Below are 56,357 nucleotides of genomic sequence, written 5' to 3'. Positions count from 1 at the left end.
CCCTGATCCGTACCGTGCGCGGTGTCGGCTACCGCCTGGACGCGCCTCAGTGACCAAGGCGCAAGGGGGTTTCCGCGGCTGGGTCGCGGCTCGCAAGGGAGTGTGGTCGCGGCTGCGCTTCACCAGTCTTCGACTGCGCCTGGTGGTCGTCTTCGGTCTCGTGGCGCTCACGGCCGCCGTGTCCGCGTCCGGGATCGCCTACTGGCTCAACCGCGAGGCGGTGCTCACGCGCACCCAGGACGCGGTGCTGCGCGACTTCGAGCAGGAGATGCAGAACCGCGCGGGCCTGCTGCCCGAGGCGCCGACGCAGGACGAACTGCAGCACACCGCGGGGCAGATGGCCAACAGCAGCCAGCGCTTCAGTGTGCTGCTGGTCGCCGACGACGCCGACGGCACTCCCGCGTACGGCTCCTCCGGCGGCCTGGACGGCTTCACGCTCGCGGACGTGCCCGCCTCGCTGCGCAAGGCGGTGAACGACAAGCAGCCGGTCAACTCGACCAACAAGTCGGAGTACCACCTGTACTGGCAGCGGATCGTGGAGGACGACCAGCCGTATCTGATCGCCGGCACCAGGGTGAACGGCGGCGGTCCGACCGGCTACATGCTCAAGTCCCTCGAGCAGGAGGCCAAGGACCTCAACTCCCTCGCCTGGTCGCTCGGCATCGCCACGGGCCTCGCCCTGATCGGCTCCGCGCTGCTCGCGCAGGCCGCCGCCACGACCGTACTGAAGCCGGTGCAACGGCTCGGTGCCGCCGCCCGTCGGCTCGGCGAGGGCAAGCTGGACACCCGCCTGAGGGTGTCCGGGACCGACGAACTGGCCGATCTCTCCCGGACGTTCAACAACGCCGCCGAAGCCCTGGAGAAGCGGGTCGCCGACATGGCCGGGCGGGACGAGGCATCCCGCCGCTTCGTGGCCGACATGTCGCACGAACTGCGCACCCCCCTCACCGCGATCACCGCCGTGACGGAGGTGCTGGAGGAGGAGCTGGAGGCGGAGACCGGGTCCATGGACCCCATGATCGAACCCGCCGTACGGCTCGTCGTCAGCGAGACGCGCCGCCTGAACGACCTGGTCGAGAACCTGATGGAGGTCACCCGCTTCGACGCGGGCACGGCTCGCCTGGTCACCGACAACGTCGACGTCGCCGACCAGATCACGGCGTGCATCGACGCCCGGGCCTGGCTGGACGCGGTGGACCTGGACGCCGAGCGCGGCCTCATGGCCCGCCTGGACCCCCGCCGCCTCGACGTCATCCTGGCCAACCTCATCGGCAACGCGCTCAAGCACGGCGGCTCGCCGGTCCGCGTCTCGATCCGCGAGGCGGACGACTCAGTCGTCATCACGGTACGAGACCACGGCCCCGGCATCCCCGAGGACGTACTCCCCCACGTCTTCGACCGCTTCTACAAGGCCAGCGCCTCCCGCCCCCGCTCCGAGGGCAGCGGACTCGGCCTGTCCATCGCCCTGGAGAACGCCCACATCCACGGCGGCGAGATCACCGCCGCCAACTCCCCCGAGGGCGGCGCGGTGTTCACCCTGCGCCTGCCCCGGGACGCGTCGAAGCTGGCGGAACAGGACGGCAACGAGAACAACGGCCAGGGCGCCGGCGACACGAAGAAGGGGGACGCGTGATGCCGGAGAGGAACGTACGCCGCCTACTGGCGCTCTCCACCGTCACCGCCGCCCTCCTGGCCGGATGCGGCATACGCTCCACAGAGGTCCCGACCGACTTCGGCCCCGCCCCCTCCCGCGTCCACTGCTCACTCTCCGAACCGGACGTGTCGACGCAGGCCACGCGCGGACTCCCGGTGCAGGTGTTCCTGCTCTGCGGGTCCCAACTGGTGGCCGTCGACCGGACCGTACGCGTACCGGAGGGCACGGCGGACTCGGAGCGACGCGTCCTCGTGGCCCAGGGCCTCCTCGACGAGCTGGAGGCGACGCCGTCGGCCGACGAGAAGGAGGCCGGCTACACCACGGACGTCCGCGGCGCCATGAGCGTGAGCAGCCCACGCGCTGACGACCCCGACGAGGCACTACGCCTGAGCACACCCCCCAACGACCTCACCTCGTACGCACTCGCCCAGATCGTCTGCACGTTCTCGGACTCCACGGCAGCCGAGGGCGACGGCTCGGTAATCCTGGGCGGCCCCGACGACAAGCCCCTACGCCGCTACGAGTGCACGGACGAGGTCCGCACCCGCCCGGGCAGCAACGAGCCCCCGTCGACCGAGGTCACAGACGGCTGACGTCTTCCCCCCGGCGGGCGTACCCCCGCGGCGCGGCACCCGCGTACGGCGGGAAGGGGACGTGCCGGGGGGTGTCCGCCCGCAGCGGCGGGCGTCAAGACACGGCACCTCTAGCCCAACGGCAACCGCCCGACCGAGGACGGACACCCCCCGGCACGGCCCCGCCCCACAACACAACCCAAGGCGCTACGCGCACCCCCACCCCACCCGCACAGGCCGCCGCAGGCATCCCCGCCCACCGCCGAAGGCACCCGCACAGGCCGCCGCAGGCACCCCCGCCCCACCGCCGGAGGCACGTGTGGCGGACGCCTCACAGCCCGTCCCGGAACCGATCCTGCCGGGGGGCGCGTCTAGGGGGGCGTGCAGCGTCAAGGCTCCATCGGCGGCAGCGCCGCGATCCGCATCCGTGCGACGGGGGGTGTCCTCCTGGTCGCGCACCTGGCGTTCGTCGCCTGGCTCACGCTGCGCCCCCTGGACGTCCCCTGGGTGATGCCGGCCAACCTGCGCCCGTTCGCCGGGATCAGGGCCGATCTGGCGCTGGGCTGGCAGGAGGGCGCCCGCCGCATCATCGAGGGACTCGCCCTGCTCGCACCGCTGGGCGTGCTGATCCCGATGGCGCACGGCAGACTCACCGCTTCCCCCCTCGGCTCCCTGGTGCGCACGGTAGCCGCCGGCGCCCTGATCTCGCTGGGCATAGAGCTGCTGCAGACCGGCGTACCCGGCCAGATCGTCGACGTCGACTCTCTGCTGCTGAACACGGTGGGGGTCGCGCTGGCACATGCGACCGTGGTCCCCGCGACCCGCGCCTGGCTCCGCCGCAGGTCCGAGCGCGCACACCGGGCAACGGTCCCCCAGGAGGAGCCCTCTCAGGGTCGGACCCCGACGATTCCCAGGGTCGGGATAGCTCCGTAGAGTGACGCTTTGCCCGCTTCGTCGCCCTAGCGTTGATGTCAGATGAGGCAACGCCTCGGGAGACCCCGCCAGGGGCCTTCGACCGACGCTCGCGAAGGAGCCGCACCATGACCGCGCTTGCCCGCCCCACCCACGGCCGCATGATCGGCGGAGTGTGCGCCGCGCTGGCGCGGCGCTTCGGCACCTCCGCGACGACGATGCGCGTGATCTTCCTGATCTCCTGCCTGCTCCCGGGCCCGCAGTTCCTGCTCTACATAGCCCTGTGGCTCCTGCTCCCGTCGGAGGACAAGGCGAACAGGACACAGACGGCCTGGTGACCCACTCGGCACACAGGCGTACATACGTACGCCGCTGGGGCGCACCCGGTGTCCAAGGGTGCGCCCCAGCGGCGCGCTTCGGGGTAGGGCGGACTCAGCCGAGCGGAACGCCGTTCACGGGCAGGCCCTGGGTGGGCAGACCCTGGGCGAGACCCTCGGCGGCCAGACCCTGCACCGGCAGTCCGCCGAGCAGCCCGCCGACCACGCCGGTCGGGCCACCGGCCAGCGCCTGCTCGGCAGCCGGCTGCACGCCGGACTGCGCGGCGGCCAGTCCGGTGGTGACCGCCTCGGGACCGTGGGCCAGCCCCGCACCGGCACCCGGCGCCGCCTGGGCGAGGTCCCCGGCCGGGAGGGTCTGGACGGCGCCCAGCGCCGCACCGGCGGCGTCCGGGGCGACCGGCGCGGCGTTCGCGGCACCCGCACCGGCGGCGGCGAAGGCGGCACCGAGCGCGGCGACACCGAGGGTCTTGGCAGCAGACTGCTTCATGAAATGCGTCCTCGAAATTCGTTACGGGGTTGTGAGCGGTTCTCGACCGTAAACACGCCCGGCACGCCGTCGCAAACATCGAAATGAGGACGGATTGTGAATGGTGCCTGCATTCCCTGTAGGCGGAGAGCCCCCGGTCACTCCTCCTCAGCCGCAGAGTCGCTGGTAGACGTCGCCTGTCGGAAAAGCCACTCGGACTTCAGTTCGGCATATCCGGGCTTGATGACGTCATTGATCATCGCGAGCCGTTCATCGAAAGGAATGAACGATGATTTCATCGCATTGACGGAGAACCACTGCATGTCGTCGAGCGTGTAGCCGAATGCCTCGACAAGGTGCTCGAATTCCCGGCTCATGCTGGTGTGGGACATGAGACGGTTGTCGGTGTTCACGGTGGCCCGGAAGTGCAGCCGGCGCAGCAGTCCGATGGGGTGGGCTGCGTAGGAGTCGGCGGCGCCCGTCTGGAGGTTGGAGCTGGGGCACAGCTCCAGCGGGATGCGCTTGTCCCGTACGTACGAGGCGAGCCGGCCGAGCTTCACCGAGCCGTCGGCGTGCACCTGGATGTCGTCGATGATGCGCACCCCGTGCCCGAGCCGGTCGGCGCCGCACCACTGCAGGGCCTGCCAGATGGACGGCAGGCCGAAGGCCTCGCCCGCGTGGATGGTGAAGTGGTTGTTCTCGCGCTTGAGGTACTCGAAGGCGTCGAGGTGCCGGGTGGGCGGGTGGCCGGCCTCGGCGCCCGCGATGTCGAAGCCGACGACGCCCAGGTCGCGGTAGCGGTTGGCGAGTTCGGCGATCTCCAGGGCGCGGGCGGCGTGCCGCATGGCGGTGAGCAGGGCACCCACGCGGATGCGGAGGCCGTTCTCGCGCGCGATGCGCTCGCCCTCCCGGAAGCCCTCGTTGACGGCCTCGACGACCTCTTCGAGGGTGAGCCCGCCTTCGAGGTGCTGTTCGGGCGCGTACCGCACCTCGGCGTAGACGACCCCGTCCTCGGCGAGGTCCTCGGCGCACTCGCGCGCGACCCGGACGAGGGCCTCGCGGGTCTGCATCACGCCGACGGTGTGCGAGAAGGTCTCCAAGTACCGCTCCAGGGAGCCGGAGTCGGCCGCCTCGCGGAACCACAGGCCGAGCTTGTCGGGGTCGGTCTCGGGGAGCTGGGTGTAGCCCGACGCGCGGGCGAGCTCGACGACGGTGCCGGGGCGCAACCCGCCGTCGAGGTGGTCGTGCAGCAGAACCTTCGGCGCCCGGCGGATCTGGTCCGAGCTCGGGATGGTCGCCTTCTGGGCAGTCTGGCTCGTCATTTTCGCACTGTAACGCCTACGCGCGTAGACGGCGCGCTCATCGCGCCGTTTCCCTTCGCTGTACGAATCCGTCGATACGTAACGGTGACCCCACGGCAGGGTGGCGTACACCCGCGCTTCTGACACTGTTCTGTCATGGCACACCAAGCGACGCCGGTTCGCAGGGCCCGGCTGGGCAGAGCGATCGGGCCGGAGCCGACAGCGGTGAGCGGCGTGGTCCTCCTGCTTCCCGGAGGTGACGAGGTCTCACATCGCAAGCCGGCGACCCTGTTGGCGACCTCGTACGTGCGGGCGCTGGGGCGCCGCCTGATGCGGGCGGGACGCGGGGACGGGCTGGCCGCGCATGTCGTCCACTACCGCTTCCGCGGGTGGAACGGCACCTCCGCGAACCTCGCGAGCGACGCGTCATGGGCCGCGGACGAGGTCGTACGGCGCTACGGGGACGTCCCGGTGTGCCTCGCCGGGATCGACATGGGCGGACGGGCGGCCCTGCACGCGGCCGGCCACGAGGCCGTCAACTCCGCGCTGGCGATCGCTCCTTGGCTGCCGGAAGAGGACCTGGCGGCCTCACCCGAACCGGTGAAGCAGCTCGGCGGGCGGCGGGTGCTGGTCGTGCACGGCACGAATGACGAGCGCACCGATCCCGAGCTGTCGTTCCGGTTGGCGGAGCGGGCGAAGAAGGCGAACAGGGACGTGTGCCGGTTCGAAGTGCACTCCGATCGACATGGGTTGCATCAGCATCGGGACGAAGTCCTCGCGCTGGCCGAGGACTTCGTCATGGGGGTGCTGTTCGGGAGGGCGTTCTCCCGGCCGGTCGCCGACGCGTTCGCGGCTCCGCCTCCGCTGGGGCTGCGGATGCCGTTGGCCGCGGGGTTCGGGAAGTCGTTGCGGAGGTAGCGCGGGGGCCGGCCCCCTAGGCGGGGAGCAGGTTGCCCTTCTTCGAGAGCAGGAACTTCTTGAAGGCCGCCACCGGCGGCGTGTCCGGGCGGCCCTCCAACCAGGCGACACCGATTTCCCGCACCGCTCGTGGAGCCGTGACCGTCAGCTCGACCACGCCCGGGCGGGGCACCGCCGGTGGCGGCAGCAGGGCGACTCCGAGCCCCGCCGCCACCAGTCCGCGCAGCGTCTCCGCCTCCTCGCCCTCGAAGGCGATGCGGGGCTTGAACCCCGCTTGTCTGCACAGGTCGTCGGTGATGCGGCGCATGCCGTAGCCGGGCTCCAGGGTCACGAAGGTCTCGTCGGCCGCCTCGGCCAGGCGGACGCGTTTGCGCGCCGCCAGACGGTGGTCGGCCGGGACGACCAGACGGAGTTTCTGTTCGTCCACGCGGCGGGCCACCAGGTCGGGGGCGTCCGGTACCGGGGACGTCAGGCACAGGTCGAGCTCACCGGAGCGCAGACGCTCGATCATCGCCTCGCCGTAGTTCTGGACGAGGCTGAAGCGGATGCGGGGGTGGTCGGCGCGGAAGGCGTGGATCAGGCCGGGGACCGTTTCCGCGCCCATGGTGTGCAGGAAGCCGAAGGCGACCTTGCCGGTGGCCGGGTCGGCGTCGGCGCGGACCTCGTCGGCGGCGCGCTCGATCTCCGCGAGGGCACGTTCGACGGAGCCGAGGAAGGTGCGGCCGGCGGGCGTCAGCGAGACCGTACGGCCGTGGCGGGCGAACAGGTCGACGCCCAGGTCCTGTTCGAGGCGGACCATGGCACGGGAGAGCGTGGACTGCGGGACCTGCATCTCCTGCGCGGCCCGGGTGACGTGCTCGGTGCGGGCGACGCCGGCGAAGTACGCGAGGCGGGGCGCCAGCAACATCACCATGTCTTCTGTGTCACTGGATGGTGACAGGCGAGCTCGTGACCTCTGCTGATGCTCCATGGGAACGATTATGGCCAATCCATGCATTGGACGGATCAGCGGGATCGTACGTAGCTTCGAAGCATGTCTCCCGCCAGTACCGGGGCGTCCACCACCGTGGGCGCCGCACCCGCTGTCCCTCTCGCCGACTCCCGCATGGCCCCGGGCGGCCCCGGCTACCGCCGGATGAGCTTCGCCCTCTTCCTCGCCGGTGTCGCGACCTTCGCGCTCCTCTACTCCACGCAGGCCCTGCTGCCGCTGATCTCGGGCGAGTTCGGGGTTGTGGCGAGCGAGGCGAGCTGGACGGTGGCGGCGGCGACGGGCGGTCTGGCCCTGTTCGTGCTGCCGATGAGCGCGCTGTCGGAGCGGTTCGGACGCCGTACGGTCATGACGGCGTCGCTGGCGGTCGCGGTGACGGTCGGGCTGCTGGTCCCCTTCGCGCCGAACCTGACCGCCCTGGTCGTGCTGCGGGCGGTCCAGGGCGCGGCGCTGGCGGGTCTGCCGGCGTCGGCCACGGCCTATCTGGCCGAGGAGGTCCGCCCGAAGGCGCTGGTCACGGCGATCGGACTGTTCGTCGCGGGCAACAGCGTCGGCGGCATGAGCGGCCGGGTGATCACCGGCTGGGTCGCGCAGGAGTGGGGCTGGCGGGTCGCGATCGGCGTGATCGGCGTGATCGCGGTCGCGTGCGCGGTGGCCTTCCGGCTGCTGCTCCCGGCACCGCGCCACTTCAAGCGGGGCTCGCTGCGCCCGCGGGTCCTGGCCCGCACGGTCCGCGACCACCTCGCCAACCCGCTGCTGTGCCGCCTGTACGCGATCGGCGCCCTGTTCATGACGATCTTCGGCGGCGTGTACACGGTGATCGGCTACCGCCTGACGGAGGCGCCGTTCGGCCTCCCCCAGGGCATCATCGGCTCGGTCTTCCTGGTGTACCTGGTCGGTACGGTGTCGGCGTCGACGGCGGGGCGGCTGGTGGGCCGCCTGGGCCGCCGGGGCGCCCTGTACGCGGCGGGCGCGACGACGGCGGCGGGTCTGCTGCTGTCCCTGGCGGGCTCGCTCCCGCTGGTCCTTCTCGGCCTGGTCCTGATCACCGGCGGCTTCTTCGCCGGACACGCGGTGGCGTCCTCGGCGGTCAGCAAGACGGCGACACACGGCCGCGCCCAGGCCTCGGCGCTCTACCAGTCCGCCTACTACATCGGCTCCAGCGCGGGCAGCACGGTCGGCGCGGTGGCCTTCCACGCGGGCGGCTGGGCCGGGACGGTCGGGGTCGGCCTGCTGGCGGTGCTCGGCGTGGTGACGATCACGGTGTTCGGGACGCGGGCCGCGCGACTTCAGCGACAGCAGCTGGCGACGGCGGCCTGATCCACTCGTACGTCCGTTCCCCCTGGTCGGGGCCGGTTGTCAGTGGGGGCGGATAGCCTCCGCGATCACTGACGACCGGACCGACCAGGGGGATTTTTGATGGAGTTCCGAATCGAGCGGGCCGCCTTCGCCGAGGCCGTGGCGTGGGCGGGGCGCGTGCTGCCGTCGCGCACGCCGGTGCCGGTGCTGGGCGGTCTGCTGCTGGCCGTCGACGCCGGGCGTCTCACCGTCTCGGGGTTCGACTTCGAGGCCGCGGCGCGTAGGGGGGTGAGCGCCGAGACCACGGGGGCCGGTGAGGTGCTCGTGCCCGGGCGTCGGCTGCTGGACATCTGCCGGGTGCTGCCGGACGGGCCGGTGAGCTGTGCCCTGGAGGGCACGCGGTTCACGGTGGAGGCGGGCGGCACCGAGTTCGGCCTGTCGACGCTGCCGCGCGAGGAGTACCCGGCGCTGCCGCCGCAGCCTTCGGCTTACGGCAGCGTGGACGCCGCGGCGTTCGCGACCGCCGTCGGGCAGGTGGCCGTGGCGGCGGGGCGGGACGAGACGCTGCCGGTGCTGACCGGCGTGCAGGTGCGCTTGGACGGCGACCGGATGACCCTGTCGGCGTCGGACCGGTATCGGTATGCCGTACGGCGGGTGGGGTGGAAGCCGGAGCGGGCTGTGGAGGGCTCTGACGGTGTCGTGGAGGCGCTGATACCCGCACGCCGACTGCTGGACACCGCGCGGGCGTTGGCGCGGTGCGGGGTCGTGCGGATCGGGCTGGATGCCGCGGCGGGAGGTGGGCTGGCCGGGTTCGAAGGCGGGGGCATGCGGACCGTCGTACGGCTGCTGGACGGGCGGCTGCCGAAGTACGGGTCGCTGTTCGACATGGGCGGGGCCGCCGTCGCCGAGGTGGAGTGCGGGGCGCTGACGGAGGCGGTGCGGCGGGTCGCCGTGGTGGCGGAGGCGAGCAGTCCGGTGCGGTTGGACTTCTCGGCCGACGGGTCCGTGCTGCTGCAGGCCGGGTACGGGGACGACGTGGCGGCGCAGCGGCTGCCGGCCGTGCTGAGCGGCGCGCAGGAGGTCACCGTGGCCTTCAATCCGGCGTATCTGCTGGACGCGCTGAACTCCTTCGAGGCTCCCCGGCTGCGGCTGGAGATGCTGGGGACGGGACAGCGGACGCTGCTCAGCGCGGTGGCGGGTGAGGACGGAGCCGAGGACGGGGGTGCCGGGGCAGGGCCCGCTTCTCATCGGCATCTGCTCATGTCCGTGAAGCAACTGGTCTGACACATGCTCTGACGTGCGCGTTTGTGCGCTCCGGGGGCCATTGTCAGTGGGCTGCGGTAGCTTCCGAAGTGCTGGGCGCAAAGGGGCGCACGGACGGATAGGGCCACAGGGGTGGGTGGACGATGAGCGACGGTACGGCGACCACGACGACGGACCTCGATATCAGGCTGGAGAAACACCGCGTCGAGCTGACCGGGTACTGCTACCGCATGCTCGGCTCCTCCTTCGAGGCCGAGGACGCGGTGCAGGACACGATGGTCCGAGCCTGGCGCAGCTACGACAAGTTCGAGGGGCGTTCCAGCCTGCGGTCATGGCTGTACCGCATCGCGACCAACGTCTGCCTGGACATGCTGACCGTCAGCAACAAGCGGGCCAGGCCCATGGACCTCAGCGAGTCCACACCACTGGCCCAGGCGGCGCTCTCGCCCCGTCCGGACAACACCTGGCTGGAGCCGATGCCGGACAACCGGGTGCTGCCGACGGTCGAGGACCCGGCGGAGGCGGCCGTCGCCAAGGAGTCGGTGCGGCTCGCCTTCATGGCCGCCCTGCAGCAGCTGCCGGCCAAGCAGCGGGCGGTGCTGATCCTGCGCGAGGTGCTGGCCTGGAAGGCGAGCGAGGTCGCCGAGCTGCTGGACACGACGGTCGCGTCGGTGAACAGCGCGCTGCAGCGGGCGCGGGCCACACTGGCCGAGCGGGACGACAAGGCGGCCGGCGCGGCCGTCTCCGACCCGCTGGACGAGCAGCAGCAGAAGCTGCTCGAGCGCTATGTCGCCGCCTTCGAGGGGTACGACATGACGGCGCTGACCGCGCTACTGCACGAGGACGCCGTCATGACGATGCCGCCGTTCGACCTGTGGCTGACGGGCCACTCCGACATCACGGGCTTCATGACGACACTGGGCTCCGCCTGCGAAGGCTCGCGCCTGGTACCGGTGCAGGTGAACGGTCTGCCGGGCTTCGCCCAGTACAAGCCGGACCCGGAAGAGGGCGGCTTCACCCCGTGGGCGGTCCAGGTGCTGGAGATATCAGACGGCCGGCTCACCGGGTTCCACTTCTTCCTCGACACCAAGAGGTGGTTCCCGCTGTTCGGGCTGCCCCTCCACCTCGAAGCGGAGCCCGACCAGGTCGAGCAGGGGGAGTAGGGCGGGGTCGGGATCACGCAGCCGTATCCGTCCCCCGGCCCGCCGGGCGGCCAGCTGCAGCCGCGCCAGCAGATCGACGACCCCGAGCCCCGGCGGCCCGAGCCCACCGACATCACACACCACAGCCCTCACACCGGAGGCCTCCAAAAGCGCCCGCACGTCGTCACACAGCCCTGCCACCTCATCCCGGGTGACGGGGCCGGCCAGCACGAGTACAGCGGGTGTCATGGCGTCCACGATCGGTAGACCGGGCGGGCGGGCGTAACTCATCGGGCCAGGCGCCGGTCGCCGATTCCCGCTGCTCGTCGCCCGTGCGCGGGTGTCCGCCGACCGAGATCACGTTGACCTGCTCCCCTCCTTCCCCGGAGGGTTGGCTGTATGCCCCACGCATCAGCGCATCCCCGAATACCCTGCGGCCTCCTCCCCGCGAAGGGGGCGCCGTGCAGGGGGTGTTGACGGGGTTCGCGGTGATCGCGGTCGTCATCGGGGTGGGTTATGCGATCGGCCGGCGCGGTTACCTCGGCAGCAATGGCCGCGAGGTGCTGACCAAGCTGGCGTTCCATGTGGCGTCCCCGGCCCTGCTGTTCACCACGCTGGCGCAGACCGACCTCTCGGTGATCTTCTCCAGCCGCCTCCTGGTCACGGCACTGAGCACGGCCGCGGCGGCCGGGGTCTTCGTCGCGGTCGGGGTCGTACGGCGCTGGGGCGTGGGCCGTACGACGATCGGCGCGCTGTGCTCCAGCTACGTCAACTCCGGCAACCTCGGCATCCCCATCGCGGTGTACGTCCTGGGTGACGCCTCGCTGGTGGCGCCGGTGCTGCTGTTCCAGCTGATCGGGGTCACCCCGATCGCGCTGACGGTCCTGGACCTGTCCGGCGAGGGCGAGAAGGGGCCGCTGTGGCGGCGGCTGCTGACGCCGTTGCGCAACCCGATCGCGGTGGGCTCGCTGGCGGGGGTGGCGGTCTCGGCGGCGGGGTTGAAGGTCCCGGCGCCCGTCCTGGACCCGCTGACCCTGATCGGCGGCATGTCGGTCCCGGCGGTCCTGCTGGCCTTCGGCATCTCCCTGTGCGGGAGCACGATGCCCGGCCGGGGCCCGGACCGGCATCCGGTGCTGCTCTCGGTCGCGCTCAAGTCGGTGGGCCAGCCCGCGGCGGCCTGGGCACTGGCGGCGGGGGTGTTCGGCCTGCGGGGCGCTCCGCTGCTGGACGTCGTGGTGACGTCGGCGCTGCCTGCCGCACAGAACCTGTTCACGTACGCGTCGAGTTACGGGGTGGGCGAGCGGTTGGCTCGGGACTCGATTCTGCTGTCGACGGTGTTGTCGGTGCCGGTCCTCGTCGTGGTGGCGACACTGCTGGGCTGACGGTCAGTCGACCGGGAACTCACCGGTGTCGATCGTCACGTCGAAGGGCTCCGGCAGCTTGATGGGGTCACCGAACTTGACTGCGCTCAGCACACGGTAGACATCGCCCTTCGGCTCTCCGAAGAGCGTGGCGGTGGGCCCTCCGGGGGCCCAGCGGTCGATCAGCAGGTAGAGCGGAATCCCGGCGGTGGCATAGGCGGCGGGCTTGCTGACGCGGTCGTGGTGGGCGTTGGACTTGGAGGTCACCTCGACGACGAGTTCGGCGAGGGCTGCCGGGATGTGGGATTCCGCCTCCGCGCATTCCTGCACGGGAGCCACGAGCAGGTCAGGGATGAGCATGCCCAGACGTGACGGCACGGCGATCGCCAGTGTCTGGAAGATCCCCCAGTCGTCGGGGATCGCGGAGTAGAGGCGACGCTGAATTCGTTCCGCGATCACGTTGTGGCGGGATGCGGGAGCAGGTGACACGGTGATGATCCCCTCAATGATCTCCACCTTGCTGCCCTCGGGCCAGTCCATCTCCTCCCAGTACCGGACGAGGTCGTCCCAGTTCTGGTCGGGGTCCTGGCTCACGGTGAGTGCGCTCATGGCGGTCTCCTATCGGTGCGTCACCGATCCCAGCATGCCGAACGGGACCGGCGCCGGTCCACCGATCCCGTTAACCCGAAAGAGGAAACCGCAGGTCAGGCGATGCGCTCCAGCACCACCGGCGACGCCGTGAAGTCCGTCCCCGGCGCCGCGACGTCGTAGGAGCCCTCGACCGCCTGGAGCGCGTAGTCGAAGCGCTCCGGGGTGTCCGTGTGCAGGGTCAGCAGGGGCTGGCCCTCGGTCACCGTCTCGCCCGGCTTGGCGTGCAGTTCGATGCCCGCGCCCGCCTGCACCGGGTCCTCCTTGCGGGCGCGCCCGGCACCCAGGCGCCAGGCGGCGATACCGATGTCGTAGGCATCGAGGCGGGTCAGGACACCGGAGGACGGGGCCTTGATCACGTGCTGCTCGCGCGCGACCGGCAGCTCCGCGTCCGGGTCGCCGCCCTGAGCCGCGATCATGCGCCGCCAGACGTCCATGGCCGAGCCGTCGGCCAGGGCCTTGGCCGGGTCGGCGTCCTTCACCCCGGCGGCATCCAGCATTTCGCGGGCCAGGGCGATCGTCAGCTCGACCACATCGGAGGGGCCGCCGCCCGCGAGGACCTCGACCGACTCGCGGACCTCAAGGGCGTTGCCCGCCGTGAGGCCGAGAGGGGTGGACATGTCCGTGAGGAGCGCGACCGTCTTCACGCCGTGGTCCGTGCCCAGGCCCACCATCGTGGACGCCAGTTCCCGCGCGTCCTCGATGGTCTTCATGAACGCGCCGGTGCCGACCTTCACGTCCAGGACCAGGGAGCCCGTGCCCTCCGCGATCTTCTTCGACATGATCGACGAGGCGATCAGGGGGATCGCCTCGACCGTGCCGGTGACGTCGCGCAGTGCGTACAGCTTCTTGTCCGCGGGGGCCAGGCCGTCACCGGCCGCGCAGATCACCGCGCCGGTGGTGTCGAGGACGTTCAGCATCTCCTCGTTGGAGAGCAGCGCACGCCAGCCCGGGATCGACTCCAGCTTGTCCAGCGTGCCGCCCGTGTGGCCGAGGCCCCGGCCCGAGAGCTGCGGAACGGCGGCGCCGCAGGCCGCCACCAGGGGCGCGAGCGGGAGGGTGATCTTGTCGCCGACGCCGCCCGTGGAGTGCTTGTCGGCGGTCGGGCGGGACAGGGACGCGAAGTCCATGCGCTCGCCGGAGGCGATCATCGCGGCCGTCCAGCGGGCGATCTCACGGCGGTTCATGCCGTTGAGGAGGATCGCCATGTTGAGGGCGGCCATCTGGTAGTCGGCGACCTCCCCACGGGTGTACGCGTCGATGACCCAGTCGATCTGCTCGTCGCTGAGCTCGCCGCGGTCCCGCTTGGTGCGGATGACGGAGATGGCGTCCATGGCCATGGCTTGGCTTCCTTCCGAGGATTCCAGAAGTCGTACGGCCCCTCTGAGCCGGTGCTCGGGCAACTGGTCCAGTCGCCCGGGCAACTCAGAGGGGCCGCACGGGAGTTACTTGGTGAGGTGGCCCGGCCCGAAGGCCTGGGGCAGCATCTCCGAGAGCGGCAGGGTGCCCGCCGGGGTCTCCAGCAGCAGGTCCGGGCCGCCGAACTCGTACAGCAGCTGTCGGCAGCGGCCGCACGGGACGAGGATGTCGCCCTTGCCGTCGACGCACGTGAAGTGCGTCAGCCTGCCGCCCCCCGTGTTCTGCAGCTCCGAGACCAGCCCGCACTCGGCGCACAGGCCGAGGCCGTACGACGCGTTCTCGACGTTGCAGCCGGTGATCATGCGGCCGTCGTCGACCAGGGCCGCGACGCCGACCGGGTAGCCGGAGTACGGGGCGTACGCGCGGGACATGGCGTCCCGGGCCGCCGCGCGCAGCTTGTCCCAGTCGACGTCGTGGGAGGCGGCCGGGGTCACTTGCCCTGGCCCTTCCGGTACGGCAGGCCGTCCGCCTTCGGCATCCTGAGGCGTTGCGCGGACAGCGTGAGGACGATGAGCGTGATGACGTAGGGCGTGGCGGAGACGACCTGGTTCGGGACCTCGTTGGTGCTGGCGTACCAGGCGAACACCAGGGCGCCGACGACTGCGGTGATCATCGACGAGGCGTACTTCTTGGTGATCACGAGCCAGATGGCGCCGATGATCAGCAAAAGCGCGCCGAGCAGCAGCAGGGCGTGGACGTTCGTGGAGCCGCCGCGCAGGTTGAGGCTGTCGGTGTAGCCGAACAGACCGGCGCCGAGGGCGAGGCCGCCCGGCATCCAGTTACCGAAGATCATCGCGGCGAGACCGATGTAGCCGCGGCCGCTGACCTGGCCCTCCAGGTAGAAGGGGTTGGCCACGATGGACAGGAAGACGCCGCCGAGGCCGGCCAGGCCGCCGGAGATGACCACGGCGATGTACTTGTACTTGTAGACGTTCACGCCGAGGGACTCGGCCGCCACCGGGTTCTCACCGCAGGAACGCAGGCGCAGTCCGAAGGAGGTGCGCCACAGGATCCACCAGGTGGCGGGGATCAGCGCGACGGCGATCAGGGTCAGCCAGGAGACGTTGGTGACCAGGCCGCCGAGCAGACCGGCGATGTCCGAGATGAAGAACCAGCCCTGGTTGTTGAGGTCCCGCAGCGCGTCGGACAGGCCCGGCACGGTGAAGTTGCCGAGCGAGTCGACCGCCGGGGACTGCTTGGCGGAGCCGCCCGCGTGGCCCTCGAAGGCGAGGGGCGCGAGGTAGCGGGTGGCGCCCAGGGCGAGGATGTTGATGGCCACACCGGAGACGATGTGGTTGACGTTGAAGGTGACGGTGACGAACGCGTGCAGCAGGCCGCCGATCGCGCCGCCGGCGATGCCGACCAGGACACCGGTCCACGGGCCCCACTGGAAGCCGGCCCAGGCGCCGAACCAGGTGCCGAGGATCATCATGCCCTCGAGGCCGATGTTGACCACACCCGCCCGCTCGGCCCACAGACCGCCGAGACCGGCGAGGCCGATCGGCACGGCGAGCTGGAGCGCGGTGGACATCTGGCTGACGTTGGTGATGCCGTCGGCGCCGGTGATGATGCGGACGATCGAGGTCAGCGCCAGGGCTCCGGCGATGACCAGCAGCAGGACGGGCCACGACAGGCGGCGGCCCGTCGGAGCCGCGGGCTGCAGCGTGGGCTGGTTGACATCGACCGCTGAAGTCTGCGGGGTGGTCATCGGCCTGCCACCTCCTTCGTGGTGTTGTTGTCGGCACCGAGCACATGACCGGCGGCCAGTTCCGCGCCGACCCGGCGCTGCTGGCGGCGCAGGCCCCACTCGCGTACGGCCTCGTAGGAGACGACGACGGAGAGCACGATCAGGCCCTGCATGATGACCGCGATCTCCTTGTCGTAGTCGTGGAAGTCCAGCTCGGGCGATGCCTTGTCGAGCCAGGCCCACAGCAGGGCGGCGAACGCGATGCCGACGGGGCTGTTACGGCCGAGCAGGGCGATGCCGATGCCGAGGAAGCCGATGCCGGTGGGGAAGTTCAGGCTGTAGGTGTGCGTGTCGCCGAGCAGGATCGGCAGGCCGGCGAGGCCCGCGATGCCGCCGGAGATCAGCATGGCGGTGAGCACCATGCGCTTGGGGTCGACACCGCTGGCGGCCGCGGCGGTCTCCGAGGCGCCGGAGGCGCGCAGGTCGAAGCCGAAGCGGGTGCGGTTGAGGACGACCCAGTAGCCGATGCCGAGCAGGACGGCGAGGAAGACCAGGCCGTAGATCTCGCCGGCGTCGCCCATGTCGATGCCGGGGACCCAGCCGGACTCGTGCATCTCGCCGGTGGTGTTGTTGTTGCCGACCTTGACGCCGAAGACGTTCGGCAGCCACAGGTAGGCAATCACGGAGGTGGCGATCGCGTTGAGCATGATCGTCGCGACGACCTCGCTGACGCCGCGGGTGACCTTGAGGACACCGGCGATGCCGGACCAGAAGGCGCCGGTGCAGACCGCGGTGAGGATCAGCAGCGGGACCTGGAGAGCGGCCGGCAGGTTCGCGTGGGCGCCGACGATCGCGGCCATCATGGCGGCGAGCTGGTACTGGCCGTCGACACCGATGTTGAACAGGTTCATCCGGAAGCCGATGGCCACCGCGAGGGCCGCGATGTAGTACATCGAGGCCTGGTTGATGATCAGGACCTGGATGTCGGAGTACGAGGCCTGCTCGAACATCAGGGTGTACGGCTCGACCGGGCTCTTGCCCGAGGCGATCAGCACGATCGCGCTGAGCACGAAGGCCACGGCGAGCGCGATGACCGGTCCGGCCACGGCGAGGAGCACGCGCTCCTTGTCGAACTTCTTCATCAGCGGGCCTCGTCTTCCGGAGACTCGGGAGACTTGCGGATCTCGGGAGTCTCGGGGGTGTCTGCCGGGGACTCGGGGGTCTCTTCGTGTTCCAGGTGACCGGTGGCGGCACCGGTCATCGCCGAGCCCAGCTCCTCCGGGGTGATGGTGGCCGGGTCGGCGTCGGCGACCAGCTTGCCGTTGTAGATCACGCGGAGGGTGTCGGACAGGCCGATCAGCTCGTCCAGGTCGGCGGAGATCAGCAGCACGGCCAGGCCCTCGCGGCGGGCCTCACGGATGTGGTCCCAGATGGCGGCCTGCGCGCCGACGTCCACACCACGGGTCGGGTGCGCGGCGATGAGGAAGCGCGGCTTGTGGCTCATCTCGCGGCCGACGATCAGCTTCTGCTGGTTGCCGCCGGACAGGGAGGCGGCGGTGACGTCGATGCCGGGGGTGCGGACGTCGTACGCCTCGACGATGCGGCGCGTGTCCGCCTGCGCGGCCTTCGGGTCCAGCCAGACGCCCTTGGCGTTGGGCTTCTCGGTGACGTGGCCGAGGATGCGGTTCTCCCAGAGGGGGGCCTCCAGGAGCAGGCCGTGGCGGTGGCGGTCCTCGGGGATGTAGCCGATGCCCTGCTCGCGGCGCTTGCGGGTGGTCCAGCCGGTGATCTCCTCGTCGATCAGCGAGATCGTGCCGGAGTCGGCGCTCTTGAGGCCGATGAGCGCGTCCACCAGCTCGGTCTGGCCGTTGCCCTCGACGCCGGCGATGCCCAGGACCTCGCCCGCGTGGATGGTGAAGGTGATGTCGTCCAGCAGGGCCTTGCCGCCGGCCGCCTCCAGGCGCAGCTTGTCGACCGTGATGACGGGGCGGTCGGTGACCGTCGACTCCGCGGTCTCCGGCGTCGGCAGCTCGCTGCCCACCATCATCTCGGCGAGCTGGCGCGGGGTGGTCTCGGAGGGTACGGCCGTACCGACCGTCGTACCGCGGCGGATGACGGTGATCTCGTCCGCGACGGACAGGACCTCGCCCAGCTTGTGGGAGATGAAGATGACCGACAGGCCCTCGGCCTTCAGCTCGCGCAGGTTGTCGAAGAGCGCGTCGACCTCCTGCGGCACCAGGACGGCCGTGGGCTCGTCGAGGATCAGCGTGGTGGCGCCGCGGTAGAGGACCTTGAGGATCTCCACGCGCTGGCGGGCGGCGACGCCGAGCTCCTCGACCAGGAGGTCGGGCTTCACGCCGAGGCCGTAGCGCTCGGAGAGCTCCTTGATCTTCCGGCGGGCCTTGGCGCCGATGCCGTACAGCTTCTCGCTGCCCAGCACCACGTTCTCGAGGACGGTGAGGTTGTCGGCGAGCATGAAGTGCTGGTGCACCATGCCGATGCCGCGGACGATGGCGTCGGCCGGCGACGAGAAGGTGACCTGCTCGCCGTCGATCGCGATGGTGCCCTCGTCGGGCTTCTGCATGCCGTAGAGGATCTTCATCAGCGTCGACTTGCCGGCGCCGTTCTCACCGACGAGGGCGTGGACGGTGCCCTTGCGGACGCTGAGGTGGATGTCGTGGTTGGCCACGACGCCCGGGAAACGCTTAGTGATCCCGGCGAGTTCGACGGCGGTCACCTGACCGTTGACCGCCGCGCCGGCCGGAGGGCTGCTGGACGCGTTGATGGCGCACTCTCCTGGGGACGGGGGTCGTCTACGCGCGTAGCGCCCCGATGGCCTGATACGGGGCCGACGCACCGCGACAACGGGGTACGGGGAGATCCTCCCCGTACCCCGTTGAGCGGACGTAACCCCGGGGTTACCGCTGCTCAGGGTGTTGCTGTACTCAGCTCGTCTTGACCTTGATCTCGCCGCTGACGATCTTCTCCTTGGCCGTCTTGATGGCTTCCTGGACCGCGGCGTCGTCCGCGAACTTCGGGTTGGAGTTCGACAGGCTCACCTGGCCGGTCTTCAGATCGCCACGAACGATACCGGTCTCGGGCTTGCCGTCCTCGACCGACTTCGCCAGGTTGTACACCGCCTTGGCGACGTCCTTCATGGCCGAGGTCAGGATGGAGTCCTTGTATTTGGCAAGGGCTTCCTGCTCGTACTGGTCGGAGTCGACACCGATCGCCCACACCTTGTTGGCGGCGGCGGCCTCGATGACACCCTGGCCGGAGAGACCGGCGGCCGCGTAGACGACGTCGGCCTTCTTCTCGATCTGGCCCTCGGCGGCCGACTTGCCCTTGTCCGGGCTGGCGAAGCCACCCTCCTCCGCGGTCTGCGTGAGGTACTGGGAGAGGACCTTGACCTTGGGGTTGGTGTCCTTGACGCCCTGCTCGTAGCCGGCCTGGAACTTGTGGATCAGCGGGATGTCCACACCGCCCACGAAGCCGACCGTGTTCGTCTTGGTGCTCTTGGCGGCGGCGACACCGGCCAGGTACGAGGCCTCCTCCTCGGAGAAGACCAGGTCGGCCACGTTCTTCGACTCGACGGTGGAGTCGTCGACGATGCCGAAGGTGGTGTCGGGGAACTTCTCCGCGGCGCCCTTCACGGCGGTGGCGTACGCGTAGCCGACACCGACGACCGGGTTGTAACCCTGCTTGGCCAGCGACACCAGTCGCTGCTCCTTGTCGGCGTCCGTCTCACCCTCGGTGGGCTCGACGTCGGCGGTGTCGTACTGGAACGCCTTCTTCGCCTGCTCCAGGCCCGCGTACGCGGCGTCGTTGAAGGACTGGTCGCCCTTGCCGCCGACGTCGTACGCGATGGCGAGGCCCTTGTCCCCCTTCGACTCCGACGACGAGGCCGAGGTCGAGGTGCCGCCACAGGCGGAGAGCGCGAGGGCCAGAGAGGCGGTCGCTGCGCCTGCGACCGTTATCCGGGAAATCCGGCGCATGTGTAGGTGCTCCTGTCGTACAAGCGCCGGACGGACAGCCTGATAGCTACGGCGCTGGCTTTCGCCGCAGATTAACGCGCGTAGACCTGCCTGAAAACCCCTTCTGTCCACCTTGTTATGCGCCCGTGGCCAACACCACGTCAGACCTTGACCAAGGCCTTGCCGACAGCAAACGCAGGGTGGCGGTGGGTGATCCGGAGAAGCCGGGAACGACAGAGCGGGCGGGCACCCCCCGGATGCCCGCCCGCTCTGTGTGCGTACGACCGCTGCTACTCGGTCTTGACCTTGATCGAGCCGTCGATGATGCCCGCCTTGGCCTTCGCCACGGCGTCGGACAGGCCCGCGATCTTCGCGAACTCCGGGTTGGACTCGGCCAGGCCGACGCCGTTGACCTTCAGGTCGAAGGTCTGGGTGCCGGTCAGCGGCTTGTCGTCGTGGACGGACTTGGCCAGCGCGTAGACCGCGCCGCCGACGTCCTTGAGGGCGGAGGTCAGGATGGAGTTCTTGTACGTCGCCAGGGCGGCCTGCTTGTACTGGTCGGAGTCGACGCCGATCGCCCAGACCTTGGCCTTCGCGGCGGCCTCGATGACGCCCTGGCCGGAGAGACCGGCCGCCTGGTAGACGACGTCGGCCTTCTTCTCGATCTGGCCCTCGGCGGCGGCCTTGCCCTTGTCGGGGCTGGCGAAGCCACCCTCCTCGGCGGTCTGGGTCAGGTACTGCGACAGGACCTTGACCTTCGGGTTGGTGTCCAGGACGCCCTGCTTGTAGCCGGCCTCGAACTTGTGGATCAGCGGGATGTCCACACCACCCACGAAGCCGACGACGTTCGACTTGGTGGCCTTGGCAGCGGTGACCCCGGCGAGGTAAGAAGCCTGCTCCTCGGCGAAGACGAGGGATGCCACGTTGTCAGCCTCGACCGTGGAGTCGACAATGCCGAAGGTGGTCTTCGGGTACTTCTTGGACACGGCCGTGATGGCCGGGCCGTAGGCGTAGCCGATGCCGATGACGGGGTTGTAGCCCTGCCTGGCCAGTGAGGACAGGCGCTGCTCCTTGTCGGCGTCCGTCTCACCCTCGGTGGGCTCGACGTCGTCGGTCTTGTAACCGAACTCCTTCTGGGCCTTCTGCAGACCGGCGTACGCGGCGTCGTTGAAGGACTGGTCGCCCTTACCGCCGATGTCGTACGCGATGGCGAGACCCTTGGCCTCGCCGCTCGCGTCGCTGTCGCCGCCGCTGTCGCTGCTGGTGCCACCGCACGCCGTGGCAGCGAGCGCGATCGACGCGACCCCCACCGCGACACGGGTCAGTTTGGATATCCGACGCATCGTGAAGTCCCCATTCTCCAAGCCCCGCAGTGGGTGCTGAGTTCGGCGCACATTAACGCGCGTAGACACTCCTGGGAACGGGGTTTCGTGTTGCCGTTATCCATTCGTGCCGATGGCCGGTTACGCCCTTGTGAACCACCGGATCGAAAGGCACGCATGGGGCAACTTCACCCGTCGCGTACCGCACGCTGCGTACACCAGGGGTGCCTTCACCGTGATGACGCTCAGGACCGCCCGCCATGGGCTCAGACTCCCTCCGCTTCATGGCTGCCGCAAGCGGAGGGTACGACCGACGGTCACGATCGACGCCTTACAACGGGCGCGCGGCCGCCGGACGAGCAACCTCCGGACGAGCGACCTGCGGACGAGTGACCTCCGGACGAGCGCACCCCGCACGGCGAAACCGCTCCGGCTACCTGACGGCGTCGAGAAGCGCGGCCGCCGTGAACATCTCCACCCCCACCGCGATGGCGGACTCGTCGACGTCGAAATCGCCCTGGTGCAGGTCCCGCCCGATCCGGTCGCCCGGCGCGCGCACGCCCAGGCGGGCCATGGCGCCCGGAACGTGCTCCAGGTACCAGGAGAAGTCCTCACCCCCGAGGCTCTGCTCCGTGCCCTCGACGGAGTCGGCGCCGAGCCGGGCGGTCATGGCGTCGCGCAGCAGCTCGGTGGCGGCCGGGTCGTTGACGACGGGCGGGACGCCCCGGACGTAGTTGATCTCCGACTTGGCCCGGTGGAGGTTGGCGACCTCGTCGATGGCGGCGACGACGAGGTCCGGCGCCTGCCGCCAGGTGTCGAGGTCCAGGCAGCGCACGGTCCCGGATAGCTCGGCGTGCTGCGGGATCACGTTGGGCGCGTGGCCGGACTCGACGCGGCCCCAGGTCACGGCGAGGCCGCTGCGGGCGTCGGTGCGCCGGGCGACCAGCGCGGGCACGTCGGTGACGACCCGGGCGGCGGCGGTGACCAGGTCGGTCGTCAGGTGGGGGCGAGCAGTGTGCCCGCCGGGCCCGTCGAGGGCGATTTCGAGACGGTCGCAGGCGGACGTGATGGCACCCTGCCGCAGTCCGATCTTCCCTGCGTCCACCTTGGGGTCGCAGTGCACGGCGAGGATCCGCCCCACCCCCTCCAGCACCCCGCACTCGACGACGTCGGCGGCGCCTCCGGGGAGCACCTCCTCCGCGGGCTGGAAGATCAGGCGGACGGGGCGGGGCAGCTGCCCCTGCTCGAGCAGTCCGGCCAGCACCAGGCCGGCGCCCAGCACCGCGGCCGTGTGGACGTCGTGGCCACAGGCGTGCGCCCGGTCGGGGACGGTCGAGCGGTACGGGCAGTCACTCTTCGTGTCCGGAATGGGCAGGCCGTCGATGTCGGCGCGCAGGGCGAGCATGGGCCGCCCGCCGTCCCACTCCCCGATGTCACAGATGAGCCCGGTTCCGATGGCGAGCACGCGGGGCTGCAGGCCGGCCTTCTCCAGGCGGGCCTTGATCGCGGCGGTCGTACGGAACTCCTGGTTGCCGAGTTCCGGGTGCATGTGCAAGTCGCGCCGGAACTCGATGAGTTCGGCACGGAGCGCCTCCGGCAGGGTGCCGGGAAGGGCGGCTTCCCCGGTGTGATCGGCCTCGGACTCTGGGGACATCAGTTGGTTCACCCTCTAAAGGGTAGGACGCTGGGGTGGCCAACTGCCCCTCGATCAACAAAAGTTCAACCCGTTTGGGGAAGAAAATCCGGCCGCCCGAAGCATAGGTATCGGTTTGGGTGGGTAAACTCGCGCACCTTTCCGCCAAGTCGATCATGAAATCGACGGCACGGAGAGTGACGGAGCCTAACCTCCACTCCTCCACGCTTACCACGTAGTGAACAGAACCGTCGGTTGTGTTCACCTGTCGGGATCGCACACCCCCGGTGAATTCCCGGACGCCCGTCCCCCCGCCGCACTAGGGTGCGCCCCGTGACCGCCGACTTCCTGCAGGCCACCCGAGCCTCGTACGACGCCATAGCCCCCGCCTACGCGGACCGCTTCTCCGACTGGCCGGCCGACAGCACGCCCCTGGACCGCTCCCTGGTCACCGCCTTCGCCGAGCTGGCCCGCGAGCACGCCCCGGCTCCCGTCGCCGACCTCGGCAGCGGCCCCGGCTCCGTCACGGCCCACCTGCACACCCTCGGCCTGCCGGTCTTCGGCGTCGACCTCTCGCCCCGGATGGTGGGCCTGGCCCGCCGCGCCTATCCCGAACTCCGGTTCCACGTCGGCTCGATGACGTCGCTGGACCTGCCGGACGAGACGCTGGGCGGGATCGTCGCGCTGTACTCGATCATCCACGTCCCGGACGATCACCTGCCCGCGACGTTCGCCGAGTTCCACCGGGTACTCGTGCCCGGCGCCCCGGTGCTGCTGGCGTTCCAGTCCGGCGCCCACGAGGACCACCTGCACCTGAGCGAGCGCTTCGGCCAGGAGATCGCGCTCGACTACTACTGGCGGATCCCGGACACCGTCATCGACCAGCTCACCGCGGCGGGCCTGCGGCTGTACGCCCGGATCGTGCGGGAAGCGGAGGGCGAGGAGAAGCGCCCGCGCGCCTTCCTCCTCGCCGAGAAGCCCTCAGCGCAGGCGTAGAGGCACAAGGGCGTAAGAGTCTCCGCCCGCTAGACCGCGCTCACCGCCGACAGCCGATGCACATCCCGAGCCGTCCCCGTAACCCCCGACAAGAACCCCTGCGCCCGAGGCGAAGCATTCTCCGTGAGCCACGCCGGGTCGATGTCGCACACCGCGACCCGCACCTCCGTGCCGGTCAGGGCCAGTGGCAACGTATGCACAACCGTCGACGGGAAGCTCAGGATCGTGCGGCCGATGGGGCCGCGGCGGGCGATCAGCTCCAGGGGAAGGTCCGGGCGGACGACCTCCAGGCCCGTCTCCACCGCCAGCCGGTGCAGCTTCTCCGCGCTCTCGCGGCGGTGGGCGAAGTAGCGGGTGGCGCCGTGTGCCTTGGCCAGGGAGCGGACGGCCTCCAGGTAGCGGTCGCCGTCCACGACGCCGGTCTCGACGAGGGACGTACCGACCATGTCCGCGCCCTTGGTGATGCGGGGCGGGCCGAACCGGTCGCGGGTCCAGGCGAAGGTGTTGGCGGTGACCGTCACGCCGTCCGGCGTCTCCTCCATCGGCATGGACGAGAAGATCTCGACCGTCCGCCGCTCGCTCGGCGTCAGGCGCTTGCGGGCCGCGGACGACACCGGCGCGAAGACCAGGTCGCGGGGGCCGGGGCGGCCTCCCTTGCGGTGCCAGCGCACCAGGCGCTCGCCACGGGCGAGTTGGGCGACGAACTCCATCGTCGCCGTGCCGTCGTCGACTACGACCAGGTCGCGGGCCTTGGTGATCGTCAGCAGGAGTTGGACGTAGCGGGAGAACGGGTCGCCCAGGACCACGCGGTCGGCCCGGCGGAGCCGGCCCGCGAGGCCGCCGATCGTGTGGAAGGGGGCCGCCGCGCCGCCCCGCGCCTCCTCCCAGCGGACCTCGTGCCCGTCGTCCCGCGCCAGCTCGGCCATCCGGCGCAGCTGGCCGCGGGTCATGGGGTCGATCGGGGACAGGACGACGAGGGTGAGTCCCGCGCCGAGGGCGTGCTCGCGGGCATGCGCCCACTCCAGCACGTTCAGGAGCTGTACCGGGCTCTCGACGAAGGCGAGAGTGTGAGGGCCGGTGTTCCCGGCGCGGTGGCTCATCGGCGTACGACCGTCCCGTCGTAAGGCGCTCATGCGGCGCTCGTATTCAGCTCGTGTTCCGGCTGGTGCTGCCACGAGCCCGAAGGGCGCCGAGCCCGAGCGCTCCCACTCGGGGCACTCGGGATCGGCGCACTCGGACTCGGTGCCTTCAGGCTCAGACCTGGACCGGCTCGCCCGCCGCGGCGGCGATCTCCGCCTCGGCGACCACACCGGCGACGCGGCGCAGCTTCTTCATCGGGCCGAGCTCGGAGTCGTAGACCTTCTTGACGCCGTCACCGAGGGAGGCCTCGATGGTGCGGATGTCGCGGACGAGGCGGGTCAGGCCCTGCGGCTCGACCGAGGCGGCCTGGTCCGAGCCCCACATCGCGCGGTCCAGGGTGATGTGGCGCTCGACGAAGACGGCGCCGAGGGCGACCGCGGCCAGCGTGGTCTGCAGGCCCGTCTCGTGGCCGGAGTAGCCGATCGGGACGTTCGGGAACTCCTTCTCCAGGGTGTTGATCGCGCGGAGGTTGAGCTCCTCGGCCTTCGCCGGGTAGGTGGAGGTGGCGTGGCACATGACGATGTTGTCGGAGCCGAGGACCTCGACCGCGTGGCGGATCTGCTTCGGCGTCGACATGCCGGTGGAGAGGATGACCGCGCGGCCGGTACCGCGCAGGGCGCGCAGCAGCTCGTCGTCGGTCAGGGAGGCCGAGGCGACCTTGTGGGCGGGGACGTCGAACTTCTCCAGGAAGGCGACGGCCTCGGTGTCCCACGGGGAGGCGAACCAGTCGATGTTCTTGGTCTTGCAGTACTCGTCGATCTGGCGGTACTCGTCCTCACCGAACTCCACACGGTGGCGGTAGTCGATGTAGGTCATCCGGCCCCAGGGGGTGTCGCGCTCGATGTCCCACTGGTCGCGCGGGGTGCAGATCTCCGGGGTGCGCTTCTGGAACTTCACGGCGTCACAGCCGGCCTCGGCGGCCGCGTCGATGAGCTTGAAGGCGTTCTCCAGCTCACCGTTGTGGTTGATGCCGATCTCGCCGCAGATGTAGACGGGCTTGCCCGGGCCGACTTCGCGGGAACCGAAGTTGCGGAGGCGGGAGTTGGTGCTCATGGCAGAGATGTCCTTACTTGGTGAGGGAATCGAGAGAGGGGCCGAGGATCCAGCTGGCGATCTCTCGGATCGCGCCGTCGCCACCGGGGGTGGCGGTGACCGCGCGTGCGGCGCCGCGCACGACGTCGTGGGCGCTCGCGACCGCCACGGGCCAGCCCACGAGGGCGAAGCACGGGAGGTCGTTGACGTCGTTGCCGACGTAGAGCACGCGCTCAGGCGCGATGCCCTGCTCCTCGCACCACTGCTTCAGTGCGAGGTCTTTCCGGTCGATGCCGTGCAGCACGGGAATCTGCAGCTTCCGTGCGCGGGCGGCGACGACCGGGTTCTGCTCCGTGGACAGGATCAGCATCTTCAGCCCGCTCTTGCGCAGGGCGGCGATGCCGAGGCCGTCTCCGCGGTGCACGGAGACGAACTCCTTTCCATCGGCGTCGATCAGCACCCGGTCGTCGGTCTGGGTGCCGTCGAAGTCCAGTACGACCGCGTCGATGTCGTCGGCGGTCGGGAGGGCGCCGGGCCGGTCCGCGTCGAACAGCGGCGCCAGCGCGCGGGCGCGGGCCAGGTCGTGCGGATCGTCGATCTCCAGGACCCGGGCGGGGTCGGTGCGCACGAGCTCGGTGCGGCCGAAGAAGCGGTGCCTGTGCTCGCGGAAGCCGTGCGCGTCCATCGCGTAGGCGGCGCCGGTCTCCAGGAAGTCCTGGGGACGGTCCTGGCGGCGCGGGCGGAAGGACTTGTCGTGGTTGACGCCGTAGCCGCCGCCGGAGGTGGTGGTGCGGGTGGCGACGGTGTCCGTGCCGGCCTCGGCCGCCCGGCGCTCGGCGCGTACGGCCGCCGTGGGCTCGTCGTCGCCGTGGCGCCACACGAAGCCGTGGAAGGGCGCGACGGTCAGGGAGGTGTCGGCGCCGTTGGCGACGATCGCCTTGACCACGCCGTCGATGTCCTCGCGCACGATGAAGGGGCTGGTGCACTGCACGAGCAGGACCACGTCCACCGGGGAGCCGTGCAGCGCCTCGTGGGCGTCCATGGCGTGCAGTACGGCCGCCTCGGAGGTGGCGGTGTCGCCGGCGATGGCGGCAGGGCGCAGCACGACCTCGGCGCCGGCCTGGCGGGCGGCGGCCGCGATGCCCTGGTCGTCGGTGGAGACGACGACGTCCGTGACGAGCCTCGAAGCCCGGCACTCACGCACGGCACGCGCCACCAGCGGCACGCCGCCGACGGGCATGAGGTTCTTCGCGGGCACGCCCTTGGAGCCGCCGCGCGCGGGGATCACGGCGAGCACGCGCGGCACCGAAGTGCCTTGACCTGCTTGCGGGTTGGACATGGGTTCTGCTCCTTGACGTGAGGTCTGGCGGCTCACAGCTCGCCCATCCGCCGGATGACCGGTGCCACGCGCTGCACGCCGTGGCGGTAGGCGCCGCGCGCCGCCCGGCGCACTATCTGGCGGACTGGGCCGGGCTCCTTGTCGTGGGCGGGGGCGCCGGGCAGCGGGCTGCCGTCGGGGCCGAGGTGGTGGCGGGCGAGGATGCCGGGCAGATAGCCGGGCGCGGTGGCCGGCGTGTAGTACGGCGTGAGGGCGGGCAGGCCGCCGGGCCGCTCCAGCAGCTTGGCGATGCGCTCGCGGGCCGCGTCGAAGGCCGCCTCATACGAGCCTCCCCCAGAGGGGGTACCCCCAGCGCAGACGCCCTGCCGGGACACCCACTCCTCGTCGGGCGTCGGGCGGTGCCCGTCGTCCAGCTGGTCCCAGGAGGCGAGGCAGCCGGAGCCCACGAAGTGGTGGTTGCCGAGCACCTCGCGCACGCCGAGGTCGGTGAGGACGACGGTGGGGATACGGCGGTGCAGCGACTCCAGCGCCGCCGTGGAGCTGATCGTGACCAGCAGGTCGGTGCGGTCGAGAACCTCGCCCATGTTCCCGTACACCAGACGGAAGTTGGCCGGCGGTTCGAGCCCCTGCACCAGCTTCTGGTACGGCAACTCCTCGATGTGCGTGGTGTGTTCGCCCGGCTTGGAGCGCAGCTTCAGCAGCACCTCGCGCTCGGGGTGCTTGCGGGCGTGCTGGATCAGGCGGTTCAGCAGGTACGTACGGTCCTTGCGGCTGTCCGGCACCGAGGGCTGGGCCGCGAAGACGACCGTGTACGGGTCGTGCTCGCCGGCGTAGGGCTCGCCGCCGAGGAACGGCAGCGCCACCTCGGTCACCGCCGAGGAGTCGGCGCCGACCCCGTCGTACACCGCCCGGAAACGCTCCGCGTCCTGACGGGAGTTGGCGAGGACGAGGTCCGCGCCGTGCCGCAGCAGCAGGCCGTCGGCGAGCTTCTCGTAGACGACGCCGACATACCCGGTGACGACCACGGGCCGCTGCGCCTGCCCCTCCCAGACCCGCTTCAGGCCGTGCAGCATGGCCTGGACGCCCCCGCCGACGAGGGAGAGGACCAGGACGTCGTACGACTCCTGCGCCATGGTGCGCAGGAACTCGACGGCGGTCACCTCACGCAGGGAGTCGGCGTGGACGCCGACCTCCTGGAGCTGGCGGGGGGTCGGGGTGGCGCGGCCGCGCAGGAGATATCCGTCCAGACGGATGTCCGAATCCTCCGGGGCGATACGGTTCGCGGTGAGCGCGCCCCATTTCCACCGGGTATCGGAATCCGCGAGTACGGCAACTCGTCGGGTCTTCGTCGCACTTGCTGGCACGTCGAAGACGCTAGGAAGCGATTGAGAGGTTCTGCCCAACCCAAATGCAACAAACGGTTAACAGCACACCGACGAACGGCGAATCGGGTCCCGAAACCGTTGAAAAAAAGCCTGGTTCACTGCATCGCCACGCGTCGTTCACCTGACATCAAGCTCCGGGTAAAGACGGGTGCCGGACCGCCCCCTAACGTCCTTCGCGTGGTCAAGCTCTCGGTCATCGTGCCGTTCTACAACGTGCAGCAATACGCGCCAGACACCCTGAAGAGCCTGCGTGCGAACACACGCGAGGACTTCGAGTTCATCCTCGTCGACGACTGTTCGACCGACGGGACACCGGACCTCCTCGCGCGCGCGGAGCGTGAGCTGCCGGGAGCGGTGGTCGTCAGACACGAGCAGAACGGAGGACTGGCCACCGCGCGGAACACAGGCATCGACAAGGCGCGCGGCGAGTACCTGACGTTCCTGGACGGCGACGACTGGCTGGCGCCCGGCTATTTCCCCCAACTCCTGTCAGCCATCGAGGAGTTGGGCTGCGACTTCGTGCGCACCGACCATGTGCAGTGCACCGGGCGGGCGCGCAGCGTCCACCGGGTGCCGCACGGCCGGCGCTGGACGGTGATGAACCCGCGGGAGGCGATCCTGCCCACCGACCGGTCGACGTCCGTGGACTACGCGTACGCATGGGCGGGCGTCTACCACCGCCGCCTCGTCGACCGCGGGGTGCTGCACTTCACCCACGGGCTGCGCACGGCCGAGGACCGGCCGTGGATCTGGAAACTGCACCGGGAGGCGGAATCGTTCGCCGCGGTGGGGCTGCTCGGCGTCTACTACCGGCGCGGCGTGGCGTCCTCACTCACTCAGATCGGTGACGTCCGGCAGCTGGATTTCATTCGTGCGTTCGATCAGGTAATCGAGGAAACAGCGGCTGACCCCGAGGCCGATAAGCTGCTTCCGAAAGCCGTGCGCACTTATTGCGCGATCATGGCTCATCATCTCGGCCACATCGAGAGGTTCGAACCCGCCGTGGCTCGAAAACTGCGCTCGATGAGCGCCGCCGCCCTGAAAAGAATGCCGCAGGACGTGCTCGCGGAGGTAATGGACTCGATGGACGCGCAGCGCGCCGCCCGGCTGCGGCGGGTGCGCCGCCGGTCGATGGGGGCACGGACGGTGGCCGCCTGATGCCTCGCACCACCCAGATCTTCTGCGCCTCGACGCTGTACGGCGCCGCGACCCTGGCCGCCGCCCTGGACGCCGGGCTCTTCGAACCGGCCGACCGCCGGCTGCTGCTGGTCACCAACAACGCGACCAACCCCGAGACCACCCCGTCCGTCGACGCGATGCCGGGCTTCGACCGGCTGCGTGAGCGTTTCGACGAGGTGCTGTCCTGGAACGCGACCATCGCGCCGTTCCACCCCAGCGGCTGGTCGCCCCGCGCGGACGACATCCCCATGTGGGAGCGGTACGTACGGCTGCTGTGGAACCTCGGCGACGACGAGGTGCAGCTGGCCGTCGAGTCCGTCCAGGTCAATCCGGCCCTCGCGCTGTGCCAGCTGTTCACCGGCGCTCCCGTCGACGTCTACGCCGACGGCCTCATAAGCTACGGCCCCACGCGCGACAAGATCGACCCGCTGGTCGGCACCCGCATCGGGCGCCTCCTGCACCTCGATCTCGTCCCGGGCCTCACCCCGCTGCTGCTCACCGAGTTCGGCGTCCCGACCGAACTGGTGCCGTCCGAGGCGTTCCTGAAGGTGCTCGGTGAACTCGCCGAGGCGGAGACCGATCTGCCCACCGCTCCCGCGGACGCCACCGACGCCCGGCCGGCCCTGCTGCTCGGCCAGTACCTCGGCGCGCTCGGCATCCTCACCGACGCCGAGGAGGAGGACCTGCACCGGCAGATGGTCCGCGGCGCCGTCGCACTCGGCCACCGCAGGCTCGTGTTCAAGCCGCACCCCGTCGCCCCGGCCCGCTGGTCGCGGCTCCTGGAGGACGAGGCGAAGAACCTGGGCGCCGAACTCACCCTCCTGGACCGGCCCGTACTCGCCGAGGTGGCCTTCCAGCGGCTACGGCCCGCCCTCGTCGTCGGCTGCTTCTCGACCGCGCTGCTGACGGCGGCCGGTCTGTACGGCGTCCCGGTCGCACGGGTCGGCACCGACACCCTGCTGGCCCGGCTCGCGCCCTACCAGAACAGCAACCGCGTCCCGCTGACCATCGTCGACGCCCTGCTGCCCGACGTCGCGGACGCCTCCGCGGTCAGCGGCTGGGCGATGCCCCCGCGCGAGCGGGTGGACGAACTGGCCGCGCTGCTCAAGGCGGTCGGGTTCGCGATGCAGCCGAAGATCTATCCGGGGCTGCGCGACGCGGCCGAGGCCTACCTCTCCCAGCACCTCACCCCGCACACCTGGCGCTACTTCAAGCGCAAGCGCCTGACCTCGCTGGCCCTGCCGGGCGCCGTACCGGCCCAGCTCTCCTTCATCCCGCGCAACGCGACCGTACGCCGACTGGCGCGCCGGGCGCGGGCGCTGAAGCGCGCGGCGGTGAAGGGCTAGCGGTGGCTGTTCATCCGAGTGACATCTTCGAGCTCCCCGTGCGTCAGCTGTCACTCACCTTTCACCCGTCGGAGGTACATAGGTTCGGTCGTCCCACGACTCCCACGAGAAGGGCCCAGGATGAGCGCGGCTGACCAGGCCACGGCACCGCACATACGGCTGCCCCTGTCCGACCGGCCGCCCGTCCGGCCCCGGGCGGCGAGTCGGCTGCGCGCCCTGGACGGGCTGCGGCTGATGGCCGCGCTGATGGTGTGCATGTACCACTTCACCGGCAAGAACGGCGAGGTCGCCAACTCCTGGCACCAGTCCCCCGGGGTCATGTTCCCGACGCTGTCGCAGCTGTCCACCTACGGCAGCCTGGGCGTGCAGTTCTTCTTCGTCATCAGCGGCTTCGTGATCTGCATGAGCAGCTGGGGCCGCAGCCTCGGCGACTTCTTCCGCTCGCGGATCTCCCGCCTCTACCCGGCGTACTGGGTGGCCATCGTCATGGTCACCGGCGCGGCGGTCCTCCTGCCGGTCGTCGTCCACCCGGTCCGGCCGGACGAGTTCCTGGTCAACCTCACGATGATGCAGCAGCCGCTGGGCGTGCCGCGGGTCCTGGGGGTGTGCTGGACGCTGTGGGTGGAGCTGAAGTTCTACGTGCTCTTCGCGCTGTTCGTGATCTGGAAGGGCGTCACCTACCGCCGCGTGGTCACCTTCTGCATCCTGTGGACGCTCGCCGGCGCCTTCGCCCGGGTCGCCGACAACCCGCTGACCGACGAGCTGGTGATGCGCGACCACGCCCCGTTCTTCATCGGCGGCCTCGCGCTGTACCTGATCCACCGCTTCGGCAGCGACCTGCTGCTGTGGGGGATCGTGGGCATGTCCTTCCTGCTGGGCCAGCGCTACTCGGTCATGGCGCTGTGGCACCCCGGGGCGCAGGGCGAGTTCCACCGCAGTCCGTACGTCATCCAGGCCATCGTCTTCTGCGCGTTCGCCGCCGTCGCGATGGTGGCGCTGGGCTGGACGCGCTGGGCCAACTGGCGCTGGCTGACGGTGGCGGGGGCACTGACGTACCCCTTCTACCTGATCCACGAGCACCTGGGCTGGTTCTTCATCCGGGTGCTGCACCGGGGCCTCGGCCTTGGCTCCTACCCGACGCTGGCGCTGTCCGTGCTGAGCCTGCTCGGGCTGGCCTGGCTGATGCACCGGTTCGTGGAGAAGCCGTTCGGGCCGAAGCTGAAGCGGAAGCTGGTCCTGCCGTCGCGGTGACGCCGATCGAGCGGCACAGCAGATATCGAGCGACACAGCAGTTGGGGCGCCCTTTCGGGGGCGCCCCAACCTGCTTTCCGCGTACGTTACTTACGCGTCGTCTGCCGCAGCTGCCGCACGGCCTTGCGCACCGCCGGATGCCGGCGCAGCGCCTCCGCCCGTACCGGGCTGCCGCCGGGGAGGCGCAGGCTGGTGAGGCGGCGGCGCTTGAAGTAGCGCTGGTAGCGGTCCAGGTTGGCGGTGAGCCAGGCGGCCACCTCGTCGCGCGAGCCGTGGTGCTTGCGGGACTGCATGCAGTAGCCGACGCTGCGCACCAGCGGCGCCAACCCCTCGGCCATCCCGGTGAGTTCGAGCTGCGAGCCGAGCTCGGCGTGCTCCGCGTCGGGCAGGGCCGCGTCGATGATGGTCAGCGGGATGCGGTTGCTGTTCTCGTACGGCGTGATGCGTTCGAGGAGCAGGTCCGTGCCGACGCGGGCGACCGGGATGCCGTAGAAGGCGGCGGCGGTCATCAGCGCGGTCGAGAAGCAGCCGATGACGAGCTTCGGCTTCAGGAAGGCGAAGACGGTCTCGGCGAGGACGGGCTCGTTCAGGACCGTGAGCCTGACGCCGAGCTCGTCGGCGACCGCCTCCAGCGACTCGTTGAAGACGGCGGGTGCGCTCGGGTGCGGCTTGAACAGCACGTCCTGGTGACCGGCCCGGGCGGCGGCGCGCAGGAAGCGGATGTGCAGCTGCTCCTCCTCGTCCTGGGTGATCAGGTCGATGGCCGAGAGGTACTGGCCGAGGAGGACGGCGGTGGGCGGGTTGTCGGCCGGGAGGCGCTCGGCGAGGATGCCGGCGCCGGACTCGCCGATCTGGGCGAGAACGTCGACGATCGCCTCGTTGGGCACGGCCTCGGGCTCGACGCCGTACTCGGCCAGGAGCATGGGCCGCAGGCCCGGCACCAGGTCGAGGTGGAGGACGCGCTTGATGCGGCTGCTCATGCCGTGCGGGATGCGGTTGCGGGTGGGGCCGTAGCTCATGAGGCCGTCCGCGTACACATGGATCGGACTGTCCGCGAAGATGTCCGCGACCGCGCGGGAGGGGTTGGCCTGGATGGACTCGCAGGCGATCTCGACGGGCTCGTCGCCGAGGTTCCAGGCGAGGCGTACGGCCTTCTCCCACAGCAGGGTGTCCTGGCCGCGCGGCGACCAGCCGGCCGGGTGGTGCGGGGAGATGAACTCGTTCCAGGAGCGCACCTCGTCGAACTCGGGGCGCAGCTTCTCGAAGCCGGCCATCCGGTCCAGCGGGGTGCCGACCTCGGGGATCGCGGCGGTGTTGCTGACGACGAGGATGCGGCGCACACCCTCGCGCGGGCCGAACTGGCCGGCCCGTATGGCGGCGGTGACGGTCGCGGCCGCGTACTGCGTGGCCGAGAAGAAGAGCTGGATCATGCCGCCACTCCCTTCATGCCGCCCCGTATCCGGCGCAGCATGTACACGCGCTCCTCGCCCATCCCGACGAGAGCCTCTTCCAGTTCGTCCTCCGACATCCGGCCCAGCGCCTCGGCGGCCATCTGCTTCAGCTTGGCCGCGATGCTGCGCTCGAACCGGCCCCGGCTGAGCAGCTGGTGGGCGATGACCACGCAGTAGTTGCGCAGCGCCTTCTTGCGCAGCCTGCCCACCTCGGGGTCCCCGGCGAGCTCGGCGAGGACGAGGTCGAAGGAGCGGAAGAAGTCCAGCTGGCGCACGTCGCCGATCTGGGTCAGCGAACTGGCCACGCCCCGGCGGTAGAAGACGCCGCGCAGGCTGGCGACGGCGTAGGACTCGGCCCTGCGGTGCAGGTCCCAGATCCAGGGGCGGTCCTCGGCGGTCTTCAGTCCGTCGTGGAAGCGGAGCATGCCCTGGTCGAGGAGGCGGCGGTGGTAGACGCCGGCCCAGGCGTACGGGTAGTCGACCATGGTCGTGTCGTCGACGGGGAGGATCGAGGTGCGCGGGTCCAGCGGGGTGTGCCGCCGTCCCTCAGGCGCCCGGTGGACGGTCCGCTCGATGCCGGTGACCTGCACGTGGTCGGTCCGTACGAAGTCGACGTCGAACCACTCGATGGCGTCGACGAGATCCGCGAGATAGCCCGGCGCCAGCCAGTCGTCACCGTCGAGGAAGGTGAGGTAGCGGCCCTCCGAGGCATCGATTCCGGTGTTGCGCGCGGTGGCCAGTCCGCCGTTCTGCTCGTGCCGTATCACCCGGCTGTTCTTGAGTCTCTTCGTCAGCGTCAGCAGCGCTTCGTACGTCTTGTCCTTGGTGGACCTGTCCTCGACGAAGATGAACTCGAAGTCGTCCCGTTCGTTGTTGACCAGACTGGTCACCGTCTCCGGTACGTACGACTCGATGTTGTAGCACGGGACGATCACGGACAGTGTCGGGGGGCGGTTGGTCACGCGTACACCTGGGCTCTCTCCGGGGCGGATCCCTGCGACCGTAGGAGATGTTCGACGCCGCACATCAACTCCCTGCCAACTACCAGGTGAACGAAAAGTAACGGTCACCTGATCCCGTACCGCGCCCCGATCCCGGCGATCACCACCGCCAGCCCTTCCTCGAAGTGCGCCTCGTAGTCGGTGAAGATCTCCGCGCCGGCCTGGGCCGACAAGGGGAAGTCGGCCATCAGGCGGGCGCGTTCGGCCACGTCGTACCCCTCCCGGCGCTCACCGGCCATGGGCTCCACACCCTGTTCCTCCGTGACGAAACCGAGGGTGTAGAAGTACGTCGCCGAGGTCGCGCGGACCGCCTGGGCGAGGGTGAAGCCAGCGGTCGTGAACAGGCGCAGGTTGTCCTCCATCTGTTCGGCGTGCTCGATGCCGGTGAAGCGTGAGCCACTGAAGACCTTCGCGCCGTCGCGGTAGCCGAGCAGCGCCGCGCGCAGTCCGCGGTTGGACTTCAGCAGCCGTTCCCGCCAGGTGTCGGCGGGGTCGAGGGGCGTCCCGGCGACCATCCGCCGGTACATCTCGGTCGCCATCTCGTCGAGCAGCGCCTGTTTGTCCTTGAAGTGCCAGTACAGAGCCGGTGCCTTCACGTCCAGCTCCTTGGCGATGGCACGCAGGGTCAGGCCGTCCAGACCGACCTCGTTCAGGAGCTTGAGGGCGGTGTCCGCGACGCGTGTGCGGTCGAGGGGGGCTCGGCGTTCCGTAGTCACGCTTGACAGCTTAACGACGTTAAGGCCACTCTTGCGACCGAGGGAACTTAACAGCGTTAAGGAGAACGATCATGACGGTACGGACCGATGTGCTGATCGTGGGTGCGGGCCCCACCGGCCTCACCCTCGGCATCGACCTCGCACGGCGCGGAGTGGACGCGCTGGTCGTCGAGCGGGCCGACAGGCTCTTCCCCGGATCGCGCGGCAAGGGCATCCAGCCGCGCACGATGGAGGTCTTCGACGACCTGGGCGTGCTCGACGCGATCCACGCGGCGGGCGGCAGCTACCCGGTCGGGGTGATCTGGCAGGACGGGAAGCGGGCCGGCGAGCACCGGATGTTCGACCCGGCGGAGGTGACGGACGACTCGCCGTATGCCGAGCCGTGGATGGTGCCGCAGTGGCGGACGCAGGAGATCCTGTTCGGCCGGCTGGAGGAGCTGGGCGGGAAGGTCGCCTTCGGCCGGGAGGTCGTCGGTGTGACGCAGGACGCGGAGGGCGTGACCGCGCACTTCGCGGGCGGCGAGAGCATCCGTGCGCGGTACGTCGTCGCCGCCGACGGTGGCCGTTCGGTGCTGCGGCGGGCCCTCGGCATCGGCATGACCGGGGAGACCGTCGACCCGAACCCGATCCTGGTGGCGGACGTCAGGATCACGGGCCTGGACCGCGACAACTGGCACATCTTCCCGCCGCGCGGGGAGGGCGACGGCTTCCTGGCCATCTGCCCGCTCGCGGGTACGGAGGACTTCCAGGTCGTGGCCCAGTTCGCGGAGGGGGCGTCGGTGGACGTCTCCCTGGAGGGCATACGCAAGGTCGTCGCGGCTCGGTCCCACCTCGCCCCCGAGGACGTGACCGAGGTGCGCTGGGCCTCGGACTTCCGGCCGCGGGCGGCGCTGGCGGACCGGTTCCGGGACGGGCGGGTGTTCCTCGCGGGGGATGCCGCGCACGTCCACTCACCGGCCGGGGGGCAGGGGCTCAACACCAGCGTGCAGGACGCCTACAACCTGGGGTGGAAGCTGGGGGCGGTGCTGCGGGACGGGGCGGACGAGGCTCTGCTGGGCACGTACGAGGAGGAGCGGCGGGCCATCGCGGCGGACATGCTGGGGTTGTCGACGAGCGTGCATCGCGGGGAGGTGCGGCGCGGGGAGGCTACGCGTCAACTGGGGCTGGGGTACCGGGAGTCGAGCCTTACGGAGGAGACGCGTAAGACGCCGGGGGCGGTGCGGGCCGGGGATCGGGCGCCGGACGGGGTGGTGGAGGACGTACGGCTGTTTGACGCCTTCCGGGGACCGCACTGGACGGTGGTCGCGGTGGGCGGCGCGGAGGCGGCCGGGCTGCCGGATACGGTGCGGGTGGTTCGAGGGGGCCGCGCGCAGGAGGCGTACGGCACCGGGTTGTTCCTTGTGCGGCCGGACGGTTATGTGGGGTGGGCCGGGGACCAGGCAGCCGGGGTCGTGGCCTACCTGGGCCGGTTCGGGGTTCGCTAGTCGTCGCCGTCGAGGAGGGTGTCTACGGAGAGGTCGAGGGTGACGCCTACGGACTCGGGGAGGGGGACCGACTCGCCTCGCTTGTAGCGGAGGGGGGCGGGGTACTTGCCGTCGGACGGTTCGGTGTAGAGGAGGACCTCGTCGTGTCGGCGGTCGGCAACAAGGTAGACGGGGATGCCGGCCTCGGCGTAGATCTCGACTTTGTTGGCCGTGTCATCGGCCCAGTTGGAGGAGGTCACTTCCAACACCATGCGGAACACGTGTGGGGCATAGCAGTTCTTCTGCACGAGTGCGTCCGCGATGTCGGCCTCGACAACGGACAAGTCCGGAATCGCGTAATCCGCCGGACCAGTCGGCAGCCACAGGCCAATGCCTGGACGAACCTTGATACCCGCCTTCTTCGCCCCGGCCTGCCGGATCTCACAGCCGATTTCGAACACCGCCCCCTGATGCGGCTCATCTGGCGGCGGTGTCACGATGATGCTCCCTCGAAGGATCTCGACGCGGTGTCCGGGCAGCCAGCTGGAGACACGGTCGGCGGCCTCAGCGATCGTCATCTCGCGCTCTATCACAGCCACGGCAACCTCCTTTCGAGGGCACTCTCCACGAGCGTAACCGGGAATGGGTCAACTCCGCCCATGATCACCCGTACGGATTAACCGCCCAGCTCAGAAAGCATCCGACGGCACGTAAGTCCCCCAAACCCCCCGCAACGCGTTGCACACCTCACCCACAGTCGCCCGTGCCCGCAGCGCTGCCTTCATCGGGTACAGCACGTTGTCCTCCCCCTCGGCAGCCTTCTTCAGGGCCGCCAGCGCCGAGTCCACCGCCCCCTGGTCCCGTTCCGCCCGCAGCTTCGCGAGTCGCTCCGCCTGCTGGGCCTCGATGGCAGGGTCGACGCGGAGCGGCTCGTAGGGCTCCTCCTCGTCCAGCTGGAAACGGTTGACGCCGACCACCACCCGCTCACCGGAGTCCGTGTCCTGGGCGATCCGGTAGGCGTTGCGCTCGATCTCGCTCTTCTGGAAGCCGTGCTCGATGGCCGACACCGCACCGCCGAGATCCGCGACCTTCCGCATCAGCTCGACCGCCACCGCCTCCACGTCGTCGGTCATCTTCTCGATGACGTACGAGCCCGCGAACGGGTCGACGGTCGCCGTCACGTCCGTCTCATAGGCCAGCACCTGCTGCGTACGCAGGGCCAGGCGGGCCGACTTGTCCGTGGGCAGCGCGATCGCCTCGTCGAAGGAGTTCGTGTGCAGGGACTGCGTGCCGCCGAGCACCGCCGCCAGACCCTGCACCGCGACCCGGACCAGGTTCACCTCCGGCTGCTGAGCCGTCAGCTGCACACCCGCCGTCTGCGTATGGAACCGCAGCATCCACGACTTCGGGTCCTTCGCACCGAACTCCTCACGCATCACCCGGGCCCAGATCCTGCGCGCCGCACGGAACTTGGCCACCTCCTCCAGGATCGTCGTCCGGGACACGAAGAAGAACGACAACCGCGGCGCGAAGTCGTCCACATCCATGCCCGCCGCCACCGCCGTACGCACGTACTCGATGCCGTCGGCCAGCGTGAACGCGATCTCCTGCGCCGGAGACGCCCCCGCCTCCGCCATGTGATAGCCCGAGATCGAGATCGTGTTCCACCTCGGGATCTCGGCCCTGCAGTACTTGAAGATGTCCGCGATCAGCCGCAGAGACGGCTTCGGCGGGAAAATGTACGTCCCGCGCGCGATGTACTCCTTCAGCACATCGTTCTGAATCGTCCCCGTCAGCTGATCCGCGCTGACCCCCTGCTCCTCCGCCACCAGCTGGTACAGGAGCAGCAGCAGCGCCGCCGGCGCGTTGATCGTCATCGACGTCGACACCCTGTCCAGCGGAATCCCGCCGAACAGCACCCGCATGTCGTCGATCGAGTCGACCGCCACCCCCACCTTGCCGACCTCACCATGCGCGATCGGCGCATCGGAGTCATGGCCCATCTGCGTGGGCAGATCGAACGCCACCGACAGACCCATCGTGCCGTTGGCGATCAGCTGCTTGTACCGGGCATTCGACTCCGCCGCCGTACCGAAACCCGCGTACTGACGCATCGTCCACGGCCGACCCGTGTACATCGACGGATACACACCACGCGTAAAGGGATACGACCCCGGCTCGCCCAGCTTCCCCACCGCATCCCAGCCCTCCAACGCCGACGGCCCGTAGACCGGCTCGATCGGCAGGCCGGACTCCGACTCGCGCGCCATCGTGTGTGCCTCCGCATCGCCGTGGTTGTTACCCGCCAGTACACACGACCTTGCTCACAGGGCCGTTCACTTCTGTGTCCAACCATGCCGCGTAGTTCGCAACCGGTCACCCGCGGGGAACATCTCAAGTGACATCAGGGCGGTCAGCCCGGCGGGGTGGCCGCGGTGAGACGACGGGGGCCGGGATGCGTACCAAGGGCATGGGGAGATCAACCGCGGTACTCGCCGCGGGCGCCGCGCTGACGGTGCTGTGCGGCTGTACGGTGCAGGCCTCGGGCGAGGAGCAGCGCTCGCCGGTGCGCGTCGAGCTCCCGAGCGGCACGCCGTCCCCGAAGTCCGCCCCGCCCGACGACAAGCCGAGCGCCGAGCCCACGCCGGCGGCGCCCGCCGTGCTGTGGTCGCGGGGCGACGAGGGCCGTGACGTGCGCGAGCTCCAGGCCCGCCTGCGTCAGATCGCCTGGCTCTTCGACGGGCCGACCGGGACGTACGACGATCTGACCGAGCAGGCCGTCCGGGGCTTCCAGGGCAAGCGCGGGCTGCCGAAGACCGGGAAGACCGACGAGGTCACCTGGCAGCGGCTGCTGAAGATGACGCGCGAGCCCGGCAAGTGGGACCTGTACCTGATGGGCGGGCAGCCCGCCGACGCGCCGGACGCGCGGTGCATGACCGGGCGGGTGCTGTGCATCAGCAAGTCGAGCCGGACGCTGCGCTGGATGATCGACGGGCGGTCGGTCCTGACGGTGCCGGTGCGGTTCGGGTCGCAGTACACACCCACGCGGGAAGGTGTGTTCAGCGTCTACTGGAAGTCCCGGCACCATGTGTCGACGCTCTATGACTCACCTATGCCGTACGCGATGTTCTTCAGCGGCGGCCAGGCGGTGCACTACTCGTCCGACTTCGCGGCCACGGGCTACGGCGGCGCCTCGCACGGCTGCGTCAACGTACGGGACGAGCGGGCGATCGCGGAGATGTTCGACCAGGTGAGGACCGGCGACAAGGTCGTCGTCCACTGGTGAGACGCGGGGCGCGGATGAAGTGGGGCGCGGGCGGGACCGGGGGAACGTGTCCCGCCCGCGCCAATGCACGAGCCGCAGGTACGGGGGGAACCCCGGCTCTGTGCGAGGGCCGATGACCAGTCGGCTCACTCAGATCAGCGCCGCCGCGGCCGAAAGTGTCACTCCCGACGCGAAGAATTTTCCAGGAATCACAAAACCGCAGGTCAGAGGCGTGTGACGGAAGCGGCTACGACCGACTCCAGCGTGGGCAGCGCAGTGCGGCCCGACAGGAGGCCGACCACGTCGTGGCCTCCGCCCTTGCCCCGGTCCCGGTCTCGGTCCCGGTCTCGGTGGTCGTCGTCGCCCTTGTCTTTGCCGTCTTTGTCCTTGGTCTTGCTCTCGTCGTTTTCCCGGCCGTCGTCACCCTTGCCGTCATCCCCCAGCGAGCCGGCGCTCTCGCCGACGCCGGTCAGGACGCTTCTGCAGTACTTGCGCACGGTGACGGAACCGCCGGCCGCGCTCTCCAGGGTGCGGCGGCGGTCGACGGACAGCTGCTTGCCGTCGCGCAGGTCGCGGCAGGACGAGGTGACGGTCCGCCACCAGCCGCCGGAGCGTTCGTCGCGGCCCGGGGCGGCGGTTTCGTGACCCGGGGCCGGGCCACCGGGTCCCGTGTCCTGGGTGCTCCCGGAGTCGGTGGGGGCCTGCGAGCCGCCGTCGGGCGTGGGCACGCCCTGCGCACCGCTCTCCGGCGAGGGCGAGATGAGCGGGCGTTTCGGCACCGGCGCCGAAACCGAGGCGGCCGGGCGGCCCCGCTCGTCGCGGTCGAACGGCGTCGGCAGGACTCCGGTTCCGGCCGCGACGGCGACCCCGCCGACCATGCCGACGGCCAGCGCGGCGGCGAGACCGAGCCGTACGGGACGGGCCCAGTGGGGGCGCCGGGCGGCGCGGACGGGGGCGCCGATGCGGACGAGCCCGACGTCGGAGCCCTGGGAGGCGTGGGAGCCGGAGCCGTGGCCGACCGTCCCGGGAGCGTCGGCCCGCTCCGCGCGCGCCGCGCGGAACGCCGCCAACGCGGCGGCCTCTCCGGGGAGTTCCGCGCTGCTCAGCGGGGGTTCGACGGTCAGGGACTCAAGTGTCTTGGCGAGCTGTTCGGCCTGGTCGCGGTCGGCCGCGTCGACAGCTTCGAGTGACTCTCCGCGCAGCAATCGCTCCGCAGTTTCGCGGTCCAGCCACCTGTACTGCTCGTCGGCCATCACACATCCTTCTGCGTCCGCGTGACGCTTTGCGTCACACTCGCAGACGTCACCGCACGGTCGCGGGTTCCTCGCTGGGGAGGCAGGGCGTCGAGGACCCCAGCCGATTCCGGATCGTCGCCGAGCAGCTCGGCGAGCCGCTTCAGGCCCCGGTGCGCGGCGGTCCGTACGGCACCCGGGCGCTTGCCGAGCGTCTCCGCGGCCGTCTTGGCGTCGAGCCCCACGACCACGCGCAGGACGACGGCCTCCGCCTGGTCCTGCGGCAGGCGCGCGATGAGGGAGAGGGTGCCGTCGGTGGCCAGGGCCTCCATGGCCTCGCCCGCGGTGTCGGAGTCGGCGGCCTTCCCGGTCAGCTCCGTCTCGTCGCCGCCGATGGCGGGGCGGCGGCCGCGCATGCGTATGTGGTCCAGCGCGCGGTTACGGGCTATCCGGGCGGCCCAGCCGCGGAAGCGGTCCGCGTCCCCGCTGAACCGCTCCAGGTCACGCGCTATCTGCAGCCATGCCTCCGACGCGACGTCCTCGGCGTCGGGGTCGCCGACCAGCGTCCGTACGTAACCGAGCAGCCGCGGGTGCACGGAGCGGTACACAGTCCGGAACGCGGTCTCGTCCCCGTCCTGTGCCGCAAGCACCGCGGCCGTCAGCTCCGCGTCGTCCCCCAGCACTAGGTACCTCAATTGATGGTTGCGGTTTCAAGACCGCAGGTCGTTGCGGTGGTCATACGCCCTCCGCGTCCGGCGCGAAAGGCACGTTACGGCCTGAAAGAGCCGCACGTCCATGTCCGTACAAGATGCAACTACCCAGGACACCGCGATGTCCGCGCCGGGGTGTGACACAAAACGCAGTCATGGCGCTGTAGAGAGTACGGGCCGCCGCGCGGCCCGTCCGCGCGACGGCCGGGGCCTCTCCTGTGGGGGGTGGCGGCCCCGGCCGTTGCCTCGGCCGAGGACGTCAGTGCGACGACAGTCCGACATCAGTCCGATGTCAGTCCTGCTTCCCGGCCTTCTCGGCGGCTTCCTTGCCGGACGTGTTCTCGTCGCTCGGCCCCCGGTCGGTCAGGCCCTGGTCGCTCGGGCTCTGGTCGCTCGGGCCCTGGCCGCTCGGGCCCTGGTCGTTGCCGGTGGCAGCGCCCCCGTCAGCCTTCTGGGTCGGCTCGTTCTTCGCCGCCGCCGCCAGTTGCTCGGCGCAGTACGCGGCCACCTTGTCCTCGCCGCCCGCTGCCGTGACGAGCCGCTGCCAGGCCGTCGAGTCCAGCACGTTGCCGCGGCCCTCGACCTGCTTGTAGGCGCGGCACCTCGCCTCGGTGTCCTGGGCGGTGGCCGGATGACCGGGCTTCCCGGAGGCGGCGTCGGACGCGGCAGCGGACGACTCGGCGGCCGGCAGACCGGGAGCGCTGTTCGACGGGGTGGGCCTGCCCTTGTCGTCGGCGGGGGCGTCCGAGGAACCGGACGAACCGATCGCGGCGAACGCCGCACCGCCCAGCGCGAGGCTCGCGATGAACAGGGAGAGCGTGGTCTTCACCGAGCGCGCGAGGCGCCGTTGCTCACGGGGCCGCCAGTCGTCCCGGCGCCGGGTGCGCGCCCGGTGCGCCCCCGCGGCCCGGGCCGCCCGGAACGCGGCCACGGCGCGCTGCTCGCCCTCGGCATCCACGCGGTGCCCGCGCAGTACGGCGGCGGAGAGCAGCGCCTCCAACGCGGCGCCGTCGAGCGTCATGGTCGGGCCGGACGCGTGGCCGGGCCGGTGGCCGGCCAAGTCGCCGGCAGCCTTGCCGTCAGGGTGCACACGCCGACGGCCGGTGGACCCACCGCCGCTCTGCCGTTCACCCATGTCCGCTTCCCGTTCCTGTCCGAGCTGATCCGTATGCGGCCTACGTGATGCACGTGTCGTACGTGATCTACGTGACCTTTGTGACAGCTGTGACTCACAAGCTCGTAGAGCCTGTACGTCCCTCACGCCCCGTATGACTCACCGCGCACACCGCTTCGCCTCGGCGAGGCGCCGATGTCGCGCTCTGGCCGTCGCCGTCACGCTCACTGTTCATTTCGATTCCCCCAGCGTCCGGGGGCCGTCTTCCGTCACACCTTCGCCGGTCGCACCTTCGACGCCCAGCTGCTTGGCCAGGCGCTTCAGCCCCCGGTACGCGGCCGTGCGGACCGCGCCCGGGCGCTTGCCGAGGACGCGTGCCGCGGCGGGGGCGTCGAGGCCGACGACCACGCGCAGCAGCACCGCCTCGGCCTGGTCCCGCGGCAGCCCGCGGACCAGCTCCAGGGCGCGCTCCGTGGAGATCGACTCCAGCGCCTGGTCGTACGTGCTGTACGCACCGGGCAGGTCCAGTACGTCCTGTTCCAGCGCCGACGAGCGGGGCCGTACCTTCAGCCGGCGCAGATGGTCCAGCGCCCGGTGCCGGGCGATGGTCGCGCTCCAGCCCCGGAACCCGGCCCCGTCGCCCTTGAACCGGCCGAGGTCCCGGGCGATCTCCAGCCAGGCGTCGGACGCCACGTCCTCGGCGTCGTCCCCGACCAGGCCACGCAGGTACCCGAGCAGTCCTGGCTGCACCAGCCGGTACGCGACCGCGAAGGCGGCCTCGTCACCTTCCTGCGCCCGCGCGACGGCCGCCCCCAATTCCCCGTCGTGCGCGTGCACGCGGCGGGGTTCCCCTCCTTGGCGCAAGAACTGTCCTCGTCCGTACCGGTTCGCGGCGAATCCGTACCCCGCGGTACGGCCACCCTTGCCCACGTCCCTCCACGGTCAACAGCGCCCGGCCGCACAGAAGTGTCACAGGGCGACCGGGATACAACCCTTGCCGCTCATCGGGAGTCAGAGACGCCGTAACGAGGCAAGGGCCTTCGCACAGCCCCGCCCCAGGCATGGCATACGATGCGCGCGACCCTCATAAAGATCACATAAGAGGATGTACACGCCATGTCGATCCTTAGACCCCGCCGTTCCCTTCGCGGCATATCCGCCGCCGTCGCCCTGCTCGCGATCGGCGCGGCAGGGTGTTCGGATGTCTCGGACGCCGTCGACAGCGCCAAGGACGGCGCGAAGAAGGTGGCCCGCCAGCGCTCGGTGTTCTCGCTGGAGATCGGGGACTGCTACAACCCCAACAACAAGGGCGAGGGCGAGGAGGTCCTCGTCGAGATCGTGCCCTGCGCCGAGGGCCACACGGGTCAGGTCGTCGCCGATTTCAAGATCGACGAAGGGACCTCGTACCCCGGCGACGACGCGATCTCGGCGATCGCCGACAAGCGGTGCCCGGCCGAGGCGGGGAAGTTCGCCCCGGACACCTGGGCGCTCCCCAAGGGCGTCGCCATCTTCTACTACACCCCGACCAAGGAGAGCTGGGCCACCGGCGACCGCGCCGTGACCTGCACCTACAACAAGGAGTCGGGCACGTTCACCGGCTCGCTGAACGCCGACGCGAAGTCCTTGAAGCCCGAGGCGAGCACGTATCTGAAGGGTTCGAACGCCGTCTACGACGCCCTGTGGGCGAACCAGTCCGACAAGGACGTCGAGGACGACCTGGCCGCCTACAAGGCGCAGGCCAAGGCTGTCGCATCCGCCCTGGACGCGCACCTCGCGGGCCTGAAGGGCATCGAGGGCGCGGAGGTCGGCAAGCTCCGCGAGCAGCTGAAGAAGACGGCCGGGCACTGGAAGGCGGCCGCGAACGCCGCCGACGCCGACGCCTTCTACATCGCCTACGACCCGGCCTTCACCGGCATCGACCCGAACAAGACGGTCGCCGCCCGTAAGGAACTGGGCCTGGCCACCACCGTCCCGGCCGACGAAGCCGAGGTCTGGGCGGCCTGACGCCCGTCGGACCAGCGGGGCCGCGTCCACCGAGGACCCGGCCCCGCCTTCTCCTGCTCATGGGCAGGTCACCCCGTGTGTCGACGGCAGTGGTGCGGCGGTCGGGCACCGCGGCGGGCCGCGGCGGTCGGGCACCGCGGCGGGCGCTCGTGTCAGTGAGTGACAGTTCCGGTCGTGTGTGCGCTGTGTGCAGATGCCACCTGTGTGACAGGTGAGGCGACCGTGACCATTTCCTAGGGGTGGGCCAGTTGAGTCCTCGCAGGACCCATGCGTACCAACCGCTCAGTCTCAAGAGACGTGCGTGGCTGACGGTGGGAGCCGTCGTGCTGAGCGGTGCCGGCGTCGTGACGTACGCGATCGCGGATCCGTCCGCGCCGGCCGACGCCAAGCGGGACAGCCGCGAGCCGTCGGTCCACACGCTCAAGCTCCAGGACCGCGGCTCGGGTCGCCGGGGCCTGGACAAGCGGGGCACGGACCGCTTCAGCGCGGTCGTGCTGACCTGGAACGACCCCGACGCGAAGGCCAAGGGCACGCCCGAGGTGCGCACCCGGGACATCGAGAGCGGCGCGTGGTCGGGCTGGCAGAAGGTCACGCTCGAGCCCAGCCAGGCGGACGGCGCCGAGGGCGCGCGGGCCGCCCTGCGCGGCGGTACGGAGTCGGTGTGGACCGGTGACTCCGACGGCATCGAGGTGCGCCTCGTGAACGCGGACGGCACCGAGGCGGGCGGCCAGCCGACCGGCATGGACGTCAAGCTGATCGACCCCGGCACGGACCCGAAGGGCGCGTTGCAGCCAGCCGCCTTCGCGGCGGAGGAGACCACGGCGCCGGCAACCGAGACCCCGGTACCGACGGACCCGGCCACCTCCACCGAAACGGTCACGCCGACCGACCCGGCCACGCCCACCGGCACCCAGGAGCCCACGGGCGCCCCGACGCCCACGGCCTCCCCGACGGTCACCGAGACGCCCACCGCGTCGGCGTCCCCGACCGCCTCCCCCTCCCCGACCTCCACCGTCCCCGCGCCCCGGCCCTCGACGGTCGTCAAGCCGCCGGTCATCACGCAGGCCGAGTGGGGCGCGTCGACGGACTACGACGGCACGCCGGAGTACGGCACCGAGATCAAGGCCGCCGTCATCCACCACACGGGCGAGGACAGCGACAACACCCTGTCCTGCGGCGAGTCCCGGGCCCGGATGCGCTCCATCCAGCAGGCGCACTTCTCCCGCGGCTACTTCGACGTCGGCTACAACTTCGTCGTCGACAAGTGCGGCCAGATCTTCGAGGGCCGCAGCGGCGGCATGGACCTGCCGGTGCGAGGCGCGCACGACATCGGCTTCAACACCGACACGGTCGGCATCTCGTACATAGGCAACTTCGAGACGGCCAAGCCGAGTCGCGCCGCGATGGACGCGATCTCCCGGATCGTGGCCTGGAAGTTCGGGATGTACGGCATCGACCCGACCGGCAAGGTGACGCTCACCTCGGGCGCGGAACAGGGCGTCGACGGCAACAAGGTCCCGATGGGACAGTCGCTCACCCTGCCGCGGGTCTTCGGCCACCGGGACACCAACGCCACCGCCTGCCCCGGCGCGAACCTCTACTCCAAGCTCACCCGGATCGCCCAGGTCGCCAAGACCCCGGGCATCTCGCACGCCCTGGCCACCTCGGACCTCAACCGGGACGGCATCACCGACCTGGTCACGGGCACGCCCCGCGCGCTGAGCAACGGCGGCACCCTCACCGTCGTCCCGGGCGGCATCGACGGCCCGGTCACCGCCTCGAAGCGGACGCTCACCCAGAACAGCACCGGCGTCCCCGGCTCCCACGAGTCCGGCGACAACTTCGGCGCCGCCACCGCATGGGGCGACGTCAACGGCGACGGCTACGCCGACCTCGCGATCGGCGCGCCCGGCGAGGACGACACCAGCGGCCACGCGGACCGGGGCTCGGTCACGGTGCTGTACGGCCCGGGGCTCGACACCGGCTTCACCTACACCACGTCGGGCAGTGTCACGGCGACCGGCGCCAAGCTCGGCTCCACGGTGACGGTCGGCGACTTCAACGGCGACGGCAAGGCGGACGTGTTCGCGGCCGGCACCGGCAAGGGCGGCAACTGGAACGCGAGGCTGACCGGCGGCGCCACGGCGACCGGCACCCTGACCTCCGCCACGGGCGCCGTCGCCTACCTGGACGCCGCGACCGGCGACTTCAACCGGGACGGCTACGCGGACGTCGCCCTCAACTACCGCGACACCGGCGGCATCGGCCGCGTGGTCCGCTTCGCGGGCTCGGCGACCGGCCTCACCAAGGCCGGCGTGATCTCCGTCAAGGGCGGCCGCTCCCTCGCCGCGGGCGACGTCAACGGCAACGGCTACGACGACATCGTCATCGGCCAGCCGGTGGCGTCCGAGTCGGGCGGCAGGTCCGGCGGCCAGATCACCATGGTCCCCGGCACGTCCACCGGCTTCACGACCACCGGCATGACGACGATCCACCAGGACACGACGAACGTCCCCGGCGGCGACGAGTCCGGCGACAACTTCGGCGCCTCGGTCTCGGTCGGCGACTACAACGCCGACGGCTACGCGGACGCCCTCGCCGGCGCCCCGGGCGAGGACTTCCCCCGCAGCGGTGTGAACCAGTCCAACGCGGGCGACGCGATCCTGGTCAAGGGCACGTCCTCCGGCCTGACCGGCACGGGCTCGCTCCTGGTCTCCCAGGACACGTCCGGCGTCGCCGGCGCGGCGGAGACCGGCGACCTGTTCGGCTCCTCCGTCTCGCTGACGGACCTGTCGGGCTACGGCCGGTCCGACCTGACGTTCGGCGCGGAGGGCGAGGACGGCACGGACGGCATCGTGCTGTACCTCCCGAACAACAGCACGGGCCTCGGCTACACCCAGGCGGTCATCTACAGCAAGACCACCCTGGGCACCCCGACGGACGCCCACCTGGGCCAGACGCTGACGCCGTAACCCGTCGAGAGCCTCGTCATCCGTCGAGAGCCTCGTCACCCGCCGAGGACCACCTGACCCGGCCGGGACCCCGCCCATTCACAGGGTCCCGGCCGAGTCATGTCACGGGGTACGGCCCGGGTCGCGCCCATGCCGTCGCCTACCGTCGCCTACCGCCGCGACTCCCCACGCGTCGCGTCCCGGCACAGCAACCGCAGCGAGCCGTCGCCCGCGAAACACCGCCGCGCCTCTTCGATCGGGTCCCACAGCCGTCCGTCGGGCGTGCGGATCCAGAAGTCGCCGCCCGACGTCCACCACTCGGCGCCGGTCTGACGGGCGATCACCTCACCGGCGTACGCGCCGAGACCGCGCAGTACGTTCTCCACGGCGGCGAACGGCGTGCCCTCGCCGCGCAGCCCCTCGATCATCCGGTCGACCCGCCACAGGCTCTGCGCCGAGTAGTCGAGCCGCAGCCGCGCCCCCTCACGCATCGTCGCCACCGCGTCCGCCGCCCACCGCACCGGCTTCGAAGCGGCTGGGGGCCTGGTTTCCTGCTGAGTCGTCACATTCTTGAGAGCGTGCCCGAACAGGGTTTCGTCACCCGGATCCGAGGGCTGCCCGGGACCGGTGCAGGACCGCCGCACCTCCACCCCAGCACAGGCACAGGACTCCCTCAGGAACCAGGTTTACGCGGCAGTCCGGGTTGACGCGAGAGTGACGCTTCGCCGCTCCCGTGCGCTCCAGTCACTGATGAGCATGTACTTCCATCTCCGCGCGGTGCCGCCCCCGGCGCTGCGCAACAGCGCGACCTGGTTCCAGCGCCTCTTCGAGGACGACTGGGACACCGTGCGGGAGCGGATCGGCCGGCATCGAGAGGAGGTGCTCGACAAGCTGTACGGCGAGGTCGAGCTCCTCTACTGCGGCATCCCCCCGAACCACGCACCGGAAGGCCCCCGCACCCATGTGGTCATGGGCGGCCGCCCGGTGTTCCACACCGGCTCGTCCCTGCCCCCGTTCCTGCTGCTCACCGCGTCCCAGGTGACCGGGGTCGCCGAGTACCTGAAGGCGGCCGACTTCGACGACCTGTGGCGGCACGCGCGCGTGCAGCTGCTGCGGCCGTACGGCGCGCCGGACGCGGAAGCCGAGATGCGCGGCCTCTTCGCGGCGACCCACCGCGACCTGACCGCCTTCTACGCGCAGACGGCCGACTACGGCGACGCGGTGGTGAAGTGGCTGATGAGCTGACGGCCCGGGAGGGACCTGGCGGTCACGGGCGTGCGTGGCGTCAGGCCCTCCCCCGAGCCCGCCGCGACACCACCGCCCGCAGCACGCGCCGCCCTTCCGTCGACACCTCCAGCGCCCGGCGCAGTCCACCCGCACCGTGCTGGGCGAGGAGCTCCAGGACGCTCACCTGGCGGCGCAGCTCGGCGGCGACGAGCGGCGACATGCCCGGCGCACGGCCCTCGACGGCAGCCCCACCCGCCCGAACGGAGTCGAGAGCCCGAGGCAGGGCATCGGCCGAGGTCGCCTCGCCCTCCGCGGGATCGAGCAGCCGGTGTATCTGCAGCGAGGCGACCGAGCAGGCGTCGGCCCATATGCGTGCCTCGGGGGCGGACCGTACGGCAGGAGCGGCGGCCAGCATCCGCCGGGCGAGCAGCGCGGCCTCGTCCTCGACGTCCTCGTCGTCCACGACCTCCGCGATGCCCAGCTTCGCGCGCACCTGGTCCAGCAGTTCGCCCCACGCGGCCGGGTCCCCGCCGGCCGCGAGGTTCGCCCACAGCGGCCGCAGCACCTCGTCGTCACCGCCCAGCAGGGGCACACACCGATCCAAACAAGCCAACCCGCTGGCGGCCAGTCCGCGTTCGTCGGCCTGAGCGATCAGTTCCACCAGGCTCATCCACGCCTCCCTAAGCGGGTCAGTCATGAGGGTCGGGGCCCCCGCACAGGCCCCTGGGAAGGCTCCTTCCTTAACGGAGCCCGCACTTCCCCTTACTGCGTGCAACGGCCCGTGAGTGTCACAGGGGCACGACGCCGAGCCGGTCGAGCAGCCGGAAGAAGAGGTTTTCGGCCATTGGGTCCGCTTCAGCGGTGAGTACGTCGATCAGCGACTCGGCGTTCACCTCGTGCCCGGCCTCGGCGGCCCAGGCGACGGCCCGCTCGGCGGCGTCAGGAGGTTCGAGGAAGTAGTCCTCGACCGTGAGCCCGTCCTCGCCGAGGTACCCGGCCATCGCGTCGCGTGCCAGGCAGGTCGTCCACGCCCCGTTCTCGGGCGCCGCGGCCTCCACGACCACGCAGTCGCTGTCCATGACGTACCCGAAGAGCGCGGGCGCCCCGGTCTCGCGGGCCAGGGCGTTCATGCTCCCGACCTCGCCCTCCCCGCTCGGGTACTCCCACACCTGCCACCCGCCCGGCGCCTGATCGCGCAGGGTCATGCCCTCGGCGCCCGCCAGCGCGTCCAGCTCCGCCAGCGGCCGCTCGCCGCGGCCCACGACGAAGTACCCCCAGTAGCCCATCCCGGTTCCCCCTGGCTGCTCGGTTCGGCTCGGGCCGAATACACCACAGTCGTACGCGGGTTCGCAGCCGTATGGGCCAAATCCACGGCTCAGCTGAGCCGGTCGGCGAGCGCCCTGAACTCCGTCCAGGACAGCTCCGGCTTCCCCGCGTCCCACAGCTTCTGCACCGTGGCCCGCAACGGCATCCGGATCCCGGCCGCGACCTGCGCCTGAGTCTGTGCGTTGGAGAGGTCGCACCACACCGCGAAGGACCCGCCCAGGATCTGGTCGTCGTAGGCGGCCGGCACGGCCGCCGTCCCCCGCACGACCCGCGGCGTCCACTGCTCGTAGATCCGCTCGCCCGTGGGATAGACGAAGGTCTGCGGCTGCCCGAGCACGTAGTACAGGAACTCGTCATTGTAGTTGATCAGCTCACGCCCGGCCTTCAGATACTCCACCGGCACCCGCGCACCGATCTCCTTGCCCGTCCAGTACGCGACCTGGATCTCCTTGTCCGGCTGCACGGACGAGTCGCGGAAGAACCCGTCGTTCCAGGCGCGGGGGAGCCGGTCGTGGGCCCGGACGGTGTCGGCGCGGTCGTTGAGCCACCCGGTGGTCAGGTCGGCGACGGTCCCGCCGGAGCCGTAGGCCTCCCGCGCGGCGGCGGCGAGCTGCGGATAGGTCGCCTCCGGGTCGGACACGGTCAGCGCCTGGTACTCGTCCCCGCCGAGATGCCACTGCCCGCCGGGAAAGAGACCGACGTACTCGTTGAGCAGATCGTCGACGATCGCGGCGGAGTCGGGGTCGGAGATGTCGATCGCCCCGCGCGTGGCGACTCCCGACACGTTCCGCAACTGCAGCTCCGGGTGCGCGGCGATGACCGCCCCGAGATGCCCGGGCGAGTCGATCTCGGGCACGACGGTGATGTGCCGGTCGGCCGCCAGCTTGACGATCTTCCTGACCTGGGCCTTGGTCAGATGCTGCTGGGACACGATCTCGGGATGCGAATCGGACTCGATCCGAAACCCCTGGTCGTCGGAGAAGTGCAGCCCCAGCTGGTTGAACTTCAGGTCCCCCAGCTCCCGCACCCGCTCCTCGATCCAGTCGGCGGTGAAGTGCTTGCGGGCGATGTCGAGCATGAACCCGCGCACGGGCTTGGCCGGCTCGTCCCGCACGACCCCCTCCGGCGCCGTACCCCCGCCGTGCACCTCCTGCTTGAGCGTCCGCGTCCCGTAGAAGACCCCCGCCTCACCCGCCCCGCTGATGGTCACCCGCCCACCGCGCACGGTCATGGTGTACGACTCCGGGTCCGCGCCTTCGTCGTCGTTCAGCGCCAGCCGCAGGTCCCCGGCCCGCACGTCGTCCTTCTCGCCGGCGTACGTCAGCCCCAGCTCACTGGCGACGAGCCGCCCCTCGTCGGCGAGCTCCGCGTCGCTCACGACGACCCGCTCCCCGCGCGCCGGACGCCAGCCGGGCCCGCGGGCGGCGGTGTGGGAGGTCACGGCCGGGATGGTGCGGGGGGCCTTCGAGAGCGGGTACGACCGGGTGGGCTTCGGAGTCGGGCTGGCCTTCTTCCTCGGCGCGGAGGGCGAAGCGGCCTCGGACGTGCCCGCGGCCGACCTCCCCTGCTGCGACCCGGCCGACCCTCCGTCGTCGCCGGTGGCCAGGAGCCCGAGGCTCACACCGGCGGCGACCGTCACGACGACCACTGCGACGATCAGCACCCACGTCTGCTTCAGCGCCCGCTTCGCCGGAGCCCGGCGCCTGTGCTTGTGCTGGCTCACGGCGCCAACCTAGGCCCTGGAACCACCCTCAGGCGTCCACCACACGTTCCGAAACTCTCCCGTTCGGCTGAAATTCGGGCATCCGTCGGACACCTCACGCCCACACTCGGTAACGTGGCGCCACTCCTGCCCCAGAATCCCCTGCCGAAACCCACGTGACGCCCACACACCTTCCTGGCCCAGTCGCCATACCGTCGCTGCCCGAGCAGACCCGAACTCCACCGTCCCCCACCGCGCTGGAGTCCTTCAACACTGCCCCCGCCGACGAAATCCTGCGAATTCTCCGAACCTGCCTCCGCAGCCCCCGCTGGGCCACCCGCATCGCCGACCACCGCCCCTACCCCGACGTGGACTCCCTGTTGGCGGCTTCGGACGAGGCGGCGTACGACCTGGCACCGGCTGATCTGGCGGAGGCACTGGCAGGAGAAACGTTGCCTGTACTGCCGGAGGGGGCGTACGGGGCGGCGTATACGGCCATGAGTGCCGCGAATGCTGCATACGAGGCGAGGTTCGGCCACGCGTTCGTCATCTGCCTGGACGGCCTGGCACCGAACGAGGCCCTGGACCACGTCCTCGCAGGCATCCGATCACGATTGACAAACGATCCGGAAGAAGAGCGAGTCCTTGCGGCAGAGGAACTCCGGCGCCTTGCAAGAGCACGGCTGGTCGACTCCCTAGGGGCGCGGGGAACAGCGCGACCAGCCCCAACGGCGCCGCACTCGGCAAATAACCGCACACACCGCCCAATTAGCCGCCAATAACCCATCCGCGTGCCAGTTTGATCACATACCCCGGCCCCCAGTAAGCGCCGCAGGCAACCGTGGATACGATGCTGGGGGCCGGTGGACCGTACCCGGCCGGGCCCGACCGACAGCACAAGCCGGCGCGGCCCCAATCCCCGCTCCCGGAGGACTTCCGTGCCGGCTGGAACGCTGTACCGCGGCCGGGAAGGAATGTGGTCCTGGGTGGCTCACCGAGTCACCGGCGTCCTCATTTTCTTCTTCCTGTTCGTTCACGTGCTGGACACTGCTCTGGTCCGTGTCTCCCCCGAGGACTACGACAAGGTCGTAGCCACGTACAAGACGCCGATCGTCGCGCTGCTGGAGTACGGCCTCGTCGCCGCCATCCTCTTCCACGCGCTCAACGGCCTGCGCGTCATCGCCGTCGACTTCTGGTCGAAGGGCCCGCGCTACCAGAAGCAGATGCTCTGGTCCGTCGTCGGCCTGTGGGTCGTGCTGATGCTCGGGGCGATCTACCCCGTCCTCGGCCACGCCGCTCGTGAACTGTTCGGGAGCTGACGCACATGTCCACTGCTGAAACGACCGCGACCGGTATCGGCCCCGTCGAGGGCGAGTCCCTCTACAACGTCGACAACCCGGCTCCCTTCATCGAGGCCCCGCGCAAGCGCACCAAGAAGACCCCGAAGTCCACGCGGGGCAACTTCGAGATGGCCGCCTGGCTCTTCATGCGCCTGTCCGGCGTCGTGCTGGTCGTCCTGGTCCTCGGCCACCTGCTGATCCAGCTCGTGCTGGACGGCGGCGTGTCGAAGATCGGCTTCGCCTTCGTGGCGGGCCGCTGGGCGAGCCCCTTCTGGCAGGTCTGGGACCTGCTGATGCTCTGGCTCGCGATGCTGCACGGCGCCAACGGCCTGCGCACGGTCATCAACGACTACGCGGAGCGCGCGAACACCCGCCTGTGGCTCAAGGGCCTGCTCTACACCGCCACGGTGTTCACCATCCTGCTGGGCACGCTGGTGATCTTCACCTTCGACCCGAACATCCGCTAGGCACGGGGCTGAGGTAATCCACTCATGAAGATCCACAAGTACGACACCGTCATCGTCGGCGCCGGTGGCGCGGGCATGCGCGCGGCCATCGAGTCCACGAAGCGCAGCCGCACCGCGGTCCTGACGAAGCTCTACCCGACCCGCTCCCACACGGGCGCCGCGCAGGGCGGTATGGCCGCCGCGCTGGCCAACGTGGAGGAGGACAACTGGGAGTGGCACACCTTCGACACGGTCAAGGGCGGTGACTACCTGGTCGACCAGGACGCCGCCGAGATCCTGGCGAAGGAGGCCATCGACTCGGTCCTCGACCTGGAGAAGATGGGCCTGCCGTTCAACCGGACGCCCGACGGGACGATCGACCAGCGCCGCTTCGGCGGTCACAGCCGTAACCACGGTGAGGCGCCGGTGCGCCGGTCCTGCTACGCGGCGGACCGCACCGGCCACATGATCCTCCAGACGCTGTACCAGAACTGCGTCAAGGAGGGTGTGGAGTTCTACAACGAGTTCTACGTCCTGGACCAGCTGATCACCGAGGTCGACGGCGTCAAGAAGTCGGCCGGTGTCGTCGCCTACGAACTGGCGACCGGTGAGATCCACGTCTTCCAGGCGAAGGCCGTGATCTACGCGTCCGGCGGCTGCGGCAAGTTCTTCAAGGTGACGTCGAACGCGCACACGCTGACCGGTGACGGCCAGGCGGCGGTCTACCGTCGCGGGCTGCCGCTGGAGGACATGGAGTTCTTCCAGTTCCACCCGACCGGCATCTGGCGCATGGGCATCCTGCTGACGGAGGGCGCCCGCGGTGAGGGCGGCATCCTCCGCAACAAGGACGGCGAGCGCTTCATGGAGAAGTACGCGCCGGTCATGAAGGACCTCGCGTCCCGTGACGTCGTCTCCCGCTCCATCTACACGGAGATCCGCGAGGGCCGCGGCTGTGGTCCCGAGGGCGACCACGTCTACCTGGACCTGACCCACCTCCCGCCGGAGCAGCTGGACGCCAAGCTGCCCGACATCACCGAGTTCGCGCGGACGTACCTCGGCATCGAGCCCTACACGGACCCGATCCCGATCCAGCCCACCGCGCACTACGCGATGGGCGGCATCCCGACGAACGTCGAGGGTGAGGTCCTCAGCGACAACACGACGGTGGTCCCGGGCCTGTACGCGGCCGGCGAGGTCGCCTGCGTGTCGGTGCACGGCGCCAACCGCCTGGGCACGAACTCCCTGCTGGACATCAACGTGTTCGGCCGCCGGGCCGGCATCGCGGCGGCGGAGTACAGCCAGAAGGCGGAGTTCGTCGAGCTCCCGGAGAACCCGGCGGAGCTCGTCGTCGAGCAGGTGGAGCAGCTGCGCACCTCCACCGGCACCGAGCGGGTGGCGACGCTCCGCAAGGAGCTGCAGGAGACCATGGACGCCAACGTCATGGTGTTCCGCACGGAGCAGACGATCAAGACGGCCGTGGAGAAGATCGCGGAGCTCCGCGAGCGCTACAAGAACGTCTCGATCCAGGACAAGGGCAAGCGGTTCAACACCGACCTGCTGGAGGCCATCGAGCTGGGCAACCTGCTCGACCTGGCCGAGGTCATGGCGGTGTCGGCGCTGGCCCGCAAGGAGTCCCGCGGCGGTCACTACCGCGAGGACTACCCGAACCGAGACGACGTCAACTTCATGCGCCACACCATGGCGTACCGCGAGGTGGGCGACGACGGCGCCGAGTCCATCCGTCTCGACTACAAGCCGGTCGTCCAGACCCGCTACCAGCCGATGGAGCGTAAGTACTGATGGCTACCCCCGTTATGGACAAGGTGGAGGCAGAGTCCGCCGCG

General features: G+C 70.3%; 54 protein-coding genes (2 of these 54 cut by a window edge). 24 read left to right on the top strand and 30 right to left on the bottom strand.

Annotation, left to right across the window (positions count from 1 at the left end):
• The 5 genes from afsQ1 to PBV52_RS30460 form a co-directional block, all read left to right on the top strand.
• Positions 1-53 carry the 3' portion of a two-component system response regulator AfsQ1 gene (afsQ1, locus tag PBV52_RS30480; RefSeq protein ID WP_062722075.1) on the top strand. The gene continues 625 nt to the left of window position 1, outside the view, so 53 of the gene's 678 nt are visible here — the last part of the coding sequence; its start codon lies off the left edge, out of view; it ends in the stop codon at positions 51-53.
• Positions 50-1,633, top strand: coding sequence for a HAMP domain-containing sensor histidine kinase (locus PBV52_RS30475; RefSeq protein WP_274242697.1), 1,584 nt, complete (start codon positions 50-52; stop codon positions 1,631-1,633). The genes afsQ1 and PBV52_RS30475 overlap by 4 nt, the downstream gene beginning before the upstream one ends.
• Positions 1,633-2,247 carry a hypothetical protein gene (locus PBV52_RS30470; RefSeq protein WP_274242696.1) on the top strand — a complete coding sequence of 205 codons (615 nt, stop codon included), beginning with the start codon at positions 1,633-1,635 and terminating at the stop codon, positions 2,245-2,247. The genes PBV52_RS30475 and PBV52_RS30470 overlap by 1 nt, the downstream gene beginning before the upstream one ends.
• A gap of 360 nt (positions 2,248-2,607) precedes the next feature.
• Complete coding sequence (locus PBV52_RS30465) at positions 2,608-3,159, top strand: VanZ family protein (RefSeq protein ID WP_274242695.1); 552 nt, start codon at positions 2,608-2,610, stop codon at positions 3,157-3,159.
• 107 nt (positions 3,160-3,266) lie between these two features.
• On the top strand, positions 3,267-3,476 hold the full coding sequence (locus PBV52_RS30460; protein ID WP_274242694.1) for a PspC domain-containing protein: 210 nt from the start codon (positions 3,267-3,269) through the stop codon (positions 3,474-3,476).
• Positions 3,477-3,570: 94 nt separating this feature from the next.
• Here the strand turns inward: PBV52_RS30460 and PBV52_RS30455 are convergent, their stop codons facing one another.
• Both PBV52_RS30455 and PBV52_RS30450 read right to left on the bottom strand, forming a co-directional pair.
• Positions 3,571-3,963: an ATP-binding protein gene (locus PBV52_RS30455; RefSeq protein ID WP_274242693.1), complete on the bottom strand. Its 393-nt coding sequence runs from the start codon at positions 3,961-3,963 to the stop codon at positions 3,571-3,573.
• A 137-nt stretch (positions 3,964-4,100) separates the two neighbouring features.
• Positions 4,101-5,264 carry an adenosine deaminase gene (locus tag PBV52_RS30450; RefSeq protein WP_274242692.1) on the bottom strand — a complete coding sequence of 388 codons (1,164 nt, stop codon included), beginning with the start codon at positions 5,262-5,264 and terminating at the stop codon, positions 4,101-4,103.
• Positions 5,265-5,399: 135 nt separating this feature from the next.
• Between PBV52_RS30450 and PBV52_RS30445 the strand changes: the two genes are divergently transcribed.
• Positions 5,400-6,161, top strand: coding sequence for an alpha/beta hydrolase (locus tag PBV52_RS30445; protein ID WP_274242691.1), 762 nt, complete (start codon positions 5,400-5,402; stop codon positions 6,159-6,161).
• Positions 6,162-6,177: 16 nt separating this feature from the next.
• On the opposite strand, the gene PBV52_RS30440 is transcribed toward PBV52_RS30445, so the two are convergent.
• The gene (locus PBV52_RS30440) at positions 6,178-7,131 is read right to left on the bottom strand and encodes a LysR family transcriptional regulator (protein ID WP_274242690.1); all 954 of its coding nucleotides are present in this window, start codon (positions 7,129-7,131) and stop codon (positions 6,178-6,180) included.
• A 63-nt stretch (positions 7,132-7,194) separates the two neighbouring features.
• Here PBV52_RS30440 and PBV52_RS30435 point away from each other — a divergent pair, with 63 nt between their 5' ends.
• The 3 genes from PBV52_RS30435 to PBV52_RS30425 all read left to right on the top strand — a co-directional run bounded on the left by PBV52_RS30435 (position 7,195) and on the right by PBV52_RS30425 (position 10,874).
• Entirely contained in the window at positions 7,195-8,469 is a 1,275-nt protein-coding gene (locus PBV52_RS30435) for an MFS transporter (RefSeq protein WP_274242689.1), read from the top strand.
• A 99-nt stretch (positions 8,470-8,568) separates the two neighbouring features.
• The gene (gene dnaN, locus PBV52_RS30430; protein WP_274242688.1) at positions 8,569-9,732 is read left to right on the top strand and encodes a DNA polymerase III subunit beta; all 1,164 of its coding nucleotides are present in this window, start codon (positions 8,569-8,571) and stop codon (positions 9,730-9,732) included.
• A 122-nt stretch (positions 9,733-9,854) separates the two neighbouring features.
• A complete protein-coding gene (locus tag PBV52_RS30425) occupies positions 9,855-10,874 on the top strand; it encodes a sigma-70 family RNA polymerase sigma factor (protein WP_274242686.1) in 1,020 nt (339 codons plus the stop codon).
• Here PBV52_RS30425 and PBV52_RS30420 read toward each other — a convergent pair.
• Positions 10,758-11,144, bottom strand: coding sequence for an STAS domain-containing protein (locus PBV52_RS30420; protein ID WP_274242685.1), 387 nt, complete (start codon positions 11,142-11,144; stop codon positions 10,758-10,760). The two genes, PBV52_RS30425 and PBV52_RS30420, sit on opposite strands and share 117 nt — an antisense overlap.
• Before the next feature lie 170 nt (positions 11,145-11,314).
• On the opposite strand from PBV52_RS30420, the gene PBV52_RS30415 reads away from it, so the two are divergent.
• The gene (locus PBV52_RS30415; RefSeq protein WP_274242684.1) at positions 11,315-12,235 is read left to right on the top strand and encodes an AEC family transporter; all 921 of its coding nucleotides are present in this window, start codon (positions 11,315-11,317) and stop codon (positions 12,233-12,235) included.
• Positions 12,236-12,238: 3 nt separating this feature from the next.
• On the opposite strand, the gene PBV52_RS30410 is transcribed toward PBV52_RS30415, so the two are convergent.
• The 9 genes from PBV52_RS30410 to PBV52_RS30370 form a co-directional block, all read right to left on the bottom strand.
• Entirely contained in the window at positions 12,239-12,823 is a 585-nt protein-coding gene (locus PBV52_RS30410) for a Uma2 family endonuclease (RefSeq protein WP_274242683.1), read from the bottom strand.
• 95 nt (positions 12,824-12,918) lie between these two features.
• Positions 12,919-14,196, bottom strand: coding sequence for a thymidine phosphorylase (locus tag PBV52_RS30405; protein ID WP_274249688.1), 1,278 nt, complete (start codon positions 14,194-14,196; stop codon positions 12,919-12,921).
• Positions 14,197-14,307: 111 nt separating this feature from the next.
• Positions 14,308-14,715 carry a cytidine deaminase gene (locus PBV52_RS30400; RefSeq protein ID WP_274242681.1) on the bottom strand — a complete coding sequence of 136 codons (408 nt, stop codon included), beginning with the start codon at positions 14,713-14,715 and terminating at the stop codon, positions 14,308-14,310.
• The gene (locus PBV52_RS30395) at positions 14,712-15,989 is read right to left on the bottom strand and encodes an ABC transporter permease (RefSeq protein ID WP_274242679.1); all 1,278 of its coding nucleotides are present in this window, start codon (positions 15,987-15,989) and stop codon (positions 14,712-14,714) included. The genes PBV52_RS30400 and PBV52_RS30395 overlap by 4 nt, the downstream gene beginning before the upstream one ends.
• Positions 15,986-17,110, bottom strand: coding sequence for an ABC transporter permease (locus PBV52_RS30390; protein WP_274242677.1), 1,125 nt, complete (start codon positions 17,108-17,110; stop codon positions 15,986-15,988). The genes PBV52_RS30395 and PBV52_RS30390 overlap by 4 nt, the downstream gene beginning before the upstream one ends.
• Positions 17,110-18,705 (bottom strand): ABC transporter ATP-binding protein, encoded by a 1,596-nt coding sequence (locus PBV52_RS30385; protein WP_274242676.1) that lies wholly within the window; start codon positions 18,703-18,705, stop codon positions 17,110-17,112. Before PBV52_RS30385 ends, PBV52_RS30390 begins: the two co-directional genes overlap by 1 nt.
• A gap of 208 nt (positions 18,706-18,913) precedes the next feature.
• Positions 18,914-19,963 carry a BMP family protein gene (locus PBV52_RS30380; protein ID WP_274242674.1) on the bottom strand — a complete coding sequence of 350 codons (1,050 nt, stop codon included), beginning with the start codon at positions 19,961-19,963 and terminating at the stop codon, positions 18,914-18,916.
• A gap of 269 nt (positions 19,964-20,232) precedes the next feature.
• The gene (locus tag PBV52_RS30375) at positions 20,233-21,285 is read right to left on the bottom strand and encodes a BMP family protein (protein ID WP_274242673.1); all 1,053 of its coding nucleotides are present in this window, start codon (positions 21,283-21,285) and stop codon (positions 20,233-20,235) included.
• A gap of 412 nt (positions 21,286-21,697) precedes the next feature.
• Positions 21,698-22,918, bottom strand: a complete 1,221-nt coding sequence (locus tag PBV52_RS30370; RefSeq protein ID WP_274242671.1) for a M20 family metallopeptidase — start codon at positions 22,916-22,918, stop codon at positions 21,698-21,700.
• A 303-nt stretch (positions 22,919-23,221) separates the two neighbouring features.
• Between PBV52_RS30370 and PBV52_RS30365 the strand changes: the two genes are divergently transcribed.
• Positions 23,222-23,893, top strand: coding sequence for a class I SAM-dependent methyltransferase (locus PBV52_RS30365; protein WP_274242670.1), 672 nt, complete (start codon positions 23,222-23,224; stop codon positions 23,891-23,893).
• 29 nt (positions 23,894-23,922) lie between these two features.
• On the opposite strand, the gene PBV52_RS30360 is transcribed toward PBV52_RS30365, so the two are convergent.
• The 4 genes from PBV52_RS30360 to PBV52_RS30345 form a co-directional block, all read right to left on the bottom strand.
• Positions 23,923-24,993, bottom strand: a complete 1,071-nt coding sequence (locus tag PBV52_RS30360) for a hypothetical protein (protein ID WP_274249686.1) — start codon at positions 24,991-24,993, stop codon at positions 23,923-23,925.
• Between the two features lie 154 nt (positions 24,994-25,147).
• A complete protein-coding gene (locus PBV52_RS30355; protein WP_274242669.1) occupies positions 25,148-26,086 on the bottom strand; it encodes an N-acetylneuraminate synthase family protein in 939 nt (312 codons plus the stop codon).
• A gap of 13 nt (positions 26,087-26,099) precedes the next feature.
• Complete coding sequence (locus PBV52_RS30350) at positions 26,100-27,404, bottom strand: N-acylneuraminate cytidylyltransferase (RefSeq protein ID WP_274242668.1); 1,305 nt, start codon at positions 27,402-27,404, stop codon at positions 26,100-26,102.
• 32 nt (positions 27,405-27,436) lie between these two features.
• Entirely contained in the window at positions 27,437-28,768 is a 1,332-nt protein-coding gene (locus PBV52_RS30345) for a DUF6716 putative glycosyltransferase (protein WP_274242667.1), read from the bottom strand.
• Positions 28,769-28,966: 198 nt separating this feature from the next.
• Between PBV52_RS30345 and PBV52_RS30340 the strand changes: the two genes are divergently transcribed.
• The 3 genes from PBV52_RS30340 (at position 28,967) to PBV52_RS30330 (ending at position 32,565) form a co-directional block, all read left to right on the top strand.
• The gene (locus PBV52_RS30340) at positions 28,967-29,947 is read left to right on the top strand and encodes a glycosyltransferase family 2 protein (RefSeq protein ID WP_274249684.1); all 981 of its coding nucleotides are present in this window, start codon (positions 28,967-28,969) and stop codon (positions 29,945-29,947) included.
• Positions 29,947-31,314, top strand: coding sequence for a polysialyltransferase family glycosyltransferase (locus PBV52_RS30335; RefSeq protein ID WP_274242665.1), 1,368 nt, complete (start codon positions 29,947-29,949; stop codon positions 31,312-31,314). The genes PBV52_RS30340 and PBV52_RS30335 overlap by 1 nt, the downstream gene beginning before the upstream one ends.
• A gap of 120 nt (positions 31,315-31,434) precedes the next feature.
• Positions 31,435-32,565, top strand: a complete 1,131-nt coding sequence (locus tag PBV52_RS30330; protein WP_274242664.1) for an acyltransferase — start codon at positions 31,435-31,437, stop codon at positions 32,563-32,565.
• Between the two features lie 86 nt (positions 32,566-32,651).
• Here the strand turns inward: PBV52_RS30330 and PBV52_RS30325 are convergent, their stop codons facing one another.
• From PBV52_RS30325 to PBV52_RS30315, 3 genes are all read right to left on the bottom strand, one after another.
• Entirely contained in the window at positions 32,652-33,995 is a 1,344-nt protein-coding gene (locus PBV52_RS30325) for an alpha-2,8-polysialyltransferase family protein (RefSeq protein ID WP_274242663.1), read from the bottom strand.
• Positions 33,992-34,978, bottom strand: coding sequence for a glycosyltransferase family 2 protein (locus tag PBV52_RS30320; RefSeq protein ID WP_274242662.1), 987 nt, complete (start codon positions 34,976-34,978; stop codon positions 33,992-33,994). The genes PBV52_RS30325 and PBV52_RS30320 overlap by 4 nt, the downstream gene beginning before the upstream one ends.
• Before the next feature lie 104 nt (positions 34,979-35,082).
• Positions 35,083-35,733: a TetR/AcrR family transcriptional regulator C-terminal domain-containing protein gene (locus tag PBV52_RS30315; protein WP_274242660.1), complete on the bottom strand. Its 651-nt coding sequence runs from the start codon at positions 35,731-35,733 to the stop codon at positions 35,083-35,085.
• Positions 35,734-35,804: 71 nt separating this feature from the next.
• On the opposite strand from PBV52_RS30315, the gene PBV52_RS30310 reads away from it, so the two are divergent.
• The gene (locus tag PBV52_RS30310) at positions 35,805-37,217 is read left to right on the top strand and encodes an FAD-dependent oxidoreductase (protein ID WP_274242658.1); all 1,413 of its coding nucleotides are present in this window, start codon (positions 35,805-35,807) and stop codon (positions 37,215-37,217) included.
• Here PBV52_RS30310 and PBV52_RS30305 read toward each other — a convergent pair.
• A complete protein-coding gene (locus PBV52_RS30305; RefSeq protein WP_274242656.1) occupies positions 37,214-37,795 on the bottom strand; it encodes a Uma2 family endonuclease in 582 nt (193 codons plus the stop codon). The genes PBV52_RS30310 and PBV52_RS30305 overlap by 4 nt on opposite strands.
• Positions 37,796-37,885: 90 nt before the next feature.
• Positions 37,886-39,466, bottom strand: coding sequence for a methylmalonyl-CoA mutase (locus PBV52_RS30300; RefSeq protein ID WP_274242654.1), 1,581 nt, complete (start codon positions 39,464-39,466; stop codon positions 37,886-37,888).
• 185 nt (positions 39,467-39,651) lie between these two features.
• On the opposite strand from PBV52_RS30300, the gene PBV52_RS30295 reads away from it, so the two are divergent.
• A complete protein-coding gene (locus PBV52_RS30295; protein ID WP_373921925.1) occupies positions 39,652-40,482 on the top strand; it encodes a L,D-transpeptidase family protein in 831 nt (276 codons plus the stop codon).
• A 203-nt stretch (positions 40,483-40,685) separates the two neighbouring features.
• Here the strand turns inward: PBV52_RS30295 and PBV52_RS30290 are convergent, their stop codons facing one another.
• The 4 genes from PBV52_RS30290 to PBV52_RS30275 all read right to left on the bottom strand — a co-directional run bounded on the left by PBV52_RS30290 (position 40,686) and on the right by PBV52_RS30275 (position 44,381).
• A complete protein-coding gene (locus PBV52_RS30290) occupies positions 40,686-41,714 on the bottom strand; it encodes a hypothetical protein (protein WP_274242653.1) in 1,029 nt (342 codons plus the stop codon).
• Positions 41,714-42,376 (bottom strand): RNA polymerase sigma factor, encoded by a 663-nt coding sequence (locus PBV52_RS30285; protein WP_274242652.1) that lies wholly within the window; start codon positions 42,374-42,376, stop codon positions 41,714-41,716. The genes PBV52_RS30290 and PBV52_RS30285 overlap by 1 nt, the downstream gene beginning before the upstream one ends.
• 319 nt (positions 42,377-42,695) lie before the next feature.
• Positions 42,696-43,538 carry a hypothetical protein gene (locus PBV52_RS30280; RefSeq protein WP_274242651.1) on the bottom strand — a complete coding sequence of 281 codons (843 nt, stop codon included), beginning with the start codon at positions 43,536-43,538 and terminating at the stop codon, positions 42,696-42,698.
• A gap of 210 nt (positions 43,539-43,748) precedes the next feature.
• Positions 43,749-44,381: an RNA polymerase sigma factor gene (locus PBV52_RS30275; RefSeq protein ID WP_274242650.1), complete on the bottom strand. Its 633-nt coding sequence runs from the start codon at positions 44,379-44,381 to the stop codon at positions 43,749-43,751.
• A 252-nt stretch (positions 44,382-44,633) separates the two neighbouring features.
• Between PBV52_RS30275 and PBV52_RS30270 the strand changes: the two genes are divergently transcribed.
• Together PBV52_RS30270 and PBV52_RS30265 are read left to right on the top strand one after the other, a co-directional pair.
• Positions 44,634-45,521, top strand: coding sequence for a septum formation family protein (locus tag PBV52_RS30270; protein ID WP_274242649.1), 888 nt, complete (start codon positions 44,634-44,636; stop codon positions 45,519-45,521).
• Positions 45,522-45,844: 323 nt separating this feature from the next.
• Positions 45,845-48,493: an FG-GAP-like repeat-containing protein gene (locus tag PBV52_RS30265; protein ID WP_274242648.1), complete on the top strand. Its 2,649-nt coding sequence runs from the start codon at positions 45,845-45,847 to the stop codon at positions 48,491-48,493.
• A gap of 149 nt (positions 48,494-48,642) precedes the next feature.
• Here the strand turns inward: PBV52_RS30265 and PBV52_RS30260 are convergent, their stop codons facing one another.
• Complete coding sequence (locus PBV52_RS30260; RefSeq protein ID WP_274242646.1) at positions 48,643-49,038, bottom strand: hypothetical protein; 396 nt, start codon at positions 49,036-49,038, stop codon at positions 48,643-48,645.
• Between the two features lie 190 nt (positions 49,039-49,228).
• On the opposite strand from PBV52_RS30260, the gene PBV52_RS30255 reads away from it, so the two are divergent.
• On the top strand, positions 49,229-49,717 hold the full coding sequence (locus PBV52_RS30255) for a DUF1877 family protein (protein WP_274242645.1): 489 nt from the start codon (positions 49,229-49,231) through the stop codon (positions 49,715-49,717).
• A gap of 40 nt (positions 49,718-49,757) precedes the next feature.
• On the opposite strand, the gene PBV52_RS30250 is transcribed toward PBV52_RS30255, so the two are convergent.
• From PBV52_RS30250 to PBV52_RS30240, 3 genes are all read right to left on the bottom strand, one after another.
• Entirely contained in the window at positions 49,758-50,369 is a 612-nt protein-coding gene (locus tag PBV52_RS30250) for a hypothetical protein (RefSeq protein WP_274242644.1), read from the bottom strand.
• A gap of 118 nt (positions 50,370-50,487) precedes the next feature.
• Positions 50,488-50,985, bottom strand: coding sequence for a hypothetical protein (locus PBV52_RS30245; protein WP_274242643.1), 498 nt, complete (start codon positions 50,983-50,985; stop codon positions 50,488-50,490).
• Between the two features lie 89 nt (positions 50,986-51,074).
• Positions 51,075-52,688, bottom strand: a complete 1,614-nt coding sequence (locus PBV52_RS30240) for a glycoside hydrolase family 20 protein (RefSeq protein WP_274249680.1) — start codon at positions 52,686-52,688, stop codon at positions 51,075-51,077.
• Between the two features lie 215 nt (positions 52,689-52,903).
• Between PBV52_RS30240 and PBV52_RS30235 the strand changes: the two genes are divergently transcribed.
• The 5 genes from PBV52_RS30235 to PBV52_RS30215 all read left to right on the top strand — a co-directional run.
• Positions 52,904-53,509 (top strand): 2-oxo-4-hydroxy-4-carboxy-5-ureidoimidazoline decarboxylase, encoded by a 606-nt coding sequence (locus PBV52_RS30235; RefSeq protein WP_274242642.1) that lies wholly within the window; start codon positions 52,904-52,906, stop codon positions 53,507-53,509.
• Between the two features lie 192 nt (positions 53,510-53,701).
• The gene (gene sdhC / locus PBV52_RS30230; RefSeq protein WP_062702336.1) at positions 53,702-54,046 is read left to right on the top strand and encodes a succinate dehydrogenase, cytochrome b556 subunit; all 345 of its coding nucleotides are present in this window, start codon (positions 53,702-53,704) and stop codon (positions 54,044-54,046) included.
• A gap of 5 nt (positions 54,047-54,051) precedes the next feature.
• Positions 54,052-54,534 (top strand): succinate dehydrogenase hydrophobic membrane anchor subunit, encoded by a 483-nt coding sequence (locus tag PBV52_RS30225; protein ID WP_274242639.1) that lies wholly within the window; start codon positions 54,052-54,054, stop codon positions 54,532-54,534.
• A 24-nt stretch (positions 54,535-54,558) separates the two neighbouring features.
• Entirely contained in the window at positions 54,559-56,313 is a 1,755-nt protein-coding gene (sdhA, locus tag PBV52_RS30220; RefSeq protein ID WP_274242638.1) for a succinate dehydrogenase flavoprotein subunit, read from the top strand.
• Positions 56,313-56,357, top strand: partial view of a succinate dehydrogenase iron-sulfur subunit gene (locus PBV52_RS30215; protein WP_274242637.1) — the 5' end (the start) only. It continues 717 nt past the right edge of the window; the window shows 45 of its 762 coding nt (coding positions 1-45); the start codon lies at positions 56,313-56,315; its stop codon lies off the right edge, out of view. The genes sdhA and PBV52_RS30215 overlap by 1 nt, the downstream gene beginning before the upstream one ends.

This window comes from Streptomyces sp. T12 (assembly GCF_028736035.1).
Lineage (GTDB): Bacteria > Actinomycetota > Actinomycetes > Streptomycetales > Streptomycetaceae > Streptomyces.
Note: the sequence above shows the minus strand (reverse complement) of the source record. Positions and strands in the feature narration are given on the sequence as shown.

Coding starts and splice junctions, on each gene's coding strand:
- PBV52_RS30470 (WP_274242696.1), top strand. CDS start 1,633: ATGCCGGAGAGGAACGTACGCCGCCTACTGGCGCTCTCCACCGTCACC.
- PBV52_RS30460 (WP_274242694.1), top strand. CDS start 3,267: ATGACCGCGCTTGCCCGCCCCACCCACGGCCGCATGATCGGCGGAGTG.
- PBV52_RS30455 (WP_274242693.1), bottom strand. CDS start 3,963: ATGAAGCAGTCTGCTGCCAAGACCCTCGGTGTCGCCGCGCTCGGTGCC.
- PBV52_RS30450 (WP_274242692.1), bottom strand. CDS start 5,264: ATGACGAGCCAGACTGCCCAGAAGGCGACCATCCCGAGCTCGGACCAG.
- PBV52_RS30445 (WP_274242691.1), top strand. CDS start 5,400: ATGGCACACCAAGCGACGCCGGTTCGCAGGGCCCGGCTGGGCAGAGCG.
- PBV52_RS30440 (WP_274242690.1), bottom strand. CDS start 7,131: ATGGAGCATCAGCAGAGGTCACGAGCTCGCCTGTCACCATCCAGTGAC.
- PBV52_RS30435 (WP_274242689.1), top strand. CDS start 7,195: ATGTCTCCCGCCAGTACCGGGGCGTCCACCACCGTGGGCGCCGCACCC.
- dnaN (WP_274242688.1), top strand. CDS start 8,569: ATGGAGTTCCGAATCGAGCGGGCCGCCTTCGCCGAGGCCGTGGCGTGG.
- PBV52_RS30425 (WP_274242686.1), top strand. CDS start 9,855: ATGAGCGACGGTACGGCGACCACGACGACGGACCTCGATATCAGGCTG.
- PBV52_RS30420 (WP_274242685.1), bottom strand. CDS start 11,144: ATGAGTTACGCCCGCCCGCCCGGTCTACCGATCGTGGACGCCATGACA.
- PBV52_RS30410 (WP_274242683.1), bottom strand. CDS start 12,823: ATGAGCGCACTCACCGTGAGCCAGGACCCCGACCAGAACTGGGACGAC.
- PBV52_RS30405 (WP_274249688.1), bottom strand. CDS start 14,196: ATGGACGCCATCTCCGTCATCCGCACCAAGCGGGACCGCGGCGAGCTC.
- PBV52_RS30395 (WP_274242679.1), bottom strand. CDS start 15,989: ATGACCACCCCGCAGACTTCAGCGGTCGATGTCAACCAGCCCACGCTG.
- PBV52_RS30390 (WP_274242677.1), bottom strand. CDS start 17,110: ATGAAGAAGTTCGACAAGGAGCGCGTGCTCCTCGCCGTGGCCGGACCG.
- PBV52_RS30380 (WP_274242674.1), bottom strand. CDS start 19,963: ATGCGCCGGATTTCCCGGATAACGGTCGCAGGCGCAGCGACCGCCTCT.
- PBV52_RS30375 (WP_274242673.1), bottom strand. CDS start 21,285: ATGCGTCGGATATCCAAACTGACCCGTGTCGCGGTGGGGGTCGCGTCG.
- PBV52_RS30370 (WP_274242671.1), bottom strand. CDS start 22,918: ATGTCCCCAGAGTCCGAGGCCGATCACACCGGGGAAGCCGCCCTTCCC.
- PBV52_RS30360 (WP_274249686.1), bottom strand. CDS start 24,993: ATGAGCCACCGCGCCGGGAACACCGGCCCTCACACTCTCGCCTTCGTC.
- PBV52_RS30355 (WP_274242669.1), bottom strand. CDS start 26,086: ATGAGCACCAACTCCCGCCTCCGCAACTTCGGTTCCCGCGAAGTCGGC.
- PBV52_RS30350 (WP_274242668.1), bottom strand. CDS start 27,404: ATGTCCAACCCGCAAGCAGGTCAAGGCACTTCGGTGCCGCGCGTGCTC.
- PBV52_RS30335 (WP_274242665.1), top strand. CDS start 29,947: ATGCCTCGCACCACCCAGATCTTCTGCGCCTCGACGCTGTACGGCGCC.
- PBV52_RS30330 (WP_274242664.1), top strand. CDS start 31,435: ATGAGCGCGGCTGACCAGGCCACGGCACCGCACATACGGCTGCCCCTG.
- PBV52_RS30325 (WP_274242663.1), bottom strand. CDS start 33,995: ATGATCCAGCTCTTCTTCTCGGCCACGCAGTACGCGGCCGCGACCGTC.
- PBV52_RS30310 (WP_274242658.1), top strand. CDS start 35,805: ATGACGGTACGGACCGATGTGCTGATCGTGGGTGCGGGCCCCACCGGC.
- PBV52_RS30300 (WP_274242654.1), bottom strand. CDS start 39,466: ATGGCGCGCGAGTCGGAGTCCGGCCTGCCGATCGAGCCGGTCTACGGG.
- PBV52_RS30295 (WP_373921925.1), top strand. CDS start 39,652: ATGCGTACCAAGGGCATGGGGAGATCAACCGCGGTACTCGCCGCGGGC.
- PBV52_RS30290 (WP_274242653.1), bottom strand. CDS start 41,714: ATGGCCGACGAGCAGTACAGGTGGCTGGACCGCGAAACTGCGGAGCGA.
- PBV52_RS30280 (WP_274242651.1), bottom strand. CDS start 43,538: ATGGGTGAACGGCAGAGCGGCGGTGGGTCCACCGGCCGTCGGCGTGTG.
- PBV52_RS30270 (WP_274242649.1), top strand. CDS start 44,634: ATGTCGATCCTTAGACCCCGCCGTTCCCTTCGCGGCATATCCGCCGCC.
- PBV52_RS30255 (WP_274242645.1), top strand. CDS start 49,229: ATGTACTTCCATCTCCGCGCGGTGCCGCCCCCGGCGCTGCGCAACAGC.
- PBV52_RS30250 (WP_274242644.1), bottom strand. CDS start 50,369: ATGAGCCTGGTGGAACTGATCGCTCAGGCCGACGAACGCGGACTGGCC.
- PBV52_RS30245 (WP_274242643.1), bottom strand. CDS start 50,985: ATGGGCTACTGGGGGTACTTCGTCGTGGGCCGCGGCGAGCGGCCGCTG.
- sdhC (WP_062702336.1), top strand. CDS start 53,702: ATGTGGTCCTGGGTGGCTCACCGAGTCACCGGCGTCCTCATTTTCTTC.
- PBV52_RS30225 (WP_274242639.1), top strand. CDS start 54,052: ATGTCCACTGCTGAAACGACCGCGACCGGTATCGGCCCCGTCGAGGGC.
- sdhA (WP_274242638.1), top strand. CDS start 54,559: ATGAAGATCCACAAGTACGACACCGTCATCGTCGGCGCCGGTGGCGCG.